This window comes from Lysobacter sp. P5_B12, from assembly GCF_056400425.1.
The window spans coordinates 1-57671 of sequence record NZ_JBFULG010000009.1 but is presented as its reverse complement, the minus strand read 5'-3'; the positions used below and the strand labels follow the sequence as shown (position 1 = coordinate 57671).

The window sequence follows — 57671 nt, the reverse complement described above, 5'->3', positions numbered from 1 at the left end:
GGCCGCACCCGCCACCGACGCAACCCTTGCCGATGACATCCCGTTCGCTTCGGCCAATCCCACCGCCGTCACGGTGCCCAGCGCGCCGAACGCGTGGGGCGGCGCGCGCACCGGGAGCGAAGAAACGCTGTCGGATCGCGTGGTGACCTACAAGATCGAAGCCACGCTCGATCCGAAGAAGCACACCATCGACGGCAAGCAGCAACTCACCTGGCGCAACCGCAGCGACCGCCCGGTGAAATCGGTCTACCTGCATCTGTACATGAACGCGTTCGAAGGCCCGGGCAGCACGTTCAACACCGAGCAGCGCAACTTCCACTTCGGCTTCCGCAGCGAAGTGAAAACCGACGAAGGCGGCTACGGCTACACGCGCCTGACCAAGGTCGCGCAGAACGGCGCCGCGGTGCCGTGGTCCTACGTGCATCCCGACAACGGCCCGTCGACCGACCGCACCGTCGTTCGCCTGGACCTGCCCGAAGCCGTCGCGGCCGGTGGTTCGACCACCATCGACATGGACTTCTTCGACCAACTCCCGCGCGTGGTCGCACGCACCGGTTACTTCGGCACGTTCCACCTGGTGGGCCAGTGGTTCCCGAAGATCGGCGTGCTCGAACTGCCGGGCGAACGCGGCGCCACCGCACCGCGCTGGAACGTGCACGAGTTCCACCTGCACAGCGAGTTCTACGCCGACTACGGCCTGTACGACGTCTCGATCACCGCGCCGAAGGACTACACCATCGGCGCGACGGGTGAGCTGCAGGGCACGCCGGTCGAACACAAGGGCCAGCTGACGCACCGCTACGTGCAGGGCGACGTGCACGACTTCGCATGGACCGCCGACAACCGTTACGCCAAGCCGCTAGACGGCGTGTACAACGGCGCCAACGGCCCGGTGAAGGTGCGCGTGCTCTACCACCCCGAATACGCGAGCAACGCAAAGCCCGTGCTGGATGCGACGATCGAGTCGCTCACGTATTTCTCGAAGACGCTCGGCGATTACCCGTACAAGACCGTCACCGCCGTGATTCCGCCCTATAACGCGGGCGAAGCCGGCGGCATGGAATATCCGACGTTCTTCACTTCGGAAAGCTACAAGGACGTCACCAAGGGCCGCCTGGAACAGTACGCGCTGGATTTCGTGACCATCCACGAATTCGGCCACGGTTACTTCTACGGCATCCTGGGTTCGAACGAATTCGAAGAGCCCATGCTCGACGAAGGCCTCAACGAATACTGGGATCACCGCCAGATCGTCGCCGCCAACCAGCACGCCACCGCGCAGACGTGGCTGACGAAGCTGGTCGGCGTGGACGTCGGCCTGGGCGAATGGGAACAGCAGCGCCTCGGCGCGATGACGGGCGAACCGGCGGATCCGATCGGCAACAGCTCGTGGGACCGCATGTCGAGCAACAGCTACGGCACGGTGTACGCGCGCACGGCCACGGTGATGCACGACCTGGAACAGCAGGTCGGCAAGCAGGCGCTGGAACACGCGTTCAAGCAGTACTACGCGCAGTGGAAGTTCCGCCATCCCTCGATCGCCGACTTCCGTGAAGCGATGGCCGAAGGCACGGGGCAGCGCGCGCTGGTGGAGAAGGTCTTCGCCGAGCAGGTCTACAACGTGCGCAAGGTCGACGACCGCATCACCGAGTTCGAAAGCGAGGAAATCCTGCCCGAGCCGGGCCTCGTCGAAGTCAACGGCAAGGTGGTCGAACGCAAGCCGTCGGAGGTCGACAAGTCGATCGAAGATGCACGCGCCGCGTTCAAGAAGGCGCATCCGAAGGCGAAGGACGGCGAAGGCCCGTTCGAGTACGCCACCTCCATCATCGTGCGACGCGCCGGTGCGGTGGTGCCGCAGACGGTGCTCGTGCGTTTCGAAGACGGCACTTCGCAGACGCTGCGCCTGCCCGGCACCGGCGACAAGCGCTGGGCGCGCTGGCGCCTGGTGACCAAGAGCCAGGCCAAGTCGGTCGAACTCGATCCGGAGCGCCGCGTGTTCCTCGACAAGGACAAGCTCGACGACAGCCGCACGCGCGAGCCCGACGGCACGGCCTCGCGCCGCTGGACGGCGGACATCGCCGCGTTCTTCCAGTCCTTCCTCGCCCTCCTGGTGACCGCATGAACACGAACGATCGCAAGCTGGGCGCATTCGGCGCTCTGATCGGCGGCCTGGGCCGCGCGTTGCAATGGCGCTTGCTGTTGCTGTGGGCCGTCGGCCTGTTGCTGCCGACGCTGGTGGCGGTGCTGCCGATCTCGATGGCGCTGTCCGATCGCCTGGATTACTCGGTGCACGCGAAGGAAATCGCGGAGCGGTTCGACCTGGCGTGGATGCTCGAGGTCTTCGCGCCGATCGTGAAGGACCAGAGTGCGGCCATCAACGCAGCAGGGATCACCGGTGTCGTGATCGCGCTGCTGTTGTCGCCGTGGTTGACGGGCATGGTGGTGGCTTCGATCCGCGCGGGGCAGTCGTTGCGCTTCGGTAACCTGTTGCAGTTCGGCTTGCGCGAGTACGGCCGCATGGCGCGCATGTTGGCGTGGGCCATCGTGCCGATGGGCATCGCGTTCGGGCTGAGCGCGCCCTTGAGCAAGTGGGCGCAGCACCAGGGCGAGACGGCGGTCCTGCAGTCCAATGCGGACAACGCGTCGTTGATCGCGACGATCGTGTTGGCGGTGCTGGTGTTGCTGGCGCACGCGACGGTGGAGTCGGGCCGCGCGATGTTGGCGATCGACCCGGCGCGCCGTTCGGCGGTCAAGGCGTGGTGGCGCGGCGTGAAGTTGTTCTTCCGTCGTCCGGTCGCGGTGCTGGTGGTTTATCTCGGCACGCTGTTGGTCGGCGAAGGTCTGGCGATCGTGCTCGGGCTGGCGCGGACGCGGGTGAGCGCGGTGTCGGTCGGCGGGATGGTGCTCGGGTTCCTGCTGGTGCAGTTGGTGGTGATGGCCGTTGCGTGGGGACGCGTGGCGCGTCTCTACGGGTTGTCTGCGCTGGCGCGCGATACGGTGGAGCGCACGGTGGCGAAGGTGCCGAAGGTTGCGCCGCCTCCGCCTCCTGCGGTGGCCGAGGCCGCGAACGAGTCAATGGCGGTTGCTTGACGACTCACGAAAAACCCCCGCGAAAGCGGGGGTTTTTTTGTGTCCGCGGAAAGCGGGCGACGCAGGGTTAGCGTCGTGTGTGGTCGTGCGGCGCCACCAGTTGGGCGCATCGGTGCGCCGCATTGAAGGCCACATTGCTCCGCAAGAGCTCACGCTCCGCAATGTGGCCTTCAACGCGACGACCGCTGCGCTGGCGGCTGGTGGTTTCGCGACAGCTCTTGATGAGTGGGTCCGTCACGGGTGATCGATGCGCGCCGACTGCCAGCACTCCAGACGGACGGAACGTCGCCCACCTCGGCGCTCGAGTCTTCGCACATGGTCGCCTCTGGCAGGCGACGTTCCTCGCGGCGATCTGATGGAAAAGCGGAGGGCGATGCCTCATCTCGCAGCGCGCCCGCTTCACCCATCAAATCGCCGCGAAGGCGCCGCAGCCCGAGAGAGGACATCGCGGTTGCGAGGACCAGCACCCACGCGACTCGCGATGTCCTCGACGGGCAAGGCGCCGGCCCGTCTGGTGTGCTGGCAGTAGGCGCGCAATGATCAATTCGCGACGACCGCACTCACCAGATTGCTGTCGCGCAAAACGACTGGCTACGCGCGGCGACACGCCGCGCAAATCTGGTGTCGCCGAACACAACCAACCAGACGACAACTCAGCGCCCCTCGCTCCACCTTCTCACCTCTTGAGACAACACCCGCCTACAACATCGACCGTCGCAAGGAGACGCATTCGATGTCGGCACTGACGCTGTTCGAACACCCCGCACCGCCCACACCGCGCATCCGCGACGGCGGCCTGCTCGCCACCAAACTCGCCGGCAAACACGCCGCACTGATCACCGGACACTTCCTGATCCCCGCCCGCGAAGGCCGCTACGCCGACCTTCCCGACACCCTCCCCGAACCCCTCGCCAACGCCCTGCGCAGCCGCGGCGTCACCAACCTCTACGCACACCAACGCGACGCCTGGGACGCCGCACAACGCGGCGAACACCTCGTCGTCGCAACGCCGACGGCATCGGGCAAATCCCTCTGCTACACCCTCCCCGTCGTCGCCGCCGCGATGACCAAACAGGCGAAGGCGCTGTACCTCTTTCCGACCAAAGCCCTCGCGCAAGACCAGGTCGCCGAACTCATCGAACTCAACCGCGCCGGCAACCTGGGGCTGCGCACCGCCACCTTCGACGGCGACACCCCCGGCGACCAACGCCAGGCCATCCGCCTCAACGGCGACATCGTCGTCAGCAATCCCGACATGCTCCACCAGGGCATCCTGCCCCACCACACCAAGTGGGCGCAGTTCTTCGAAGGCCTGCAGTACGTCGTCATCGACGAAATCCACAGCTACCGCGGCGTCTTCGGTTCCCACCTGGCCAACGTGCTGCGTCGCCTGCGCCGCGTTTGCGCGTTTTATGGCGCCAACCCGCAGTTCATCCTGTGCTCGGCGACGATCGGCAACCCGAAAGACCACGCCGAAACGCTCATCGAAAGCGACGTCACCGCGATCACCGACTCCGGCGCGCCCAGTGGCGACAAACACGTGCTGCTCTGGAACCCGCCCGTGGTCAATCCCGATCTGGGTCTGCGCGCTTCCGCCCGCTCGCAAAGCAACAAGATCGCGCGCACCGCGATCCGCGCCGGGCTCAAGACCCTGGTGTTCGCGCAATCGCGCACGATGGTCGAGGTGCTCACCAAGTATTTGAAAGACGTCTTCGACCACGATCCCCGCAAGCCCGCGCGCATCCGCGCGTACCGCGGCGGTTATCTGCCCACCGAACGCCGCGAAGCCGAATGCGCCATGCGCGAAGGCCGCATCGACGGCATCGTTTCGACGTCCGCGCTGGAACTGGGCGTCGACATCGGCAGCCTCGACGTCGTCGTCCTCAACGGTTACCCCGGGTCGGTCGCCGCGACCTGGCAGCGCTTCGGTCGCGCCGGGCGTCGGCAGCAAGCATCGGTTGGCGTGCTCGTTGCGAGTTCCGATCCGCTCGACCAATACGTCGTGCGCCATCCGGAATTCTTCTCCGCCTCCACGCCGGAACACGCGCGCATCGCGCCCGACCAGCCGGTGATCCTGCTCGACCACATCCGTTGCGCCGCGTTCGAACTGCCCTTCCTGGAAGGCGAGCGCTTCGGACCGATCGATCCGGCGGTCTATCTCGAACTGCTCGCGGCCGATGGCGTCGTGCACGCCGAAGGCGGCCGCTGGGAATGGATCGCCGACAGTTATCCGGCCAACGCGGTGAGCCTGCGTTCGGTGGCAGACGGCAACTTCGTCGTCGTCGATCGCACCGACGGGCGCCAGGTGATCATCGCGGAAGTCGACTATTCGTCCGCGCCGCTGATGTTGTACGAGGGCGCGATCCACATGGTGCAGTCCACGCCCTACCAGGTCGAACGCCTCGACTGGGAAGGCCGCAAGGCCTACGTCACGCGCACGCACGTGGATTACTACACCGACGCCATCGACTACACCAAGCTCAAGGTGCTCGAGCGCTTCGATGGCTGCATCGCAGGCGCGGGGACGAGCCATCACGGCGAAGTGCACGTCGTGCGTCGCGTCGCCGGCTACAAGAAGATCCGCTACTACACGCACGAGAACATCGGCTACGGGCCGGTCACCTTGCCCGACCAGGAGATGCACACCAGCGCGCTGTGGTGGCAGTTGCCGCAGGACACGCTCGATGCGCGGTTCGCCTCGCGTCAGGACGCGCTCGATGGGTTCCTCGGCGCGGCGTACGCATTGCACGTGGTTGCGAAGGTCGCGGTGATGGCCGATGCGGCCGACCTGCAGAAGGCGGTCGGCAGCGGCGACGGCGCATGGTTCGCCACCGCCGATGGCCGGGGACGCGGGCAGTTGCGCAGCACCGACGGCAGCGTCGCCGATCCGAATGTCCACGATCGGTTCGTACCGACGGTCTACCTCTACGACAACTATCCCGGCGGCGTGGGCCAGAGCGAACCCTTGTGGCGTCGCCAGCACGAACTCGTCGTGCTCGCGCGCGAACTCATCGATCGATGCGATTGCAAGGCCGGTTGTCCCGCGTGCGTCGGGCCCGTGCTCGAAATGCAGGAAGCCACCGTCGATTCGCCGCGCGCGCTCGCGCTGCGCGTGCTCGGCGCGCTGGAGGCGGCATGAGCCTCACGCTCGAAAAGCTGCAACGACTCAAGCGCCAAGCCGGTGGCGATATCGCAATCCGCGAGCCGGCACTAATGAACAGCGCCCCTCCCCCGGCCCCTCCCCGCGATGCGGGGCGGGGGGCGATGGCGTCGATCGAGCAACTACGGCAATTGCTGCGCGTGCGTGCGCCGACACCCATCGGCCCCGCACCTTCCGTCGACCGCACCCTGCCCGGCATCGAGATCGCCCCCGGCCTGCACCTGCGGGAAGAACACGTCCCCGACGATGCACTCCCCGACGTGTTCTGCGGCGCCTTCGACCGCAAGGACGCGCTCGACCCTTCACACATGCTCTTCTTCGACACCGAAACCACCGGCCTGGCCGGCGGTACGGGCACGCGCGCCTTCATGATCGGCGCGGCCGATTGGTTCGACGGCGCGCTGCGCATCCGCCAGCTCACGATGCGCACGATGGCGGCGGAAACCGCGATGCTCGATGCGTTCCGCGCGTGGGTCGCGCCCGACACGGTGCTCGTCAGTTACAACGGCAAGTGCTACGACGCGCCCCTGCTCGCCACGCGCTATCGCCTCGCGCGCCAAAGCAATCCCCTCGCCGGGTTGGCCCACGTCGATTTGCTCTATCCCACGCGCCGTCGCTATCGCGGTGTCTACGAGAACTGCCGCTTGGCCACGATCGAACGCCAGGTGCTCCGCATCGTGCGTGAAGACGACCTGCCCGGTTCCGAAGCACCGGCTGCGTGGTTGTCGTTCCTGCGCGGCGGAAGCGCGCAAACGCTGCGCCGCGTGCTCGCACACAACCACCAGGATGTCGTGTCGCTTTCACGATTGCTGCGTCACCTGAGCTTGGCCGGCGCAACAATCTGAGGGTTCTCCCCATTCACCGAAAACCGCGACGGACGGTCGTCCTTCGCCCGCCGATCGTGCCGTTCGACTGGCTGCGACTCCCGTCGCGATCACTCTGTAGGGGCACGACCATGGCACTCGATCCGCATCGCACGCGAAAGCGCGTCGCAGTTTTCCTGTTATCCGCCGTCCTCGCGCCGTCGGCCTTCGCCGCGGCCATCAAGGGCGCCATCTTCACGACGGACACCGACGGCAACGTCAACGTCAACCAGTACGAAGCCAAGGAAGACGTCTACCTCAACGGTGGCCCGACCAATGCCAATTGCGATGCCGCGGCGATTCCCGACGGCACGTATGTCTTCCAGGTCACCAACCCGTCGGGCAGCGTCGTACTGAGCAGTGACACGATCGACCATCGTGAGTTCACCGTGGTGGGCGGGGTGGCCCAGTCCGCGGTCGACCATGCCGTCGATACCGTCGACCCGCCTTGCTCGGGCGTACGGGTGCAACTGGCGCCTTTCGACAACACGCCGAACAACGGCGGCGTCTACAAGGTGTGGATCACGCGCAAGTCGGACTACGAGGCCAACGGGAACACGTTCAAGCCCAGCGACACCAAGACCGACAACTTCCACGTCAAGCTGCCCGCCGAACAACCCGAGACGGCCGACATCAGCATCTACAAGTTCTACGACGCCAACGGCAACGGCGACTGGGATTCGGATGAAGTGCCGCTGTTCGGGTGGCTGATGACCCTCGGCGACAGCAACGGCGGCTCCGGCGCAGCGCTGACGCAATCGCCCGACGGCATCGTGAGCATCACGGGGCTGGACCCGACGCTGACCTACTCGGTCACCGAAGGCCTGGGCGGTGGCACGTGGCATCAGTCCGCCTCCATCGTCAACGGCGCACCGACGGCCACGCCGACCAATCCGGTCACGGGCCTGACCCTCACCGTGGGCCAGACGACGACCGTCGAGTTCGGCAACTACTGCGACTGCAAGAGCGGCGGCAAACCGAAGTCCTGGTGGATCACCGCATCCGGGCAGACCAAGGTCAACGACGGCGGCACGATGAACCCCGAGTTCAACGCGCTCAACCAGTTGAACCTGCGTTCGTCCAGCGGCAGCAACTGGAACCTGACGACGACGCTGGCGATTCCGACGCAAGCGCAGAACTGGACGACGTTCGTCAATTGGGTCAACAACGCGAGCACGACCAACATGGCCTACGCGTTGTCCCGCCAGTTGGCGATCCTGCGGCTCAACCTGGATGCCGGCTACGTCGGCGGGGCGAACTTCTACAAACCCGCGAACGAGTCGATCAACGCCCTGTTGAGCGAGGCCAACGCCGCACTGCTCGCCGATGGCAACACGCCCGTGGGCGATCCCAACCGCGCAGCGCAGGAGCAGCTGCTCGCCTGGATCACGGAGATCAACAGCGGCACGGTCACGGTGATCAAGCCCACGCCCTGCCCGTTCAAGTTCTACCTGCCTCCGCCGACCTGAGTTCCAGGCAGGCACAAGGCGTCACCCCGCGGCCCCGGATCGAAACCGGGGCCGCGGCTTTATGCACGCAGCGTTTCCGGGCATCCTGCGTGCACTCCCGCAGGGGCTTGCCATGACCGGACACGACGCGCGCGACGACGGCGCCTCCACGCTGCCCCGCCACACCACGCCCACGTGGGAAGTCGAGCTGCTGATCTCCGGCGTCGCGGTGTTCGCGATGCTGCAACTGCCCGCATTGCTCGATGGCTACATCCTGGACTGGGCGCCGCGCCTGGTCGACCGCTGGGCGAAGCTGCTCTTCGTCATCTACGTTTACGCCAAGAGTGCGGCCATCATCCTGGCCGTCACCTTCGTCATCCACCTGTTGCTGCGCGCGCGCTGGATCGCGCTGGTGGGCATGTGGTCGATCTATCCCAAAGGCGTGGACTGGAACAACTTCCGCCTCGGCCCCAACGCGCGCGAGTTCGAAAGCAAGCGCCTCGGCCGCATGGAGGATGCGATCGATCGCGCGGACAACAAGGCGACGATGGTGTTCGCGATGGGCGTCGTGCTGGCCTCCATCCTGTGCGTGATCACCCTGATCGTCGGCACGGTGGTCTCGCTCTCCTGGCTGCTGGAATCGCGCATGGGCGTGAATGCGGACACGCGATGGATCATGTGGACGGCGGCGTTCGCGATGGTCCCGTACGGCCTTTCGATCGCCATCGACCGGCGCTTCGGCGATCGCATGCAACCCGGCCGTTTCGGCACGCGCGTCCTGCGCGGCGTGCTCGGCTTCTATTCCCGGATCGGCGTGGGCATGGCGAACAACCCGGCGCTCGCGTTGTTGGCGAGCCATCGTGGGCGGCGCAAGACGATCCTGTTGATCGCCACGATCTTCATGATCGCAACGATCGCGGCGTCGACGAGCTATTTCATCGCGCGCAATCCCGATGCCTACGGCAGTTACGACGCGTTCCCCGACGAAGACGAACTGCCGACGCGCTCGGTGGATCCCGCGCACTACGACGATCGGCGCGACGCACTGCGCAGCCCGATCACGCCCTTCATCCAGTCGATGGTGGTGATCGGCCCTTACGTGCAGCTGATCGTGCCCTGGGTGCCAGATCGCGATGGCCCGGCATTGGATGCGCGCTGCGGCACGCTGCCGGAGGATGCGCAATTGAAGTGCTACGCCGAACACGTGCGCCCGGTGACGCTGGACGGCAAGCTCATCGCGCCGGTGTTCGACATCGGCGAAGACGCGCGAACCAATCGCCCTGCGATGGTCGCCATGATCGATGTGCGCCATCTGCCGCAGGGCCGCCATGTCCTCGGCATCACGCTGCCGCAGCACGGCCGGCACGACCCCGCGCCGGACGCCGACTTCATCCCGTTCTGGCGGTGAGCGAAGACCCCGTCCCGCGCAAGATCCTGCACGTCGACATGGACGCGTTCTATGCGTCGGTCGAGCAGCGCGACGATCCGTCCCTGCGCGGCCGCCCCGTGGTCGTCGCGTGGCGCGGCGCGCGCTCGGTGGTGTGCGCGGCGAGTTACGAAGCGCGCAAGTACGGCGTGCGCTCGGCGATGCCGGCGATGCGCGCCGAACGCCTGTGCCCGCAGGCGGTATTCGTGCCGCCGGATTTCGTGCGCTACAAGGCCGTGTCGAAGCAGGTGCGCGAGATCTTCGGCCGCCACACCGACTTGATCGAGCCCTTGTCGCTCGACGAGGCCTATCTCGACGTCACCCACACCTTCACCGGCCTGCCGAGCGCAACGGCGACCGCGCAGGCGATCCGCGCGCAGATTCGCGAGGAGATCGAACTCACGGCCTCGGCCGGCGTCGCACCGAACAAGTTCCTCGCGAAGATCGCCTCGGACTGGAACAAACCCGATGGGCTGTTCGTGATCCGGCCGCACCAGGTCGAAGCCTTCCTCGCACCCCTGCCCGTCGGGCGTCTTCCGGGCGTGGGCAAGGTGATGGAAGGCAAGCTCGCCGAACTCGGTGTGTCGACAGTGATGGACCTGCGCACGCTCGGCCCCGCGGCGCTCGAGCAACGCTTCGGCCGATGGGGACGGCGCCTGCACGAACTCGCGCACGGCATCGACGACCATCCGGTGCAATCCGAACGCCCGACGATGCAGATCAGCGCGGAAGACACGTTCGAGCGCGACCTGCGCCTGCCGGAGATGGAAGACCACATCCGCCGACTCGCCGAAAAAGCCTGGCGCGGTTACGAGCGCGAGCGCGCGGAGCCGCATGGCCGCATCGCACGCACCGTCGTGCTCAAGTTGAAGACCGACGATTTCCGCACGCTCACGCGCAGCCTGACGCCACCCGAGCCGCCGGCGTCGCTGGAGGCCGTCGCCGACATCGCCTGCGCACTGCGCGAGCGCGTCGATCTGCCTTCACGCACGCGTTATCGCCTCGTGGGCGTGGGATTGTCGGGCTTCATCGATGCCGACCGGCTGGCCACCGTGCAGACCGATCTGTTCGGCTGACCCGCCCGTCACGGGCGCGGCCCTCACGCCGCCCCCCTCACAATCCGGGACCTTCCCCCAACCCGTTCCCTCGTGCCGGCCGTCACCGTCCTCACCCTCAATTGCCACATGGGCTTCGACTTGTTCGGGCGCCGCTTCGTGCTGCCCGAATTGCGCGAAGCGGTGCGCGCGGTGGGCGCCGACCTGGTGTTCCTGCAGGAAGTGCTCGGCGAGCACGAATTGCACAAGCGCCGGCAGGCGAAGTGGCCGGACACGCCGCAGTACGAATTCCTCGCCGATTCGATCTGGTCGCATTCGGCGTACGGGCGCAACGCGGTCTATCCGCATGGCCACCACGGCAATGCCTTGTTGTCGAAATACGCGATCCGCGCGTTTCGCAATTGCGACGTGACGATCAGCGGGCACGAGGAACGCGGGCTGCTGCATTGCCAGTTGCACGTCGACGACGGGCCGTACTCGCTGCATGCGATCTGCGTGCACCTGGGGCTGCGCGAATCCCACCGACAGAAGCAACTGCAGCTGCTGTGCGAGATCGTGCACGATGCGATCCCGCGCGCCGCGCCGCTGATCGTCGCCGGCGATTTCAACGATTGGCGGGGCCACGGCCATCCGGTCCTCGACAGTTGCGGGCTCACCGAAGTCTTCCTCGCCTCGCAGGGCAAGCACGCGCGCACCTTTCCCGCGCGCTGGCCCCTGCTGCCGGTCGATCGCCTCTACGTGCGCCACGCCCGCGCGACCGAGGTCAAAGTGCTCGGCGGCAAGCCGTGGACGCACTTGTCCGACCACGTGCCGCTGATGGCACGGGTGGCCTGGTGAGCCTGGGCTGGCGAAGGCCGCGCGCGCCGGGGCCCTGGCGTCCCGGCAATCGCGTGCAACTGCTGGAGAACGGCGAGGCGTTCTTCCCGCGCGCTTTCGCGGCGATCGCCGACGCGCAGCGCGAGGTGATCGTCGAGACCTTCATCCTGTTCGAGGACCCTGTCGGCCACGACCTACAACGTGCGTTGATCGAGGCGGCCAAGCGTGGCGTGCGCGTGGAGATCACCGTCGATGGTTATGGCTCGCCCGACTTCTCGCCTACGTTCGTTTCCGAATTGGCCGAAGCCGGCGTGCACGTGCATGTGTTCGATCCGCATCCGGGCTGGCTCGGCGTGCGCGTCAACGTGTTCCGCCGCTTGCATCGCAAGTTGTTGATCGTCGATGGCACGCGGGCGTTCATCGGCGGCATCAATTACTCGGTCGACCATCTGGCGGAAACCGATCCGAAGGGGAAGCAGGATTACGCGGTGGAGATCGAAGGGCCGGTCGTCGGCGACATCCTGAGTTTCGCGAAGGCTGCGCTTGCGGGAGATGGCACGGGCGAGCGCTGGGTGCATCCGGCGATCGACCCTGCGCAAGCACACGCAGGCGACGCCGAAGTGCGGTTCGAACTGCGCGACAACCGTCGACGTCGCACCTCGATCGAACGCGAATACCGTCGCGCGATCCGCGAAGCCAAGCGCGAGATCCTGATCGCCAATGCGTATTTCTTCCCGGGCTGGGCATTCTTGCGCGAATTGCGTCGCGCCGCGCGCCGCGGGGTGCACGTCACCCTGCTGGTCGCCGCCGAATCCGACACGCCCATCGCCCACCCCGCCACGCGCACGCTCTATCGCCACCTGCTGCGCGCGCACGTGGACATCGTCGAGTATTGCGAGCGGCCCTTCCACGGCAAGGTCGCGTTGATCGACGGGACGTGGGCGACCATCGGTTCGAGCAACCTCGATCCGCTGAGCCTGGCCTTGAATCTGGAGGCGAACGTGTTCGTGCGCGACGCGGGTTTCGCCGCGCAACTCCGGGAAAGCCTCGATGCATTGCGCCAGCGCCAATGCCACACCGTCGACGCCGCGTCGCTGGGCAAGCGCAACTGGTGGACCGGGCTAACGCGGCCGCTGTTGTTCCATGTGCTGCGGCGCTTTCCGCGTTGGGCGGGCCTGCTGCCCGCGCACACGCCGCAACTGGTGCGCGTCACCGCGCCGGTGGACGCACCGTGACACGACGCAAGCGCTGGTTCGCGCGAGCCAAGCGCGTGCTGTTCGTCGCCTTCCTGTGCGGCGTGGCCTGGCTGCTGTGGCACGCGGCGCAATCGATCGACTGGCGCGCGGTCGGCGTGGTGTTGCGCAATCTCGATGCGCGCGCACTCGCCTCCGCGCTCGCGCTCACCGCCACCAGCTTCCTGCTCTACACCGGCTACGACCTGGCCGCGCGCCACTACGCGGGGCACGAGGTGCCCACCCGGCGCGTCATGCTCATCTCCTTCATCGCGTACACGTTTGCGCTGAACATCGGCGCGGCGGTCGGCGGCGCGGGGTTCCGGTTGCGCATGTATGCGCGCGAAGGCGTGCCGCTCGGACGGATCACGCGCGTGATCGCGTTCTGCATCGCCACCAACTGGATCGGCTACTTCGTGCTCGCAGGCGCGTTGTTCGCCAGCGGTGCGATCGTTCCGCCGGCCCACTTCCCCGTCCACGCATTCGGGTTGGGCGAAGGGAGCGGGATGCGTGCGCTGGGCGTGGCGATGCTGGGCATCGCCGTCGCGTACCTCGTGGCGTGCATCACCACGCACGGGCGCATCTTCCACGTACGCGGCCATCATTTCCGGTTTCCAACGCTGAGCCTGGCGCTGTTGCAGGTCGCGATGGCGACGACCAACTGGGCGCTGATGGGGCTCACCGTCGCCCGCTTCCTCCCCCATGTGGGGGATGCGCAGGTCATCGCCGTGTTGCTGCTTGCGTCGGTCGCCACCGCGATCGCGCACATTCCCGCGGGGATCGGCGTCGCCGAAGCGGTCTTCGTCGCCGTGCTCGGGGATCGCGTGCCCCCGGCGCAGTTGATCGGCGCGCTGATCGCGTATCGCGCGTGCTATTTCCTCGCGCCGCTGGTGGTCGCCACCCTCGCCTACGCCGGCCTGGAACTGATCAGGCGGCCGTCATCCACATCTCCCTCCGTTGCGAAGCAGTAGGGTCTTCGTAACGAAGGAAGCTGCGATTCACTGTCGAACCCGATGGACGCGCATGGACCAGATGCCGAGCGACCCGCCGGGGAAGGCAACTGGCTGCGGCGCGTGCACGCGTTCGATTGGGCGGCGACCCCACTCGGCCCGCTGACCAACTGGCCGCACGCGCTGCGTACCGCGCTGCAGTTGCACGAAACCGAGATCGACCACCTGCGCCGCCTGCAGAAGCTGAGCACGCGCCTGGTGCGCGACGACGAAGACGAAGACCAACTGCTGGAAGATGTCCTCGGCGCGGCGGTGATCGTCGCCGGCGCGCAGAGTGGCGAGCTGCGGATGGTGCGCGAAGACGGCGGGCTGGATCTGATCGCCAGCCACGGCTTCGAGGACAGCTTCCCCGACTTCCATCACGCGAGCGAAGCCAGCGCACTCGCCGAAGAATGCGCGCACACCGCGCGCCGGCTGATGGTCGACGACGTCGTACTGTCGTCTTACTTCGACCCGGACACACGCAGCGCATTGGCCGGGAGCGGCATCCGCGCGATCCAGGCCGCGCCCTTGCTGGCGCGCGACGGGCGCGTGCTCGGCGTGCTGACCACGCACCACCGCGATGGCGTGCCGGGCGAACGCGACCTGCTGCTGCTCGACCTGCTCTCGCGCCAGGCCGCCGACTGGATCGAACGCGCGCACGCCGCCGACAGGCTCGAAGACAGCGAGCGCCGCCTGCGCACGATCCTGCACCAGACCGTCGCCGGCATCCTGGTCGCCGACGGCGATGGGCGCATGACCTACGTCAATCGTTGTTGGTGCCGGATGCTCGGCTATCGCGAAGAGGAGTTGATCGGCAAGCACCTGGTGGACATCACCGATCCCGAATCGCTCGACCGCACCCACGAGGCGCTGCGGCGCCTGGAAGGCGGCATGCCCAGCCTCACGCTCGAGAAATGCTATCGCCGCAAGGATGGCACGCCCTTGTGGGGCAGCTCGAGCGTGAGTGCGATGCGCGGGCCGGATGGTCGATACGAAGGCCTGGTCGCCGTCGTCATCGACATCGGCGAACACAAGCACCTCGAACAATCCCTGCGCGACCAGGCCGATCGCCTGGAACTGGCGCTGCAGACCGGTCGCCTGGGCACCTGGCACCTGGACCTGCTCACGCTGGAAACGCAGGCATCGGACCAGTGCAAGGCCAACTTCGGCCTGCAGCCGCACGAAACCCTCAACTTCCACCGCGCCTTCGAAGAGCTGATCCACCCCGAGGACCGCGATGCGATGCGCGCGGCGCTCACGCAGACCATCACCGCGCACTCCGACTACGACGCCGACTTCCGCGTGGTGTGGCCCGACGGCAGCGTGCACTGGATCGTGTCGCGCGGACGCGCGGTGTACAACGCCGAAGGACGCGCAGTGGCGATGACGGGCGTGAACTTCGACGACACCGAGCGACGCGGGGCGATGGATCGCCTGCGCGAGAACGAAGCGCAATTGCGGCGCACCGTCGAAGACGCACCGCTCGCGCTGTGCCTGCACGCGGAGGATGGCGAGATCCTCAACCTCAGCCGCCACTGGACCGAGCTCACCGGCTACACGAAAAACGATCCGGCGGTCCTGCAGGAATGGTTGCGACGCGCCTACGGCATCCGCGACGGCGAATTCCGCGAAGCGATCGAACGCATCTTCGGCGTCGACCATGCGATGGTGCAGACCGACATCGAAATCCTCACGCGCAACGGCCAACCGCGCACGTGGAGCCTCAATGCCTCCTCACCCGGCTTGTTGAAGGACGGACGCCGCTACGTGGTCGCGATGGCGCTGGACATCACCGAGCGCAAGCGCGCCGAAGCATTGATGCGCCGATCCGCGGCGCGCGCGGCGTTCCGCGTGTCGCTGAGTGATCTGTTGCGGCCGCTGGCGGATCCGGCGCAGATCCAGTGCACGGCGGCGACCGCGCTGTGCGAGCACCTCGGCGCCGATCGCGCGCTGTTCGCCGAATTGTCGGACGACGGACAGATCGCGCAGGTCCACACGGATCATTTCCACGAAGGCGTGCCGACGAATGGAACCAGCCATGAACTCGCCGCCTTCGGCGAGGAAATGGGCCAACGCCTGCGCGCCGGGCGCACGGTGGTGCTCGACGACGCGCATGCGTCCAGTACGCTCGGACAGCCGCAGCGCGATGCCTACGAACACATGCAGGTGCGCGCGCACGTCAGCGTTCCCCTGGTGAAGCGGTCCCGTCTGTCCGCCCTGTTGAGCGTGCACCAGGCCACGCCGCGTTTGTGGGCCGGCGACGAGATCGCCCTCATCGAAGAAACCGCCGAGCGCACGTGGGCCGCGATCGCGCGCGCCCGCGCCGAGGCCGCGGTGCGCGAGAGCGAGGCGCGGCTGAATGCCGAACTCGCCGATGCCACGCTGCTGCAAAGCATCAGCGCCGAACTCGTACACGAGGAAAGCGAAGACGCGCTGTACGAAAGCATTGTCTCCGCGGCGATGGCGATCATGCGTTCGCAATTCGCCGTGCTGCAGCGGCTCCATCCGGAACGCGGCAACGGAGGCGCACTGGAATTGCTGGCCTCGCGCGGTTTCACCCCGCAGTCGACCACCGAGTGGACGTGGATCGATGCCGGCCCCGCTTCGCAGAGTTGCAGCGCCCAGGCGATGCGCGCCGGACATCGCATGATCCTGGAGGACATCGGTCACCAGCCCGCGATGGAGGGCTCGGCCGACATGGATCGCTACCGCCGCACCGGCATCGCCGCGGTGCAGAGCACGCCCCTGTTCGCGCGCGACGGGCAGATCGTCGGCATGATTTCCACGCACTGGACGCGCCCGCACATGCCGGCCGAACGCGACCTGCGCTTGCTCGACATCCTCGCCCGCCAGGCCGCCGACCTGATCGAACGCCGCCAGGCCCTGGAAGACCTGCGCGCGAACGACCGCCGCAAGGACGAATTCCTCGCCACGCTCGCGCACGAGCTGCGCAACCCGCTCGCACCCCTGCGCAACTGCCTGCACATCCTGCGCGCGACCGAGGGCGAAGACGCGCAGCTGCACAAACTGCACGGAATGATGGAGCGGCAGGTCTCGCACATGATCCGTTTGGTCGACGACTTGATGGAGGTCTCGCGCATCACGCGTGGCGAGATCGAATTGCGCAAGCAACGCGTCACCATGCGCGATGTCTTGGAAGGCGCCATTGAAACGAGCCGCCCGCTGCTCGAACAGGCGAACCATCATTTCCATGTCGAAGCGACCGCCGAAGCGTTGCCGCTCGAAGCCGATCCGATGCGGCTGGCGCAGGTGTTCACCAACCTGTTGAACAACGCGGCGAAGTACACGCCGGCCGGCGGCAACATCACCTTGCACGCGGCGCGCGACGGCGAAATGGTGGAGGTGCGCGTGCGCGACGATGGCATCGGCCTGGCGGCGGAGATGCTGACGCAGGTGTTCGACATGTTCACGCAGAGCGAGCATGGGCGCGCGCATTCGCAGGGCGGGCTCGGGATCGGGCTGACCTTGGTGAAGAGCCTGGTCGAGCAACATGGCGGCACGGTGGAAGCGCGCAGCGCGGGACTCGGGCAAGGCAGCGAGTTTGTCGTTCGTCTGCCACTGGCGCCGGGTGCGCGCATCGAGGAAAGCGGTGAATGGCCGGTGGTGCGGCAGCGGCATGCGATGTCGATTCTCGTGGCCGACGACAATCACGAGAGTGCCGATTCGATGGCCTTGTTCCTGCAGATGCGGGGGCACGATGTGCGCACGGTCTACGATGGTCGCGCGGCGTTGGATGCGATCGCGGAGCGGCGGCCGGATGTGGTGTTGCTGGATCTGGGGATGCCGACGTTGGATGGGTACGAGACGTGCCAGCAGATTCGGGCGATGCCGGATGGGGACAAGATCGCGGTGATGGCGACGACTGGGTGGGGGTCGGATGCGGATCGGGTGCGGTCGGCTGCTTGTGGGTTCGATGCGCATTTGGTGAAGCCGGTGGATCCTGGGTTGTTGTTGGCTCGGCTCGACGCTCTGCATTGAGAAACCGATTGGCGCGCCGCCCGAACGTCGTTAGTTCCAAATTTTTTTGGGAAAAAAATTTGAAACTAACAACGCTGGGGCATCACCTTTCGAGCGCTGGCTCTCGATCGGGGGATCCGCCCGGGCATTCGTTTGCCGGTGCGAAGCGAGCTTCGCACTGCCCCGATTGTTGTCGCGTAAGCAGCTAGCTTTCATGGGCTTCGATAAACTCCGAAGCCATGGCCACTCGCCCGCCCCAAGACCCCGACCTGCTGCGCCGCTTGCTGCGCGCGAAAGACCGCATGGACGCGTCCTCGCACGAGGAATGGCCGGTGCAGCGGTTGTCGCAGGTGAGCGCGGTCTCGGAGGCGCACTTCGCGCGGTCGTTCAAGGAGGCCTTTGGCGTCCCGCCGCATCGGTATTTGCTGACGCGACGGATCGAGCGCGCGACGGCGTTGCTGCGCGAGACCGATTTGTCGATCACCGACATCGCCTTCCAGACGGGGTGGAGCAGCCTGGGGACCTTCGGGCGGACGTTCCGCGACATTACCGGCGAAAGCCCGGGCGAACTGCGTGCGCGGGAGCGCGCCGCGTCGCATGCGCCGGAGGCTGTGCCGGTGTGTCATCTCAAGGCGGCGCAGCGGCCCAAGCTCACCATCGCAGTTTCGGAGAAGCGCCGTCGCGAGGCGGGCCGTAGGATCGCCGCACCTACCAAGGAGGTCACATGAACCAGGGTGTCGGAGTCGTTGGTCTTTACGTGCGCGATCAGGAAGAAGCGCTGCAGTTCTATGTCGACAAGCTCGGATTCCGCGTGCACACCGATGCGCGCAACGGCGACTACCGTTGGCTGACGGTGCAGCATCCGGAGCAACCGTCGTTCCAGTTGGGCCTGTTCGCGCCGCAGGCGCCCGTGCTCGATGAAGCCACGGCACAAAGCGTTCGCGAGATCGTCGCCAAAGGCGCGATGCCGCCGCTGGTGCTGATCGTCGACGACTGCCGCAAGGCCTATGCGCGCATGCGCGACAAGGGCGTCGAGTTCACGCAGGAACCGACGGAGCGCTACGGCGCCGTCGACGCAGGCTTTCGCGATCCCTCGGGCAACGGCTGGAAAATGATCGAAGCCCGCGCGTAAAGCCTCGCCACCAACGAAAACGGGCCCCGCAGGGCCCGTTCTCTTTTCCAGCAAAGCGCGCGGCGATTACTCGGCCGTGACGCCTTCACCTTCTTCGACGGCCTTCATCGACAGGCGGATGCGGCCCTGCTTGTCGACTTCGAGGACCTTGACCTTCACCACGTCGCCTTCCTTGAGCTTGTCGCTGACTTTCTCGACGCGCTCGTTGGAAATCTGCGACACGTGGACCAGGCCATCCTTGCCCGGCAGGATCGTCACGAACGCACCGAAGTCCATCAGCTTGACGACCTTGCCTTCGTAGATCCGGCCCGGCTCGACGTCGGAGGTGATCTGCTCGATGCGCGCCTTCGCGGCCTGCGCCGCGGCGGCGTTGACCGACGCGATGACGATCGTGCCGTCGTCCTGGATGTCGATCTGCGTGCCGGTTTCCTTCGTGATCGCCTGGATCGTCGAACCGCCCTTGCCGATGACTTCGCGGATCTTGTCCGGATGGATCTTCATCGTGAGCAGGCGCGGTGCGAACTCGGACAGCTCGCCACGCGGCGTGGTGATGGCGTTGGCCATCTCGCCGAGGATGTGCAGGCGGCCGGCCTTCGCCTGCGCCAGCGCGACCTTCATGATCTCTTCGGTGATGCCCTGGATCTTGATGTCCATCTGCAGCGCCGAGATGCCGTTCTGCGTACCGGCGACCTTGAAATCCATGTCGCCGAGATGGTCTTCGTCACCGAGGATGTCGGACAGGACGACGTACTGCTCGCCTTCCTTCACCAGGCCCATCGCGATACCCGCGACCGGCGCCTTCACCGGCACGCCGGCGTCCATCAGCGCGAGCGAGGAACCGCACACCGAGGCCATCGACGAGGAACCGTTGGATTCAGTGATCTCCGACACGATGCGGATGGTGTACGGGAACTCTTCCATCGACGGCATCACCGCGAGCACGCCGCGCTTGGCGAGGCGGCCGTGGCCGATTTCGCGACGCTTCGGGCCCATCATGCGGCCGGCTTCACCGACCGAGTAAGGCGGGAAGTTGTAATGGAACAGGAAGTGTTCCTTGTACTCGCCGGCGACGGCATCGATGATCTGGCCGTCGCGCGCGGTGCCGAGCGTGGCGACCACGATCGCCTGCGTCTCGCCGCGGGTGAACAGCGAGGAGCCGTGCGTGCGCGGCAGGATGCCGACCTGCGAGTTGATCGGGCGGACGGTGTCGAGCGCGCGGCCGTCGATGCGGACCTTCGAGGACAGCACCGAGTTGCGCATGGTGTTGTATTCGAGTTCGCCGAATTCCTTCGCGAAATCGCCCTGCTGCCAGCCTTCGGCTTCGGCGCGGCCCGTCAGCGCGGTCCAGGTGTCCTTCTTGATCGCGGAGATCGCATCCTTGCGCTCGCCCTTGTGGCGGATCTGGTAGGCCTGCGAGAGCTGCGTGCCGCACGCTTCCTGGATCGCGGAGATCAGCGCGGCGTTCTTGGCCGGCGCGGTCCACGTCGAGGGCTTGGTGCCGGCTTCGACGGTGAGCTCGTTGATCGCGTTGATGACCTTCTGCATTTCGCGATGGCCGAACATCACCGCGCCGAGCATCACGTCTTCGGAGAGTTCCTTCGCTTCGGACTCCACCATCAGCACTGCGTTGGACGTGCCGGCGACGACGAGTTCGAGTTCGGAATCGACGAGCTCGCTCGTCGAGGGATTGAGGATGTACTGGCCGTTCTTGTAACCGACCTTGGCGGCGCCGATCGGGCCCTGGAACGGCGTGCCGCCCAGCGACAGCGCGGCCGAAGCGCCGATGAGCGCGGCGATGTCGCCGTCGACTTCCGGATTCAGCGACATCACCGTCGCGATGATCTGGACTTCGTTCTTGTATTCCTCGGGGAACAGCGGGCGGATCGGGCGGTCGATCAAACGCGAGATCAGCGTTTCCTTCTCCGTCTGGCGGCCTTCGCGCTTGAAGAAGCCACCGGGGATGCGGCCGCCGGCGTAGAACTTTTCCTGATAGTCGACGGTGAGCGGGAAGAAGTCCTGCCCCTCGCGCGCCGACTTGGCGGCGACGGCGGTGACCAGCAGTACGGTGCCATCGATCTTGACGACGACGGCGCCGGAGGCCTGGCGCGCGATCTCGCCGGTTTCGAGGGTGACCTCGTGCTTGCCGTACTGGAAGGTCTTGGTGATTTTCGCCACGGGTGTATTCCTTGGATGTTGCTAGCGGATGGACCTCAACCGACCCTTGCCGGTTGCGGCTGGCGCCATGGCGGCGCCAAAAACAAAACCGCGGCGCATCGCTGCGCCGCGGTTCGGGTATCGCTTATCGGCGCAGGCCGAGCTTCTCGATCAGGGCCTTGTAGCGCTCGTTGTCCTTGCGCTTGAGGTAGTCGAGGAGGCTGCGACGACGATTGACCATCATCAGCAGGCCACGACGGCTGTGGTGATCCTGCTTGTGGGTCTTGAAGTGGCCCGTGAGCTGCTCGATGCGGGCCGTGAGCAGGGCGACCTGGACTTCCGGCGAACCGGTGTCGTTGTCGCCGCGCTTGTGTTCGCTGATGACTTTCGCGGAATCGATGGACATTGCTTGCTAACTCCTGGATGCGAGGCTTGCAGGAACGCCCGGAATGTCGCGACCGGAGCGCACCGCGTGCCCGCCTGTTGTGGGGACGATGGTGGTGTTGCGGGTGGATCGAATAGCCGCGGGATTGTAAGCCTCGCGGGCCTTTCAGGACAAGGGTTTAGGCGCGCTCGCCGCGGGTTGCCCGAGGGCCGCGGCCCACGTGAACAGGCGCTGCGGACGCAGCCGCCCGTCCCCATCGAGTTCGCCCAGGCCCAGCGCCCGGCCGGACTCGTCGTACACCGCGACGCTGCCCGGCATCGCACGGAAGCCCTCGACGGCCTGGCCGCGCGCGAGCCGATGGGCCTGTGCGTCGGTGACGCGCAGTCCCGGCCATGCGGCCATGCCGGTTTCGATGGGCAGCAGGCAGGCATCGAGCATGCGCTGCCCGCGTTCGGCGAGTTCCTGCAGGGCTTCGAGCGTCCACATGCGCGGGTCGCGGAAGGGATCGACCCACAGGCGCCGCAGCTCCGCGACGTGGGCGCCGCAACCGAGCGCTTCGCCCAGGTCGCGCACGAGGCTGCGCACGTAGGTGCCCGAGCCGCATTCCACGTGCAGGCGCAGCAGCGGCAGTTGGCCGTGCAGCAAGTCGGCGGAGGAAATCAGGTCGAAGGCGTGGACGTCGACCGGGCGCGGCTCGACTTCCACCACTTCGCCGCGGCGCGCCCGCGCATACAGCGGCTCGCCGCCGCGCTTGAGCGCCGAATAGATCGGCGGACGCTGCATCTGCGCGCCGGTGAGCGTGCGCAGCGCCGCATCGAGCTGCGCGATCGTGAGGTGCGGGACCGGCCGTTCGCGAAGGGGCTGGCCTTCGGCGTCGTCGGTATCGGTGGTGATGCCCAGGTGCGCGACGGTCTCGTAGGCCTTGCGCGCGCCGAGCAGGCCGCCGGCGATCTTCGTCGCTTCGCCGAAACACACCGGCAGCAAACCGGTGGCGAGCGGATCCAGGCTGCCGGTGTGGCCGGCCTTGTCGGCGTTGAACAGGTGCCGCACGCGCTGCAGGGCCTGGTTGGAACTCAGGCCCCGGGGCTTGTCGAGCAACAGGATTCCGTCGAGCTTCCGAAAGGATTTCTTCGGACCCGGCGCCTTCAAGCGGCTCAGGCCTCGTCGCCCGCGGCCGGGGCGTCGCGCAGGAGCTGGTCGATGCGCTCGCCCTTGTCGACCGAATCGTCGTAATGGAAATGCAGCTCGGGCACGTGGCGCAACTTCATCGCGCGGCCCAGCTGGTAACGGATTTCCGGAGCGATCGCCTTCAGCGCCTTCACCGTTTCCTTCGCCTTTTCAGGCTGCAGGACGGTGACGAACACTTTCGCGTGCGCCATGTCGCGCGTGACCTCCACGTCGGAGACGCTGGTCGAGCCCAAGCCGTGCTCGCGCACGGCATGGTGGACCAGCGTGCCCAGCTCGCGGCGGAGCTGGGCAGCGACGCGGTCGGTGCGATGGAAGCTTTTCTGCGCCATGGCGACTGCAGGCACGCCTTACAGCGTGCGCTGCACCTCGATGCGTTCGAAGCATTCGATCTGGTCGCCGGCCTTGACGTCGTTGTAAGCCTTGACGCCGATGCCGCACTCGGTGCCGTTGCGCACTTCGTCGACGTTTTCCTTGAAGCGGCGCAGCGATTCGAGTTCGCCTTCGAAGACCACGGTGTTGTCGCGCAACACGCGGATCGGCTTGGAGCGCTTGACCACGCCCTCGATGACCATGCAGCCGGCCACCGCGCCGAACTTGGAGCTGCGGAACACATCCCGCACCTGCGCGATGCCGATGATCTCTTCGCGAATCTCCTTGCCGAGCACGCCCGAGGCGATCTGCTTCACCTGGTCGATGACGTCGTAGATGATCGAGAAGTAACGCAGGTCGACGCCGTTGGATTCGATCACCTTGCGCGCCGAGGCATCGGCACGGACGTTGAAGCCGATGACCGTGGCCTTCGAGGTCGCCGCCAGCGTGGCGTCGGACTCGGTGATGCCGCCCACGCCGCCGCCGATCACGTTGATGCGGATCTGCGCGTTGGACAGGCCGGTGAGCGCTTCGCGCAGGGCCTGCACCGAACCCTGGACGTCGGCCTTGACCAGCAGGTTGAGCGTCTGCTGCGCAGCGCCCTCGCCCATCTGCGCCATGATGTCTTCCATGCGGTTGCCCGCCTGGCTGACGAGGCGCGTTTCGCGGCGCTTGGCGTCGCGCTGTTGCGCGACGTCCTTGGCCAGGCGTTCGTCTTCGACCACGGTGAAGTCGTCGCCGGCATCGGGCACGCCCGACAGGCCGAGCACCTGTACCGGGATCGACGGCGCCGCTTCCGGCACCTGCTTGCCCGTTTCGTCGAACAGCGCGCGCACGCGGCCGTACTGGATGCCGCAGACCAGGTAGTCGCCCTTGCGGAGCGTGCCCTGCTGCACGAGCACCGTCGCGACCGGGCCGCGGCCCTTGTCGAGCGAGGATTCGATCACGGTGCCGCTGGCGCGGCCTTCGCGAACGGCCGTGAGCTGGAGCACTTCGGCCTGCAGCGAAATCGCATCGAGCAGATCGTCGACGCCCTGGCCGGTCTTGGCGGAAAGCTCGACCATCTGCGTGTCGCCACCGAACTCTTCGGCCACGATGCCCTGCGCGAGCAGGTCGTTCTTGATGCGCAGCGGATCGGCGCCGGGCTTGTCGACCTTGTTGACCGCGACGATCAACGGGACGTTCGCAGCCTTGGCGTGCTGCACCGCTTCGATCGTCTGCGGCATGACGCCGTCGTCGGCCGCCACCACGAGGACCACGATGTCGGTGATCTTCGCGCCGCGCGCACGCATCTGCGTAAAGGCCGCGTGGCCCGGGGTGTCGAGGAAGCTGATCGTGCCGCGCGCGGTCTGCACGTGGTACGCACCGATGTGCTGGGTGATGCCACCGGCTTCGCCCGCAGCCACTTTCGTGCGGCGGATATAGTCGAGCAGCGAGGTCTTGCCGTGGTCGACGTGGCCCATGATGGTGACCACCGGGGGACGCGATTCACGCAGGCCCTGCTGGTCTTCGGTGTGCGCGAGCAACACGTCTTCGACGTCGCCGGCGTCCACGTGCACGGCCTTGTGGCCGAGCTCTTCGGTCACCAGCACCGCGGTGTCGTGGTCGATGGTCTGGGTGATCGTCGCCATGACGCCCATCTTGAACAACTGCTTCACCACCTCGCCGCCCTTGAGCGCGAGTTTCTGGGCGAGGTCGCCCACGGTGATGGCGTCGCCGATAGCGATTTCGCGCACGATCGGCGCGGTCGGACGGGTGAAGCCGGTGCCGGTGCGCGACTGGTCGAGCGAGCGGCGCTGCTTCGGACGGCCACGCGAGGCACCGCGGCGCGCACGTTCCTGCGCGCTCAGGTGCAACTGGCCAGCGAAGCGCGCGGCGTTGTCGTCGTCTTCGATCGACGTGACCATCGCATGCGAACCGCGATTCGGAGCGGCATTGCCCTTGCCCTTGTGCGCGGCGGCCTTGTCGTCGACGCGCGGGGCCGCGGGCTTGGGATGGTGGCTGCCATGGTGGCCGGCCTTCGGCTTTGCCGATTCCTCGGCGACGACGGCTTCCGCGGCGGCGGCAGCCGCGGCTGCGGCGGCCTGGCGTTCGCGCTCGGCGGCTTCCTCTTCGAGGCGGCGGCGTTCATCGAGGTCGGCCTTCCGCTTGGCGTCGGTCTCGGCGAGGCGCTGCTGTTCGCTGAGGTTGCGCTGGCGCGATTCCTCGAGCTTGCGCAGGATCTCGGCGCGCTCGGGATCGGCCTGGGCGATCGCGGCCTGGGCGGCGGGCGAGCTGTCGACCGCAGGGGCGCCGTCGGCGGGCCGCGCGTAGGTGCGCTTCTGCCGGACTTCGACGGCCACGGTGCTCTTGGTGCGGCCGGAGGCGACCGTCACTTCCTGCACCTTGCGGCGGTTGAGCGTGATCTTCTTCGACGCGTCGCCTTCCTCGGCAGGGGCCTCGCCCTTGCCGTGCGTGCGCCGGAGGAAACCGAGGAGCTTCATCTTCTCGGTGCTGGTCACGACCTGGTCGGGACCGTTGAAGCTCATGCCCGCCTCGGACAGCTGCTCCAGCAGTTTCTCGACCGGTGTGTTCACCAGTTCGGCCAGCTTGCGGATGGTGGTTTGCTGCGACATTCGGTGTCCGTTGGTGGCCCGGGAATTCAGCCCCGGGCTGGAAAGGGGGCGATTCTAGCGCGTGGGCCCGCAAGGGCCCGGCGCCGTCATTCGAACCAGTGCTTGCGCGCTTCCATGATCAGGGCGGCCGCGCGCTCGGCGTCCATGTCCTCGATGTCGGTGATCTCGTCGACCGCCATGTCGGCCAGGTCGTCGCGCGTGCGGATGCCGCGCGCGGCCAGCACGTAGGCCGTGGCTTCGTCCATGCCCGCCAGCGTGAGCAGATCCTCTGCCGGCTGGTGTTCGTCGAGTTCCTCTTCGACCGCGAGCGCTTCGTTGAGCAGCGCATCGCGTGCGCGGGCACGCAGTTCCTCGACGATGTCCTCGTCGAAGCCTTCGACCGCCAGCAGTTCGCCGACCGGCACGTACGCGATTTCCTCGACCGTGGTGAAGCCTTCGGACACGAGGATGCCGGCGATCTCTTCGTCGACTTCCAGCTTGTCCATGAACAGCTGGCGCGCGTTGGTCTGCTCGGCTTCGCTCTTGGCCTGCACCTGGTCGGCGGTCATGACGTTGAGCTGCCAGCCGGTCAGGCGGCTGGCCAGGCGCACGTTCTGGCCGCCCTTGCCGATCGCCTGCGCGAGGCGGTCTTCGGCCACCGCCAGGTCCATCGAATGCTTTTCTTCATCGACGATGATCGACTGCACTTCGGCCGGCGCCATCGCGTTGATGACGAACTGCGCGCTGTTGTCGCTCCACAGGATGATGTCAACGCGCTCGCCGTTGAGCTCGTTGGACACGGCCTGCACGCGCGAACCACGCATGCCGATGCACGCGCCGATCGGATCGGTGCGGTGGTCGTGCGCGAGCACGGCGATCTTGGCGCGGTCGCCCGGGTCGCGGGCGCAGGCCTTGATCTCGACCAGGCCCTGGCCGACTTCCGGCACTTCGAGCTTGAACAGCTCGATCATGAATTCCGGCGCGGCGCGGCTGATGAACAGCTGCGGGCCGCGGGGTTCGCTGCGCACGTCGTAGAGGTAGCCGCGGACGCGGTCGCCGGCGCGCAGCACGTCGCGCGGGATGCCCTTGTCCTTCGGGATGAAGGCTTCGGCGTTGCCGCCCAGGTCGACGAAGATGTTGCCGCGCTCGGCGCGCTTGACGATGCCGGTGACCAGCTCGCCGACGCGATCCTTCCACGCATCGACGACCTGCGCGCGCTCGGCTTCGCGCACGCGCTGCACGATCACCTGCTTGGCGGCCTGTGCGGCGATGCGGCCGAAGTCCGGGTTTTCGATCTGCTCTTCGATGTAGTCGCCGACTTCGGCGCCTTCGCTTTCATCCACCGCGTCCATCAGGCGGACCTGGCGATCGGGCGATTCCATGACCACGTCGTCGGCCACCACTTCCCAGCGGCGGTAGGTTTCGTAGTTGCCGTCCTTCGGGTCGATCTGCACGCGCACGAGCACGTCCTGGTCGTGGTAGCGCTTCTTCGCGGCGGACGCGAGCGCGGCCTCGATGGCCTCGAAGATCACCGATTCCGGTACGCCCTTTTCGTTGGCGACGGCGTCGACGACAAGCAGGAGTTCTTTCGACATGTTGGTGTGTCTCTATGCGTCAATGTTGAAATTGTGGATCGCGCGATGCGCGCGTTACTTCTTGTTCGCTTTGTTCGCTTGTTTCTTGCCGGGTTTCTTCGGCGCCATGCCCAGCGCTTCCCAGTCGGGCACGAGCTTGGCCTTGTCGATGTTGTCGAAGGCCACTTCGAAAGGCTGGCCGTCGACGTCGAAGACGATCGACTCGCCCTCGACCTTGTCGATGCGGCCCTGCAGGCGACGGCGGCCCTCCTGCGGAAGCTTCAACCCGACCTTCGCCGACTGCCCGGCGAAGCGCGCGAAATGCGAGAGCGCGAACAGCGGGCGGTCGATGCCGGGCGACGACACCTCCAGCGTGTAGTTCCCGCTGATCGGGTCCTCGACATCCAGCTGCGCCGACACCTCGCGGCTCACCGCTTCGCATTCCTCGATGCCCACGTTGCGTTCGGCCGACTCGGCCTGCGGCACGTCGATGTACAGGCGCAGCACCGCCCCGCCCGGCGAAGGCAGGTATTCGGCGCCCAGCAGCTCCAGGCCCAACGACGCTACGGTCGGGGCGAGCAGCGCCGAGATTTCGTTCGCCTTGTCGGTCATAAAGTGCGGCCATCCTCGCGGCAATCCAATTGCCCTGGGTCCGGCCGGGGCCGGAAAACAACAAGGGGCCCGTCGGGCCCCTTGTCAGCAGCGGGAGCGTGCAAAGATGCAGGCCCCACTGGGATGTCGGCGCGGCGCGCCCGCGATGCGGGGCAGCCAGCGAGTAGCCCGGCGGTCTCCCTGAAAGAAAAAAGGCTCCGAGGAGCCCTTGATCGCCAGCGGAGACGCTGGTTGCGGAAGACGAGGTCTGCCGCCTGGAACGCCGCACAGTGTAGGCCCGAACGCCGGGGGTGGCAAGCGCAAGCGGCCGTGCCGCGCAGGCCCCGCGCCGCACCGGTTCAGCCGGCGCCCGGGAACGTCAGAAGAAGGTCGATTCGACGGCGATCAGCGCCATCACCAGCAGTGAGAGCACGGCGATCGCCCAGAGCGTTCCCGACGTGGCGCTGTGGAAATCCGCATCACGCTCCTCCTCCAGCTCGGCGCGCAGCGAACGCCAGAGCCCGCCATGGCGGCGCAGGATCACCTCCTGCCAGTTCGGCATCTCCTGCCGGCAGGAGCCCAGCAAGGCGTAACGGCCGGTGATCGGACCGCTGGTCCAGGAACGCGTGTGGGGGTCGGCCACGGGGCAGTGCTGGAAGGCCCACACCATGCCGTCGAAATCGCATCCGACGTACTCCGCCCAGGGCGGCGCATGGAAGCCGAAGGGACGGGCGCCGGCATGCCGGGCGTTGTTGGAGAGAGCGGAAGTGGCGGCATCGATTTGCATGCCGCAGATGTATCGAGTGCGATGCGCCAAGTGCATCGTCCCGAAGGGCAACAGGATGCAGGCGTGGACGCGGGCGCTTCCGGCGCTGGCCGCGCCGCGCGCAGTCAGCGCTTTTTCGCAGTGGGTTTGCGCACCTTCTTCGCCTTGGCCGCCGATGCTTTTGCGGTCGCGCGCGTGTCATACGCCACGGACGCTTCCATGACGCGCGCCCGGCCTGCCTCCGATCGCTTGTCCCGCGCAGCCGGCGACGCGGGCGCGTTGGCGACGATTTGCAGGCGGAAGCCGAGCGTGTCGAGCACGCGCGCGAGCGTGTCGAACGCCGGGTTCCCATCTTCGGCCAGCGCCTTGTAGAGGCTCGCGCGGGTGAGGCCCGTGCGCGTGGCGAGTTCGCTCATGCCACGCGCGCGGGCGACTTCGCCGATCGCCTTGAGGAAGAGCGCGGTGCCGCCTTCTTCGAAGCAATCGGTGAGGTAGTTGGCCATGACATCGTCGCCGGCGAGATGGCGGCCGACGTCGAAACGCGCGGTGCGAAGCAGTTGGCTGTTGCTGGTCATTGCATCCTCCTTGTTCCGTTGATCACGGCGGCCATCGCCTGCGCACGCAGGATGTCGCGCGACTGCGACGACTTGTCTCCGCCGAGCAACAACACGGTGACCGTGCTGCCCTGTTGCGTGTAGTACAGCCGGTATCCCGGCCCGCTGTGGATCCTCGATTCGAAGACGCCACCACCCACCGGTTTGCAATCGTCGAAGTTGCCTTCCGACATGTTCGCGATGCGTGCGAGCACCCTGGTCAATGCGCGGTCGCCGTGCAGGCCATCGAGCCAATCGTCGAACGCCGCCGTGGTCCGGATCTCGTTCATGCACTGTATCCCATGGAGTACATGGCGTCAACCCTCGGATACACCTTCCATGGCGACGCGTCATGCACGCATCGTGCAAGACACGCGATTCGCACACCGCGAACTGGTTCGGAAACTGCTTGAAAGACGCTTCTCGCGCGAATGCTGTCGTTTCTTCACGCTCCCCATTCCGCATGCGCGCTTGAATTCGCGCATGGGCCGCATGGAAGCCAAATACGCACACGCCGTCGAAACCGGCAGGCGCGCCGCGCGTGCCCTGCCCGACTACGCGTGGCGCGACGCATGGCCGCTGATCGCCGAAGCCTGGGTGCTCGACGAAACCGCGTCGCTGGACGAATCGATGCCCGGGATCCGCAAAGGCTGGTGGGACGAACGCAGCCAGCGTGCGTGCAAGCAGGCGCGCATGTTGCTCGATGCAACGCGGATCGCCTGAGGCGTGCGCTGATGCGAAAACAAAAACGGCGACCCGTTTCCGGATCGCCGTTGTTGTTTGGTAGCGGGGGCCCGCTTTGTCGCCAATCTGATCCTCGCCCGCGAGGCATGGCGCATGGGCGGTACCTTCCCGGGCGCGTTTGCCGTCTTCGGCAAAACGCAAATTCTCATTCGCCGCATCGATTTTGGTAGCGGGTTCCCGTCACGCGTCCCGGCGGCACGAACTCGGCGTGGCCCTTACCGGCGGCGCTAAAACTGCCAAGCCTCGGCCCGCGAACGCGGGCCGTTAAGTCTCCACAACCTGATTGCCGCTGTACCTCGGGTTCAACTTCGCGAACACGAATGAATTAGTTTCCACTTTCCGACCCTCGACAATTGCCGGTACCGCACATACACACACAACTGCGGAAAATTTCGACGAAATCTTGGCCCGTCTAGCCAAGGAATCCAGTGCGATGTGCGCAGACTTCGGTGTCACTAATCGGCTTGAAGCCCCGATTACCACCACCCCTTCGGTTTCGATCTGCTTCTTAGCGCGTTTAAGCTGAGTTTCGACCGCGCTTTCAATAGTCGCGCCAGTTGGTTCTGCCGGCCATTGCAGAACGCGTGGCGCCTTGACTTCGATCGGCATGACGTCGTCAGTGTCGAAACGAATGAACAAATCGGGGACCTTGACGCCCTGCTTGGCCGTGTTCTCAGTGAACCCAATACGATTGCCATGATCGTGCAAGTAGCTGGCGGCGATCAGCATCGCAGACATGTGATGGAACTCGTGTACAAGGCCTTTCGCTATGGAGGGGAACACGGGGTGTTCCCCCCACCGATCAACGAGATCCATTGCGGCCTGCAGAAACCTAATCGCCGCCCCGTCATCGGTGCGCGCATCAATGCGGTTTCGCTGTAGGCAAGCTTCCATGTGCAAGATTGCCCACGCCAAAGGATAGTCGAGAAAACGCGACTGTCCCAAATCAAAGTGCCGCCTCGTCACGCTTAGCGCCTTTTCCAACTCGCCTCCCGAAAGCACGTTTAGACGAGTGGAGATTTCCGCCAACCCCTCCGTGCTGAATGAATATTCAGCCGCTACTTTTCGTGCCCCATAAAGTCCGTCAACGCGGGCAATTTCTTGGCTCGACCCAAACGGAATTAGCGGCGCAAGGTCAACTGTACCTTCAAAGAAAAAGCGCCCTGCGTGACCGATCGCGCCAACCTGTTGCGGAAGCGGCCCCGGAATTTCCCAACCTGGAGTTCGCGTTCTGGATCGACACTTGAAGCATTCCAAATCGACCGAGAGAACACGATTAGGCTCAAAGGCTTCTATTAGTGTGTTGGCGCACTCGCCGCAGAGTAGCGGGTCCTTACCGCGCCCTCTAAACACAGGCGCGGAAGATCCTTGGACCATGATCGGTCGCTCGTCCGGTACGGCATCCTCGACGCTGTTGATTGAGTCAGACACGGTCATCGCTCCTTAAGATGGCTCGTTTCACAAAGCCTTCTAGACAACGCAGGCGCCCGTTCGGTAGGGACGGCGCAGCGGTTAAGGGTATGAGGACCGATGGTGAACGCACTTCCGATAATGAGCGACGCTCATGGAAGATTCACCGCAATTCGCAGGTTCGAAGCAGGCTGCTACGTAAAAGGCCCGATTTATCTGACAATTGCCCTTCGTAAACCACTGAAAAAAAAGGCCGGCGTGAGCCGGCCCTTCTTAGTTGGTAGCGGGGGCAGGATTTGAACCTGCGACCTTCGGGTTATGAGCCCGACGAGCTGCCAGACTGCTCCACCCCGCATCAGGCCGCGCATTATGGTGAAGCCATGCGGGGAATGCAACCCGCGTTTGATCATTGATTCTTTCGGTTCAGCGGAACGCCGCCAGGCACCACGCCATCAGCGGATTCCAGAACAGGCCCAGCACCAGCAGCAGCAGCGCATTGGCGCCGAAGACCACGCGGAGCGGGCGGTCTTCGCGCTCGCGCACGCCCTCGCCCACCGGTGCGTCGAAGTACATCACCTTGATCACGCGGATGTAGTAGAACGCGCCGATCACGGCGAACACGATGCCCACGATCGCCAGCCACAGCATGTCGCCCTGCAGCGCGGCGCGCAGCACGGCGAGCTTCGACCAGAAGCCCAGGAACGGCGGGATGCCCGCGAGCGACGCCATCACGCAGAGCACCAGGCCGGCCATCCACGGGTTGCGTGCATTGAGGCCCTTGAAGTCGTCGATCTCGTCGGCTTCGAATCCCTTGCGCGAGAGCACGACGATCGCGCCGAACGCCGCGGCCGACATGATCGCGTAGGTGATGGCATAGAACATCGCCGAGGCGAAGCCCTGCGGGCCGCCACCGGCCAGGCCGAGGAACAGGAAGCCCACGTGCGAGATCGTCGAATACGCGAGCATGCGCTTGAGGTTGCTCTGCGCCAGCGCGATGAGGTTGCCGATCGCCAGCGAGGCGACGGCGAGCCCCGCGATCAGCAGGCGCCACTGCGCATCGAGCGGGCCGGCCCCGAGTTCGAGCAGGCGGTAGGCCATGCCGAACGCGGCGATCTTCGGCGCCGAACCGATGAACAGCGTGATGGGCGTCGGCGCACCGTGGTAGACGTCCGGCAGCCACATGTGGAACGGCGCGGCACCGAATTTGAAGGCGATGCCCGCAACGATGAACACCATGCCCGTCAGCAGCAGGCCGGGCGATGCCGAACCCATCGCGTCGCGGATGCCGATCAGGTCGAGCGTGCCGGTCGCGCCGTACATCAGCGACATGCCGTACAGCAGCATGCCCGAGGCCAGCGAACCCAGGACGAAATACTTCATCGCCGCTTCGGAGGCGAGCGGGCTGTCGCGATCGATCGCGACCAGCGCGTACTGGCACAGCGCCAGCATTTCCAGGCCCAGGTACACCATCACCAGGCTGCCCGCGGACACCATCAGCATCATGCCGGCGGTGGCGAACAGCACCAGGATCGGCACCTCGCCCTTGTACAGGCCGCGCTCGCGCAGGAACGGCCAGATGTACACCAGCGACAGCGCCGCGACGATGCAGGTGAAGAATTTCATGACGTCCGCCGCGATGTCGCGGATGAACATCCCGTTGAGCACCGTGCCCTGCCCGCCCGTGCCGAAGCCGATCATGCCGGCGACGATGGCCAGCACGGCGATGCTCGCCACGTGCGTGATCCAGCGCTGGCGCTCGTTGAGGAACAGGTCGAGCATCAGCAGCGCGAAGGCAGCGCCGACCAGCACCAGTTCGGGCAGCAGCGGCAGCAGTTCGGCGGCGGTGGGCATATTCGGGGTCATGCTGGCTCTCTGATCAAAGCTTGCTGGCCGCGAGCTGGCTCGCGAGCTGGGCGATGGAGGGCTCCATCAGGTCGGTCAGCGGCTTCGGATAGACGCCGAGCAGCAGCACGCCGATCGCGAAGGTGCCCAGCACGATCCACTCGCGCATGTTGATGTCCTCCAGCTCGGCGACGTGCGCGTTGGCCACTTCGCCGAAGATCACGCGCTTGACCAGCCACAACGTGTACGCCGCGCCCGTGATCAGCGTGGTCGCCGCGCCGAAGGCGAGCAGCGGATGCTGCTGGAAGCTGGCGAGGATCACCATGAACTCGCCGATGAAACCCGAGGTGCCAGGCAGGCCCGAGTTGGCCATGCCGAACAGCACCATGAACATCGCGAACCACGGCATCGTGTTCGCCACGCCGCCGTAATCGCGGATCATGCGCGTGTGCATGCGGTCGTAGAGCACGCCGACGCAGGAGAACATCGCGCCGGAAATGAAACCGTGCGAAATCATCTGCACCATGCCGCCCTGCAGGCCCAGGCGCGCGGCGTCGAGGTTGCCGGTGTCGCGCACCAGCGAAAACGCGATGAACGTGCCCAGCGTGACGAAGCCCATGTGCGAGATCGACGAATACGCGATCAGCTTCTTCATGTCGTCCTGCACCAGCGCGACCAGGCCGATGTAGATGATCGCGATCAGCGACAGCGCGATCACCACCCACGCGAACTCGTGGCCCGCATCGGGCACGATCGGCAGCGTGAAACGCAGGAAGCCGTATCCGCCGATCTTCAGCATGATCGCGGCCAGGATCACCGAGCCGCCGGTCGGCGCTTCCACGTGCGCATCGGGCAACCACGTATGCACCGGGAACATCGGCACCTTCACCGAGAACGCGGCCAGGAAGGCGAAGAACAACCAGGTCTGCTCGCGCATCGTCAGCGGCAGCGCGGCCATGTCCGCCAGCTGCCAGCTGCCGCCCTTGAGGTACAGGTAGATGATGCCGACCAGCATGAACACCGACCCGAGGAAGGTGTACAGGAAGAACTTGATCGACGCGTACACGCGCCGCGGGCCGCCCCACACGCCGATGATGATGAACATCGGGATGAGCATCGCCTCGAAGAAGACGTAGAACAGCATGCCGTCGAGCGCGGCGAACACGCCGATCATCAGGCCTTCGAGGATCAGGAATGCCGAGACGTACTGGTTCACGCGTTCGTCGACCGAACCCCACGCACCGATGAGCACCAGCACGGTGGTCAGCGTCGTCAGCCCGATCAGCGCGACCGAGATGCCATCGGCGCCGAGCGCGTAACGGATGTCGTAGGCCGGGATCCACGCATGCTGTTCGACGAACTGCATGCTCGCGTTGGACATGTCGAACCCGCTGAACAGCGGGATCGACAAGCCCAGGCACAGCAAGGCCGTGCCCAGCGCAAGCCAACGCGCGGCTTGCGCGCGTTGCTGCCCGAGCATCAGCGCGAGCGCGCCGCCGAGGATCGGCAGCCAGATCAACAGACTCAGCAGGGGCGCGTTCGCCACGTGTTCGATTCCATGAAAATTGGTGGGCCCGGGGTCGTCAGACCCAGAGCTTCTGGATCACGGCCAGCAGCACGATCAGACCGACGATCATCGCGAAGGCGTAGTGGTACAGGTAACCGGACTGGACCTGCCGCACGATGCCCGACACCAGCCCGACCACGCGGGCGCTGCCGTTCACCGCGACGCCGTCGATCAGGTTCGCGTCGACCGCGCGCGAAGCCTGGCCGAGTGCGAGACCGCCGCCGGCGAAACCGTCGATCCACAGGTCGTCCATGAAGTACTTGCGCTCCAGCACGCGGACCGGCCAGCGCAGCGTATGCGCGATCTTGGCCGGCAGCTCGGGGCGGAACAGGTACAGGAACGTCGCCAGCGCAAAGCCCGCGAAGGCGAGCCAGAAGGCCGGCGCCATGAACCCGTGCAGCGCGAACGCCAGCGGGCCGTGCCATTCCTCGGACAGCTTGCCCAGCACGTCGTGCTCCTGCAGCACTTCGATGGCGCCGGTGAAATACGGCGCGACCTTTTCGTGCCCGAGCCAGTCGGTGCCGAACAACATCGGACCGGCGGTGAAGTAACCGATCACGACCGAAGGGATCGCCAGCAGGATCAGCGGCAGCGTCACCACCCACGGCGATTCGTGCGGCGTGTGCGCATGGTCGTCGTGCCCATGGGCGTCGTCGTGCGCGTCGTGCGAATGCGAAATCGCATCCTCGTGCTCGGTCGAATCCGCTTCCGGCGCGATGTAGTGGTCCGGCACCGGATCGTTGAAGCGTTCCTTGCCGTGGAAGGTCAGGTACAGCAGGCGGAAGCTGTAGAACGAAGTGACGAAGGCGCCGAGCAGGACGGCCCAATAGGCATACGTCGCGACCCAGTTGTGCGCTTCGTGCGCATGCTCGGCCGCCGCTTCGATGATCGTGTCCTTCGAGTAGAAGCCGCTGAAGAACGGCGTGCCGACCAAGGCCAGCGTGCCGATCACCATCGTCCAGTACGTGATGGGCATGTACTTCTTCAGGCCGCCCATCCGGCGCATGTCCTGCTCGTGGTGCATGCCGATGATCACCGAGCCGGCACCGAGGAACAGCAGCGCCTTGAAGAACGCGTGCGTCATCAGGTGGTACACGCCCGCCGAGTACGCCGACACGCCGAGCGCGACGGTCATGTAGCCCAACTGCGACAGCGTGGAATACGCCACCACGCGCTTGATGTCGTTCTGCACCATGCCGATCAGGCCGGTCCAGAACGCGGTCGTCGCGCCGATGAACAATACGAAGCCCAACGCCGCAGGCGAGAGTTCGAACAGCGGCGACATGCGCGCCACCATGAAGATGCCCGCGGTCACCATGGTCGCGGCGTGGATCAGCGCGGAGATCGGCGTCGGGCCTTCCATCGAATCGGGCAGCCACACATGCAGCGGGACCTGTGCCGACTTGCCCATCGCGCCGATGAACAGGCACACGCAGATGACGGTCGCGACCGACCAGGCATGGCCCGGCAGGAATTCGAAGACTTCGCCGGCGCCGATGGTGGAGGCCGCATTCGCGAACACCGTGGCGTAGTCCAGCGTGCCGAACCAGTACAGCACGCCCGCGATGCCCAGCAGGAAGCCGAAGTCGCCGACGCGGTTGACCAGGAAGGCCTTGAGGTTGGCGAAGATCGCCGACGGGCGCTTGAACCAGAAGCCGATCAGCAGGTACGAGACCAGGCCCACCGCTTCCCAGCCGAAGAACAGCTGCAGGAAGTTGTTGCTCATCACCAGCATGAGCATCGAGAAGGTGAACAGCGAGATGTAGCTGAAGAACCGCTGGTAACCCGGGTCTTCGGACATGTAGCCGATCGTGTAGACGTGCACGAGCAGCGAGACGAAGGTGACCACGACCATCATCATCGCGGTGAGCTTGTCGACCATGAAACCGACGTGCGCGTTGTAGCCGCCGATCTCGAACCAGGTGTAGAGGTTCTGGTTGAACGGCGCGGCGCCCTGCGACACCAGTTGCCACAGCACGTACATCGACAGCGCGCAGCTGATCGCCACGCCCGCGATGGTCACGGTGTGCGAACCGGCGCGGCCGATGCGGCGGCCGAACAGGCCGGCGAGGATCGCGCCGATCAGCGGCGCGAGCACGACCGCGACGAGCATCGACTTGGAGAGGGAGAATTCAACGGGCGGCATCGGTCAGCCCTTCAAGGAGTCGATTTCGGCGACGTTGATCGAACGCCGGTTGCGGAACAGCGTGACGAGGATGGCCAGGCCGATCGCGGCTTCGGCCGCGGCCACCGTCAGGATGAAGAACACGAACACCTGCCCCGCGGCGTCGCCCAGCTCGCGCGAGAACGCGACGAAGTTGATGTTGACCGCGAGCAGCATCAGCTCGATCGACATCAGCAGGATGATGATGTTCTTGCGGTTGAGGAAGATGCCCGCCACCGCGATGCAGAACAGCGCGGCACCGAGGAAGAGGAAATGCCCGAGCGAAAGCGTTCCGATCATGGCGTGCCCTCCTCCTGCGTCGCGGCCGGCCGCGTCGCGTCCATTTTCACCATGCGCAGTCGGTCCGACGCGCGCACGCGCGCCTGGTCGGCCGGGTTCTGGTGCTTGACGCCGCCACGGCGCCGCAGCGTGAGCATCACCGCCGCCACGACCGCGATGGTCAGGATGACCGCGGCCACTTCGAAGGGCAGCAGGAACTGCGTGAACAGCGCACGCGCCAGCCACGTGGTGTTGGAGATGTCGGCGGCGGCCGCGGCATCGGGTGCCAGCGGCGTCTGCGTGAGCACCTTCACGCCGATCAGCAGGCAGATCTCCACCAGCATCACGATGGCCACGATCAGCCCGATCGGCAGGTACCGCACGAAGCCTTCGCGCAAGGGCGCCACGTCGATGTCGAGCATCATCACGACGAACAGGAACAGCACCATCACCGCGCCGACGTAGACGAGGATCAGCGCGATGCCCAGGAACTCGGCACCGGCCAGGATCCACGTGCAGGCGACGGAGAAGAAGGTCAGCACCAGCAGCAACGCTGCCTGCACCGGGTTGCGCACGCTGATCACGCCGATCGCCGAAGCGATGGCCAGCGTGGCGAATGCGTAGAACGTGAGGGTCGGGAAATCCATGCGTTCCTCAGCGATACGGTGCGTCGGCCGCGCGGCGCGCGGCGATCTCGGCTTCGAGGCGGTCGCCGATCGCCAGCAACTGCGGCTTGGTCACGATGTTCTGGCCGCGCTTGTCGAAGTGGTATTCGTGGATGTGCGTCTCGACGATCGAATCGACCGGGCAGGATTCCTCGCAGAAGCCGCAGTAGATGCACTTGAACAAATCGATGTCGTAGCGCGTGGTGCGGCGCGTGCCGTCCTCGCGCTGCTCGGAATCGATCGTGATCGCCAGCGCCGGGCACACCGCCTCGCACAGCTTGCAGGCGATGCAGCGCTCTTCCCCGTTGGGATAGCGGCGCAGCGCGTGCAGGCCACGGAAGCGCGGCGACTGCGGCGTCTTTTCCATCGGGTACATCAGCGTGTACTTCGGACGGAACAGATACTTGCCGGTGAGCAGCAGGCCCTGGGCCAGCTCGATCAGCAGCAAACTCTTGAAGTAGGAAACGAAGCGAGTCATGAACGTCACTGCCCCGGCGTGAACACGTTGAAGTACGCCAGCAGCGCGGTGACGAAGATCCAGGCGATCGTGATCGGAATGAAGACCTTCCAACCCAGTCGCATGATCTGGTCGTAGCGGTAGCGCGGGAACGAGGCGCGGAACCAGATGAAGCAGCTCGCGAAGAAGACCACCTTCACCAGCAGCCACCACCAGCCGTCCACGGAGAGCAACGGGATCCCCAACCCGTGCAGCGGGCTGAGCCAGCCGCCGAGGAAGAAGATCGACGTCGTGAAGCTGACGAGGATCATGTTCGCGTATTCGGCCAGGAAGAACAGCGCGAACTGCGAACCGGAGTATTCGACCATGTGGCCGGCGACGATTTCCGATTCGCCTTCCACCACGTCGAACGGCGCGCGGTTGGTTTCGGCCACGCCCGAGACGAAATAGATGACGAACAACGGCAACAGCGGCCACATGAACCACTCGAACAGGCCCGCATTGCCCGCCTGCGCCATGACGATGTCCGTCAGGTTCAGGCTGCCGGCGGCGATCAGCACGCCGACCAGCGCGAAGCCCATCGCGATTTCATACGACACCACCTGCGCCGCGGCGCGCATCGCACCGAGGAAGGCGTACTTCGAATTCGACGCCCAGCCCGCGAGGATGATCCCGTACACGCCGAGCGAGGTCATCGCCAGCAGGTACAGCAGGCCCGCGTTCGCATTGGACAGCACGAGCTTCGCATCGAAGGGCACCACCGCCCACGCCGCGAAGGCAGGCACCAGGGTGATCAGCGGCGCGATGCGATACAGGAAGGGCTGCGCCACGGTGGGCTGCACCACTTCCTTGAACAGCAGCTTGAAGACGTCGGCGAAGGCCTGGAGGATGCCCTTGCCCACGTACATCGGCCCGTGGCGCACGTGCATCCAGCCGATCAGCTTGCGCTCCCACACCACGTAGAAGGCGACGCTGATGATCACCGGCACGGCGATCAGCAGGATCTTCAGCACGATCCACGCGAGCAGGCCCAGCGGCCCGAAGGCCACCAGCCAATCGCGGAAGGCGTCGACGTACATCATGCGCGGCTGACCTCCACGTTGCCCGAGAGCAGCGCTGCGGTCGCGCCATACCCCGATTCCACCCAGGCGCAACCGCGCGCGACCTTGTCGCTGATCGCGACCGGCAGCGTCGCCGTGCCCAGGGCGTTCTTCACTTTCGCCACGCCGTCGGCGTGCACGCCCGCGTCGCCGGCATCGGCCGGATGCAACACGATGCGCGCGCCGAGCGTGAGCGGATGCGCCTGCAACGCGGCCGCGCGGCGCACGGTCGCATCGCTGCGGTAGATCGCCTGCGAAGCGACGATGACCAGGCCGGCGCCATGCACGGCGGCGTGCGCCGGCGCAGTGCCCTTGGCCACGTCCACGTTGCGCGGCGACAAGCCCTTGCGCATGCCCGCGTAGTCGGTGAAGGCGAAACCGCCGACACCGAGGTCGGCGCCGATCGCGCGCAACACGCGCCAACCGGCACGCGCTTCGCCCGGCGCCTTGCCGCCCGCGGCGAAGTGCTGCACGCGGCCTTCGAGGTTGGTCAGCGAGCCTTCGTTTTCCGGCAGCGCCGCGATCGGCAGGATCACGTCGGCCACCGCGCGCGTGGATTCGCACGCGTAGTGGCTGAAGGCGACGACCTGCGCACCCGACAGCGCCTTGAGCGCGAGCGCCTGGTCGGCGAAGTCCAGGCCCGGTTCGATGCCATAGATCACGTATGCACTGCGCGCATCGGCGAGCATCGCCTGCGTGCCGCGCGACGCCGGCAGCACGCCGTGTTGCGACAGGCCGAGCGCGTTCGCGCCCTGCGGGATGCGGCACAGCGGCGCGTTGTTCGCCGAAGCGAAGCCGCGCGCGGCGGCGCGGATCGCGCTGGCGTGTTCGGACAGTTCGGCGACGCCACCGAGGATCACCACGGCGCGCTGCGCGCCCGCGATGTCCACGCCGGCCAGCGCCGTGGGCAGTTCGGCCATCGGCACGATGGTCTTCGAGGCGACTTCGAACGCCACGTCGAAATCCACCGGGTTGACCATGTGCACGCGCGCACCCTTGCGCTGCGCCTTGCGCACGCGCTGGTGCAGCAGCGGCAACTCGTGGCGCAGGTGCGAACCGACGATCACGATGGTGTCGGCGTTGTCGATGTCGGCGACGGGCATCGCGAAGGCTTCGGACACCGCGCCGTCGGAGACGTCGCGCTGCGCGAGGCGATGGTCGAGGTTGCCCGTGCCCAGGCCATCGGCGAGGCGCGCGAGCAAGGCACCCTCCTCGTTCGACGTGGCCGGATGCACGAGGACGCCGAGCTGGTCGCCGCCGTTGTCGCGCAGGATCTTCGCGGCCTTGGCCAGCGCTTCTTCCCAGCTGGTTTCGCGCCAGGCGTTGCCGTCGCGCACCATCGGCTTCGCCGCGCGATCCTGGGCATACAGGCCCTGGTGCGCGTAGCGATCGCGATCCGACAGCCAGCATTCGTTGACCGCTTCGTTGTCGCGCGGCACCGAGCGCAGCACTTCGCCACGACGCACGTGGTGGAACAGGTTGCTGCCCAGCGCATCGGAGAAGCCGAGCGATTCGCGCGCGACCAGTTCCCACGGACGCGCGCGGAAGCGGAACACCTTGTTGGTCAGCGCGCCGACCGGGCACACGTCGATGACGTTGCCCGAAAGCTCCGTCGTCAACGGCTTGCCGTCGTAGGTGCCGATCTGCAGGTTTTCGCCGCGCATCATGCCGCCCAGCTCGTAGGTGCCGGCGACTTCCGCGGTGAAGCGCACGCAGCGCGTGCACTGGATGCAGCGCGTCATGTCGCTGGCGACGAGTGGACCGAAGTCCTCGTCGGCGACCACGCGCTTGCGCTCGGAGAAACGCGAGACCGAACGGCCGTAACCGAGCGAGAGATCCTGCAGTTCGCACTCGCCGCCCTGGTCGCAGATCGGGCAATCGAGCGGATGGTTGATCAGCAGGAATTCCATCACGTTGCGCTGGGACTTCAACGCCTTCTCGCTGCGCGTGACGATCTTCATGCCGTCCATCACCGGCGTGGCGCACGCCGGCGCCGGCTTCGGCATCTTTTCGACTTCGACCAGGCACATGCGGCAGTTGGCCGCGATGCTCAGCTTGTCGTGGTAGCAGAAGCGCGGGATCGGAATGCCGGCCTTGTCGGCGGCGGCGATGATCATCGAGCCCTTCGGCGCGGTCATCGCGACGCCGTCGATCTCGATGGCGACGTGGCCTTCCGGCACGGCGGGCTTGGTGACGTCGGTTTCGACGGCGCTCATGCGGCGACACCCTGCTTGGCGACCACCGTCCCGGCGCGCTGGTCGTCGACCAGGAAGCGCCCGTTGACGATCGCGTATTCGAATTCGTCCCAGAAATGGTGCAGGAAGCCCTGCACCGGCCACGCGGCGGCTTCGCCGAACGCGCAGATGGTGTGGCCTTCAATCTGCCCCGCGGCGGCGCGCAACATCTGGAGGTCGTCCAGCGTCGCCTGCTTTTCCACGATGCGCGTCAGCATGCGGTACATCCAGCCGGTGCCTTCGCGGCACGGCGTGCACTGGCCGCAGCTTTCCTTGAAGTAAAAGCGCGCGATGCGCTGGCACGCACGCACCATGCAGGTGGTTTCGTCCATCACGATGACCGCGCCCGAGCCCAGGCCCGAACCGGCCTTCTGGATCGAGTCGTAGTCCATCGTGCAGGCCATCATCGCGTCGGCCGGCAGCACCTTCATCGACGAACCGCCGGGAATCACGGCCTTGAGCTTGTGGCCCTGGCGCATGCCGCCGGCGAGCTGCAGCAGGTCGGCGAACGACGTACCCAGGCGGATTTCGTAGTTGCCCGGCTTTGCGACGTGTCCCGACACCGAGAACACCTTCGGCCCGCCGTTGTTCGGCTTGCCGAGGTTGAGGAACCACTCCGCGCCGTTGCGCACGATCGCCGGCACCGAGGCGTAGGTTTCGGTGTTGTTGATCGTGGTCGGCTTGCCGTACAGACCGAAGTTGGCCGGGAACGGCGGCTTGTAGCGCGGCTGTCCCTTCTTGCCTTCGAGCGATTCCATCAGCGCGGTTTCTTCGCCGCAGATGTACGCGCCGGCGCCGAGCACGTTGTACAGATCGATGTCGACGCCGCTGCCGAGGACGTTCTTGCCGAGCCAGCCGTTGGCGTAAGCCTCGCGCGTGGCCTCTTCCAGATGCTCGAAGGGCTCGTGGTGGAATTCACCGCGCAGGTAGTTGTACGCGGCCGGCGAACCGGTGGCGTAGCACGCGATCGCCATGCCCTCGATCACCGCGTGCGGGTTGTAGCGCAGGATGTCGCGGTCCTTCGCCGTGCCCGGTTCGGATTCGTCGGAGTTGCACAGGATGTACTTGATGCCGGGGCCCTTGGGCATGAAGGACCATTTCAGGCCGGTCGGGAAGCCCGCGCCGCCACGGCCGCGCAGGCCCGAGGCCTTGACCATCTCGATCACGGCAGCGGGCTCGATCTTCTCTTCGAGGATCTTGCGCAGCGCGGCGTAACCGCCGGTCTTCAGATAATTTTCGTAACTCCACGGCTTGTCGAAGTGCAGCGTCGTGTAGACGACGTTGTGCTCCTGCGGCGCGGGGCCGACGGGACCGGTGGGTTCTGCGTAGTGACCGTGACCTGCCATGCGTTACTCCAGGCCGTCCAGGAGCTCGTCGACTTTCTGCGTCGAGAGGTTCTCGTGGTAGTGGCCGTTGATCACCATCATCGGCGCGCCGCAGCACGCAGCCAGGCATTCTTCTTCGCGCTTGAGGAAGATGCGGCCGTCGCTCGTGCTTTCGCCGAGCTTGCAGCCGAGCTTTTTCTCCGCGTGCGCGACGAGGTCTTCGGCGCCGTTGAGCCAGCAGCTGATGTTCGTGCAGAAGGCGACGTTGTTGCGGCCGACCTTCTCGGTCTCGAACATCGAATAGAACGTGGCGACTTCGTACGCCCACACCGGCGGGATCGACAGGTACTTGGCCACCGCGGCGATGAGCTCGTCGGTCAGCCAGCCGCCGTTCTGTTCCTGCGCGGCGTGCAGCCCCTGCAGCACCGCCGACCGCTTGCGGTCCGCCGGGAACTTGGTGAGCCAGTGGTCGATGTGCGCACGCGTGGCGTCCGACAGCACTTGCTGCGGATCGACGTTGCGCGCGTTCTCGAAATTGCCGGTCGCTCTCATCGGTTCTGCCTTGCTCGCATCTGTGTTGCCGATCGCGGTGCGATCAGCGGTCGATCTCGCCGAACACCACGTCGTAGGTACCGATCATCGCGACGACGTCGGCCAGCATGTGGCCACGCACCACCGCGTCCATCGACGAGAGGTGCGCGAAACCCGGCGCGCGCAACTTGCAGCGGAACGGCTTGTTGGCGCCGTCGCTGACCAGGTACACGCCGAATTCGCCCTTCGGGGCTTCCACCGCCGAGTACGTCTCCCCTGCCGGGACGCAATACCCTTCGGTGAACAGCTTGAAGTGGTGGATCAGGGCTTCCATGTCGTCCTTCATCTCCTCGCGGGAGGGCGGCGCGACCTTGTAGTTGTCCAGCATCACCGGGCCGGGGTTGGCCTGCAGCCACTTCACGCACTGGGCGATGATGCGGTTGGACTGGCGCATTTCGGCCACGCGCACGAGGTAACGGTCGTAGCAGTCGCCGTTGGTGCCGAGCGGAATGTCGAAGTCGACTTCGGCGTACTTGGCGTAGGGCTGCTTCTTGCGCAGGTCCCACGCCAGGCCCGAACCGCGGACCATCGGGCCGCTCATGCCCCACGCGAGCGCGTCTTCCGGCGACACCACGCCGATGCCGACGGTGCGCTGCTTCCAGATGCGGTTCTCGGTGAGCAGCGTCTCGTATTCGTCGACGCGCTTCGGGAAATCCTGGGTGAAGCGATCCAGGTAATCGAGCAGCGAGCCTTCGCGCCATTCGTTGAAGCGCTTGAGCTTCTGGCCCTTGCGCCACGGCGACTCGCGGTACTTCGGCATGTGGTCCGGCAGGTCGCGATACACGCCGCCGGGGCGGTAGTACGTGGCGTGCATGCGCGCGCCCGACACCGCTTCGTAGACGTCCATCAGCTCTTCGCGTTCGCGGAAGGCGTAAAGGAACACCGCCATCGCGCCGAGGTCGAGCGCGCTGGACCCGACCCACATCAGGTGGTTCAGGATGCGCGTGATCTCGTCGAACATCGTCCGGATCCACTGCGCGCGTTCCGGTGCCTCGATGCCGAGCAGCGTCTCGATGCCGCGCACGTAGGCGTGCTCGTTGCACATCATCGAAACGTAATCCAGGCGATCCATGTAGCCGATCGACTGGTTGTAGGGCTTGGATTCGGCGAGCTTCTCGGTGCCGCGATGCAGCAGGCCGATGTGCGGATCGGCGCGCTGCACGATTTCGCCGTCCATTTCCAGGATGAGGCGAAGCACGCCGTGCGCGGCCGGATGCTGCGGGCCGAAGTTGAGCGTGTAGTTGCGGATCTCGGCGTTGTTCAGGCCCGAGGTGTTGGTGACGGACGGCAGGATCTGGGCGCTCACTTGCGCGCCTCCTTCTCTTCGCCGGCGGCGGTGGCGTAGCGCGCGTCGTCGCGGATCACGCGCGGCACGCCCACGCGCGGTTCGACGGAAGTCACGGGCTCGTACACCACGCGCTGGCGTTCGTTGTCGTAGCGGACTTCGACGTTGCCGATCAGCGGGAAATCCTTGCGGAACGGATGACCGACGAAGCCGTAGTCGGTGAGGATGCGGCGCAGGTCCGGATGCCCTTCGAACAGGATGCCGAACATGTCGAAGGCTTCGCGTTCGAACCAGTTCACGCCCGGCCACAGGTCGACGATCGAAGGCACGACCGGCAAGGCGTCGTCGGCGGCGAAGGTGCGCACGCGCAGGCGCTGGTTGTGCTGCATCGACATCAGGTGCGCGACCGCGGCGAAACGGCGGTTCGGCGCGGGTTCTTCCTGCAGGCCGCTGGGTAGTTCGCCCCACTTGAAACGCCCCGGGCCGCGGCCTTCGACGCCACGGCTGAAGCCTTCGGACGAAACGTCGGTGGTGTCCCACTCGTCGTTGCCGTAACCGAGATAGTCGACGCCGCACACGTCCATGCACAGTTCGAAACCGAAGGTGTCGCGCAGGTCGCTGCACGCGGCGTGCCACGCCGTCGGCGGCACTTCGAGCGTGATTTCGTTGCGCGGCGCGGCGACGGTCACCACCGCACCATCGAAGCGCGCGTCGGAAAAGTGCGCGCGCAGGCGCTCGACGAAAGGGGTGCTCATGCCGTGGCGCCCTGCTTGCCGGCGATATCCGTCCGCGGACCGGTGAACGGCGAGGATTCGTTGCGGCGGATCTTCTTCTGCAACTGCAGGATGCCGTAGACGAGCGCTTCGGCCGTCGGCGGGCAACCCGGCACGTAGATGTCGACCGGCACGATGCGGTCGCAACCGCGCACGACCGCGTAGGAATAGTGGTAGTAACCGCCGCCGTTGGCGCAGCTGCCCATCGAGATGACCCACTTCGGATCGGGCATCTGGTCGTAGACCTTGCGCAGTGCGGGCGCCATCTTGTTGACCAGCGTGCCGGCCACGATCATCACGTCGGACTGGCGCGGCGAAGGACGGAACACGACGCCGTAGCGATCCAGGTCCAGGCGCGCGGCGCCGGCATGCATCATCTCGACCGCGCAGCACGCCAGGCCGAAGGTCATCGGCCACATCGAACCGGTACGCGCCCAATTCCACAGCGCGTCGAAGCTCGTGGTGACGAAGCCCTGCTCGAGCAGCGGGTTCTCGCCTTCCGGGCGCAGGATGTCGCCGACGCGATCGTCCGGCAGCGGGTTGTGCATCAACCCCGAAACAGTTTGGATCACTCCCATTCGAGTGCGCCCTTCTTCCAGACGTAGACGAAACCGATCACCAGCAGCGCGAGGAACACGCCCATCTCCACCAGGCCGAACACGCCGAGCTCGCGGAACACGAGCGCCCAGGGGAAGACGAACGCGATTTCCAGGTCGAAGACGATGAACAGGATCGCGATGAGGTAATAACGCACGTCGAACTGCATGCGCGCGTCTTCGAATGCGTTGAAGCCGCACTCGTAAGGAGAAAGCTTTTCGGCGCTGGGGCGCTTGGGCCCGAGCACGTTGCCCACGACGATCAGGGCGACACCGATGCCAAGGGCGACGATCAGGAACAGCAGGGTCGGCAGATATTCAGCCAGCACGCTCGCACCTCTGGATTCGCTCGTGGGCAGGGGGCTCGCACGAGCCGGCTATTGTAACGGGGCACGCACGAGGACAACCAGCCTTGTGGACTTTCGAGTACAAAAAAACCCGCGCGAGGCGGGTTGTTTTGTTTGGTGCCCAAGGGGGGACTCGAACCCCCACGACCGAAGCCGCTACCACCTCAAGGTAGTGCGTCTACCAATTCCGCCACCTGGGCAATCAGGTCCCGCATCGCGCATCGCGCGCTGCGGAGTTCGACATTGTAAGTCGTAACAATCGTGGTGCGAAGACTCGCGCCGTTATTTCGTCGTCGCCGGCGCCGGTGCCGCGGGCACTGCGCCGTTCGCCGTCGGCGCTGCCGTGTTCGCGGCGGGCGCGGCCGGCACGGCCGTGTTGGCCGGCGGCTGCGCGGCCGGGGCCGACGGCACGCCCGACATCAGGCCCAGGTCCGTTTGCGCCTTCTGCGCTTCGGCGGGCGCCTTCACGCTGTGCGTGAAGTGCCAGCCCATGAACAGGGCGATGCAGAAGAAGGAGATCGCGAGCCACTTGGTGCTCTTGGACAGGAAGTTGCCCGCGCCGCGCGAACCGAACACCGTCGCCGACGCACCCGCGCCGAAACCGGAACCGGCCTGCGCACCCGCGCCGCGCTGCATCAGGATGAGCACGATCATCGCGACCGCGATGAGCACGTACAGCACGTTGAGGATCGTCATCAACATCGGGAGGGAACTCTGCCTTTGGCTCAGGCCGCCGCGTCTGCGATGGCCAGGAAATCACGGGCGACGAGGGAGGCGCCACCCACCAGCCCGCCGTCGACGTCGGGCTGCGAGAACAGCGCCTTCGCGTTGTCGGGCTTCACGCTGCCCCCGTAGAGGATGGGCAGCAAGCCGGCAATGTTAGCAGAGCGCGAAGCGACCTCGCCACGAATGAAGGCGTGGACCGCCTGGGCCTGCTCCGGGCTGGCCGTACGGCCGGTTCCGATCGCCCAGACCGGCTCGTAGGCGATGACCGCGCCGTCCAGGGCCTCTTTCCCGCCGAGGGCGAACACGGCCTCCAGCTGCTCTTCGATGCGCCATTCGGTCTGGCCCGCCTCCCGCTCGCGCAGGGTTTCGCCCACGCAGAGGATCGGGATGAGGCCCGCCCGCTTGGCCGCGAAGAACTTCTGCGCGACCAGGGCGCTGGATTCCCCGTGGTATTGCCGGCGCTCGGAATGCCCGACCAGGCCGTATTTGGCGCCGACATCCAGCAGCATCGCGGCCGAGACCTCGCCGGTATAGGCGCCCTTCTCGTTCACGCTCACGTCCTGCGCCCCGAAGGACACCCCGCGCTCGCCGAAATGTTCGACCAACTCACCCAGGTAGGGCAGCGGCGGCAGCACCACGCGCTCCACGCCCGCCACCGGCGCGACGCTCGCGATCTCTTCCACGAGCCCGCAGGCGAAGTTGCGATCGCCATGCAGTTTCCAGTTGCCCGCCACGATCTTGCGCCGCATGTGCTGCCTTCCGGGAATGAACCGTCAAGCGCGCAAGTCTATCGCAGCGCAAACCGGCGCAAGGCTATGATCGGTCGATGCCGATGCTCCGCCCGCCCGCGCGCCCGACGCTCCCCGTCCTGCCCTATCGCAAGCCCACCCAGGGACGCGACTACTGGGTGTTCGACGACGTCCTGCCCGATCCCGACGCCGTGCGAACGCGCACCCTCGCGCGCACCGACTGGATCGAGGGCTATCCGCACAAACCCGAGTCGTGGCCCGGCATGCGCGTGATGCCGGGCCTGTCGCCCGACGAACTGGCGATCGTCGAAACCCTGGTGCGCAAGGCCACGGGCGTCGACAAACTCTGGGTCGAATCCGCACCCGACGGCGCGCACCTCAACCACAACTGCATCCAGGTCGTCGGCGCCGAAGAATGCGAGACGCGGCCGCACACCGACTCGCGCGCCCTGTGCCGTTTCGCCGCCGTGCTCTATCTCAACCCGAACGTCCCCGACGATTGCGGCACGACCTTCTACCGCCAGCGCCTGGCCGGCGGGCAACGCGGCGGGAACATCGTGATGCCGCCGCATCAGACCCTGGTGCAGGCGCTGGGCACGCGCTTCGTGCCGCCGGAGTCATTCGTCGAAGACGTCGCCGTGGCGCATCGATTCAATCGATTGCTGCTCTATCGCGCCAACCTGATGCACAGCGCCAGCGCGTATCACGGCCGCACGCTCGCGGAAAAGCGCATGGCGGCGGTGTTTTTCTGGATGGCGAAGGGGGTTTGATCCCCCTCGAGCGCGCTGTGCGCGCTCGATCCCCCTTGGAAGGGGGGATGAAAGTCGCTTACTTCAGTTTGATTTCGCGCAGGCGTTCTTCGAGATAGCCCTGCGCCGTGATCGCTTCGGGATACCGCGAAGGATTGTCGGCGCCCACGCACGAATCGAGCACGTCGATCAGGAAATCCGGATTCGGGTGCAGGAAGAAGGGCGTGGAGTAGCGCGGCTGGCGCGCCAGTTCGCCCGGCGGATTGACCACGCGGTGCGTCGTCGAGGGATACACGTGGTTGGTCAGGCGCTGCAGCATGTCGCCGATGTTGACGACGATGGTGTCGGCATCCGAGGTGAACGGCACCCACTCGCCCGTGCGCGATTTCACTTCCAGCCCGGCCGCACTCGCGCCGACCAACAGCGTGATCAAGTTGATGTCTTCATGCGCACCGGCGCGCACGTTCGGGATGTCGGGCGTGGTGATCGGCGGATAGTGGATCGGCCGCAGGATCGAATTGCCGTAGTGCGTCTTGTCGACGAAATAATCTTCCGGCAAGCCGATGTGCAGCGCGAGCGCCGCGAGCACCTGCGCGCCGAGCTTGTCCAGCGCTTGGTACAGGCCGTAGCCGACGTCGCGGAACTCCGGGATTTCCTCCGGCCACAGGTTGGCCTGCATCACGTCGGCGCAATGGTGGTCGCGCGGGATCTCGCGGCCGATGTGCCAGAACTCCTTGAGATCGTGGTGCTGCGCGCCCTTCGCGGTTTCCACGCCGAAGGGCGTGTACCCGCGCGCGCCCCCGCCACCGGCGACGTGGTACTGGCGCTTGGTGTCGTCTGGCAAGGCGAAGAAACGCTGGAACACGTCGTACGCGCGGTCGATCAGCGCCTGCGGAATGCCGTGGTTGCGGATGCCGGCGAAGCCCCACTCGCGGTAGGCGTTGCCCAGTTCGGCGACGAATGCATCGCGGTCTTCGGGGCTTTCCGGATGCGTGAAGCGCGCGATGTCGAGCGTGGGAATACGGATTTCGGAAGTCATCTGTCGTTCGTTGGTTACTGCGCGGCCGCGCGAACCGCGTCGGCCAGTTTGTCCAGGGTGTTGCGCATCAGTGCGTCGTCGTCGGCTTCGACCGTCACGCGCACGACCGGCTCGGTGCCCGAGGGCCGCAGGAACGCGCGACCGTGCCCGGCGACGGCCGATTGCGCATCGGCCAGCGCCGCCTGCACCGAGGGATGCTCGACCGGCTTGGCGCCCGGTGCGAGCTGCACGTTGACCGTCTTCTGCGGCACCTTGCGCATGCCGGCGATCGCTTCGCGCAGCGTGAGGCCGCGACGGCGCAGGACTTCGAGCACCTGCAGCGCGCTGACGATGCCATCGCCGGTGCTGGCGCGATCCAGGCACAGCAAGTGCCCCGACGCTTCGCCACCGAGCACGCCTTCGTGTTCGACCAGCATCTGGTGCACGTAGCGGTCGCCCACCTTCGAGCGCAGGAACGCGATGCCGCGTTCGCCCAGCGCGCGTTCCAGGCCGTAGTTGGTCATCAGCGTGCCGACCATCGGGCCGCGCAGGCGGCCGCTGTCCTGCCAGTCGGTGGCGAGGATGTACAGCAGGTCGTCGCCGTCGCACACCGTGCCGTCGTCGGCGACGAACAGCACGCGATCGCCGTCGCCGTCGAACGCGATGCCCAGATCGGCATTCGTTGCGTGCAGGTGCGCGACCAGCGATTCGGGATGCGTCGAACCGACGCCATCGTTGATGTTCAGGCCGTTCGGATCGATGCCGATCGCATCCACGCGCGCGCCGAGTTCGCGCAACACCAGCGGCGCGATCTGGTAGGTCGCGCCGTTGGCGCAGTCCATCGCGATGCGCACGCCGGTGAGGTCGAAGCCCTTGGGCACGGAGTTCTTGCAGGCCTCGACGTAACGCTCGACCGCGCCGCGCGTGCGCAGCGCCTTGCCGAGGCGTTCGGACGGGACCGTGGTGAAGGGTTGGTCGAGCGCGGCTTCGATCGCGAGCTCCGTCGCGTCGTCGAGCTTTTCGCCCTCGGCCGAGAAGAACTTGATGCCGTTGTCGTGATGCGGATTGTGCGAAGCGGAGATCACGATGCCGCCATCGGCGCGCAGCGAGCGCGTCAGGTGCGCGACGGCCGGCGTGGGCATCGGGCCCATCAGCTGCACGTCGACGCCCGCGGCCACCAGGCCGGCTTCCAGCGCGGCTTCGAACATGTAGTTCGAAATGCGCGTGTCCTTGCCGATGATCACCACCGGCTTGCGCCATTCGCGGTGCGAAAGGCGCTGCGATTCACGCAGGGCCAGGCCGTAGGCATTGCCCAGGCGCATCACGAAGTCCGCCGAGATCACGCCCTCGCCCACCCGGCCACGGATGCCATCGGTGCCGAAATACCGGCGGCTCAAGCGATGGTCTCCGGATCGTTCGCCGGCTCGGGTTGTTTCTGCATCATCGCGACCAGGTGCGCGATGCGGTCGCGCATTTCGCGGCGGTCGCAGATCTGGTCGATCGCGCCGTGGTCGAGCAGGAATTCCGGACGCTGGAAGCCTTCGGGCAATTTCTCGCGCACCGTCTGTTCGATCACGCGCGGGCCGGCGAAGCCGATGAGCGCGCCCGGTTCGGCGATGTTGATGTCGCCCAGCATCGCGAAGGACGCCGACACGCCACCGGTGGTCGGATGCGTGAGCACCGAGATGTACGGCACGCCGGCATCGCGCAGGCGCGCGAGCGCGGCCGAGGTCTTGGCCATCTGCATCAGCGAGAACAGGCTTTCCTGCATGCGCGCGCCGCCGCTGGCGGAGAAGCACACGAAGGGTGCGCGCAGGGCCAGCGCGCGTTCGGCCGCGCGGGTAAATCGTTCACCGACCACCGAGCCCATCGAACCGCCCATGTAGGCGAAGTCGAACGAGGCGGCGACCAGGTCGCGTCCCTTGAGCTTTCCTTCCATCGCCACGAGCGCGTCGCGCTCGCCGGTCGCCTTCTGCGCGGCCTTGATGCGGTCGGAATACTTCTTCTGGTCCTTGAACTTGAGTACGTCGGTCGGGCCCAACTCGGCACCGATCTCGGTCGTCGCCGCGCCCGGATCGAACAGCGAGGCCAGGCGCGCACGCGCGCGGATCGCCATGTGGTGGCCGCACTTGGGGCACACCTCGAGGTTTTCCTCCAGCTCCGGGCGATACAGCACCGAGCCGCACTTGTCGCACTTCTCCCACAGGCCTTCCGGCACGGAGCGCTTGTTGCCGCCTTCGGTGCGGATGCGCGAGGGCATCAATTTCTTCAGCCAGGACACGTGGCGATCTTCCCGTTTGTATGGTGCTGGGGATGGATGGGGGACTTGCGGTCCCGCAGGCGCGGCAGTCTAGCGCAGCGCCCCGCGAGGGCAATGCGAGGGACTATGCGGCCCGCGCACCCGGCGATGCGTCCAGCGCCGCACGGAGCGGTGCCAGGAAACGCGCGGCTTCGGCCGCGGGGTCGGTGGCGCCGGACAGCGCCGCGACCAGCGCGCTGCCCACCACCACGCCGTCGGCGTGTTCGGCCATCGCGGCCGCCGATGCGGCGTCCTTGATCCCGAAACCGGCGAGCACCGGCACCTTCGCCTGCTTGCGCAGCGCGTGCAGGCGTTCGGCCGCAGCGCCCGCATCGAGCCGGTCGGCGCCGGTCACGCCGGCGAAACTCACGAAATACAGATACCCCTGCGCGTCGTCGCACAAGCGCCGCAGGCGCGCTTCGGGCGTGGTCGGCGAGGCCAGGAGGATGAGCGCGACGCCGTGCGCATCCAGGGCCGCGCGCAGATCGCCCGCTTCCTCGGGCGGGAGGTCGACGAGCAACACGCCGTCGACGCCCGCGTTCGATGCCTGACTTGCGAAGCGTTCCGCGCCGCGGATCTCGACGGGATTCAGATATCCCATCAGGACCACGGGCGTGGTCGCATCGGTTTGTCGGAATGCACGCACCGTTTCGAACACGTACGACAGCCCGGCGCCGCGCGCGAGCGCGCGTTCCGAGCTGCGCTGGATCACGGGGCCGTCCGCCATCGGATCGGAGAACGGCACGCCGAGTTCGAGCACGTCCGCGCCCGCGGCGACGAGCGCATGCAGCACCGGCACCGTCGCGTCGAGCGCGGGATCGCCCGCGGTGACGAACGGCACCAGTGCCTTGCGCCCACGCGCGCGCAGGGCGTCGAAAGTGTCGAGCAGCCGGCTCACGCGTTCGGTTGTTCCTGCGCGGCGGCCTTGGCGGCGGCCTGGCGCGCGAGTTCGGCCTGCAGTTCCGAGGGACCGACGTCGATGCCGCGCTCATGGCCCAGGCCGTCCAGGTGCTCGTTGAGCATCGTGCGGTACAGCTTGGTCATGTAGTTCAGGAAGTCCTGGCGCTCGTCGGCGACATTGGCGCCCGAGGCGCCCATGAAGGTGTGCACGTTGAAGCGCGCGGCGGCGTACAGCGCGGCCATGCTGATGCGCTTGAGGCCGTGTTCCTTCGACTGCCTGTTGGTCAGCTCGAGGTATTCGTTGACCACCTTGAAGAAACCCGGGTCGAGCTGGTTCTGCTGCTCGTCGGCCTGGGCCTGGGCGTCGGTGTTGGTTTCGTCGGTCATGGGGTGTTTGCTCCTGGCAAGGTTCAGAAAGAAAGACCGTCGCGCGCGGCGATGGTGTGCACGTCCTTGTCGCCGCGGCCGGACAGGTTGCACAGCACGATCGCATCGCGTGGCATTTCCCGCGCGAGCTTCAAGGCTTGCGCGACGGCGTGGCTGGATTCGAGCGCCGCGAGGATGCCCTCGGTGCGCGCGAGTTGGTGGAAGGCCGCCAGCGCTTCGTCGTCGGTGATGCCGACGTATTCCGCGCGACCGGTGTCCTTCAGGTATGCGTGTTCGGGGCCGACGCCCGGATAATCAAGGCCCGCCGACACCGAATGCGTCTCGATGATCTGGCCGTCGTCGTCGCACAGCACGTAGGTGCGGTTGCCGTGCAGCACGCCCGGGCGACCCGCGGCGAGCGACGCGGCGTGGTGGCCGGTTTCGATGCCCTCGCCCGCCGCTTCGGCGCCGACGATGCGCACGTCGCGGTCGTTGAGGAAGGCGTGGAAGATGCCGATCGCATTGCTGCCGCCGCCGACGCATGCGGTGACCACATCGGGCAAACGTCCGTAATCGGCCAGCATCTGCACGCGCGCTTCGCGGCCGACCACGGCGTTGAAATCGCGCACCATGCGCGGATAAGGATCGGGACCGGCGACGGTGCCGATGATGTAGAAGGTGTCGGCGACATTCGTCACCCAGTCGCGCATCGCTTCGTTGAGCGCGTCCTTGAGCGTTTGCGAACCGCTCGTCACCGGCACGACCTTCGCGCCGAGCAACTGCATGCGATACACGTTGATCTTCTGGCGCTCGATGTCGGTCGCGCCCATGTACACGACGCATTCCAGCCCAAGGCGCGCGGCCACCGTCGCCGAGGCGACGCCGTGCTGCCCCGCGCCGGTCTCGGCGATGATCCGCGGCTTGCCCATGCGGCGCGCCAGCAAGGCCTGGCCGATGGTGTTGTTGATCTTGTGCGCGCCGGTGTGGTTCAGGTCTTCGCGCTTGAGCAGGATGCGCGCGCCGCCGTTTTCCTCCGACAGGCGCCGGGCTTCGTAGATCGGGCTCGGGCGGCCGACGTAATGCTTGAGGTCGTGTTCGAATTCGGCGATGAAGGCCGGATCCACGCGCGCCGCGTCGTAGGCGGCGGCCAGTTCTTCCAGCGGCCCGATCAGCGTTTCGGCCACGAACCGACCGCCGAAGCGGCCGAAATGGCCGGTCGGATCGGGGGTGTTGCTGAAATCGATCAGCGCGGAGCCGGGGGATGCAGGCTCAGTCTGGGTGGCAGTCGGCACGACGGACTTCTTCGACGAAACGACGCATCTTATCGCCGTCCTTGATCCCGGGGGCGCTTTCGATCCCGGAAGCCACGTCCACGCCCCACGGCAGCGTCGAAATCACCGCGTCGAACACGTTGTCCGGCCGCAATCCGCCGGCCAGGACGAAGGGCTTGCCGAGCCCGGTGGGCACGGTCGACCAGTCGAAGACCTCGCCGGTACCGCCCTGCTGGCCCTCGGCATGGCCGTCGAACAGGAACGCCGAGGCCCCGGGGAACCGCGTCAGCAGCTGGATGGCGTGCTGGGCGCGTTGGGCCGGATCCAGGCCCCGCATCGGGATGCCCTTGATGTAAGGCACGCCGAAGCCCTTGCAGAAGGCATCGTCTTCCGACCCATGGAACTGCAGCAGGCTCGGGCGCACCTGTTTGATGACCGCGCGGACCTCGTCGGCGGTGTTGTCCTTGAACAGCGCGACCGCATCGACCAGCGGTTCCATCGCGTTGCGCATCGCGCGGGCTTCCTCGGGCTGCAGGCGTCGCGGGCTGCCCTCGGCGAAAACGAAGCCGACGGCGTCCACGCCCAGTTCGCTGGCCAGGCGCACGTCGCCGGCGCGGGTCATGCCGCAGAACTTGATGCGCGTGCGGAACAGCGTCTTGCTCAAGCGCTCACCTCGTCGGGCAGGCCGAACAGGCCGGGATACACGGGACCGAGGAAGCACAGCCCGGTGGGCGGTGCGGTGGGGCCTGCGACAGTCCGGTCGCGTCCGGCCAGCAGCTCGGCGATCCAGGCCGGCGGCTGTTCGCCACGTCCGACCAGGGTCAGGGAGCCGACGATATTGCGGACCATGTGATGCAGGAATGCATTCGCCCTCACATCGATCCAAACCTCATCGCCGGCTTGCTCGACAGTGATCGATTGCAGGTCGCGCCGCGCATGGGGCGCCTGGCAGTGGACGGTGCGGAAGGCGCTGAAGTCGTGCTCGCCGATCAGCGCCTGCGCGGCGGCCTGCATCGCGCCCACGTCGAGGGGCAAGCGCTCCCAGGTCACGTATTGCCGGCCCATCGCCGGGCGCACCGCACGGTTGAGGATGCGATAGCGGTAGCGTCGCGCGACGGCGGAGAAGCGTGCATGGAAATCGTCGGGCACAGGCACGCACCAGCGCACGCTCACGCTGGCCGGCAAACGCGATGTCGCGCCGAGCATCCATCCGCGCGGATCCCGCTGCACGTGCGTTTCGAAATGCACCACCTGGCAGGCCGCGTGCACGCCGGCGTCCGTGCGTCCGGCGCAGACCGTGTCGACCTGGGTGTTCGCGACGAAGGACAGCGCGGTTTCCAGCGCCTGCTGCACGGTTTCATCGCCGGCAACGCCCGGTTTGCTGAGGCGTTGCCAGCCGAGGAATTGACCGCCGTCGTATTCGACGCCGAGCGCGAAACGCGCCACTACACGACCGACATCAGGACGGGCGCGCGCGCATCACAGCTCGCGCAGCATGCGCGCGGCGGTGTCGCGCGCGGCCGGATCGCGGCCGTCGAGCACGTCGCGCAGGATCACGCGCGCCGCGTCGTCGTCGCCCATGTCGAGGTAGGCGCGCGCGAGTTCGAGCTGCTGCTTGGCGGTCTGCGGTTCGGCGACGGCGGTGTCGTCGGCCTGCGCACCGCCGTGCCACGTCGGCGCGGTGCCGAGCGTCGCGGGCGCGGAGGTCCAGTGCGGCGCGGGCGCCTTCGTTCGCGGCGCAGGCTCGGAGAAGGTCGGCGCCGGCTCGGGTTCGGCACGCGTCTCGGCAACCGGCGCGCGCGGCGCGACGTCGTCGGACGTGGGAATGCCGGCCGCGAGCGCTTCGGTGTCGTACACCCGGCGCGGTTGCGCACTGGGCGTGCGACGGCGAGTGAACAACCAGGCGAGCACGCCGAGGATGATCAGGCCGGCGCCGCCCCACAGCCACGCAGGCGTGGACGGTTGCGCGGGTTGTTGTTGCGCCGGCGTGGTCGTCGACGCGGTCGTGGCGACCTTCGTCGCGGCGGCGTTGGATTGCGCGAGGCGTTGTTCGGCGGCCGCGAGCTTGCTGTCCTTCATCGCGATCAGCGCCGACTGGTCGTTCTGCAGTTTCTCCAGTTCCGCGACGCGGGACTTGAGCTCCTGCACTTCGGCATCGCGCGCTGCGAGGTCTTCCTTCGCCTGGTTCAGTTCCTGCTGTCGCAGCATGTCGCCCTCGCCTCCGGCGCTTGCGCCGGATCGTGATCCCGGGGTTTTCGCGCCGGCCTGGACGGGCGGCACGATTTCGAGGCGTGCACCGGCCACGCGCGTGTTCGCGCCCTTGGCCGGGGTGCCCGCGGTTTTCGCGGTGTTCGCAGGCGCGGCTTCGGCCGCGACGTTCGCCGGTTGCGGCGCGGGCGCGTTCAGCGCGCGCCATTGTTCGAGATGGTCGCGCACCACGGCCGCGGCTTCGGCCGGGGCCAGTTGCGCGGCATCCTGCGCGGGCGGCACGCGCAGCACCGCGCCGGCCTTCAGCAGGTTCACGTTGCCGCGGATGAAGGCGTCGGGGTTGGCGCGCAGCAAGGCGAGCATGGTTTGGTCGAGCGTGTAACCGCGTTGCACGACCTGCCCGGCGATGCCCGAGAGCGTCTGCCCATCGCGCACGGCGATGCGATCGGCCGGCGTGGGCGCCGGTGCCTCCGACGGTGCGGCGACCGGCGCGGGTTCGGGTTTCGGTTCCGGCTTGGTCGCCACGGCATTCGCGTCGGCGGGCGCCGGCTCGGCTGGCGCCTGCTCGGCCGGCGGCGGCGGTTCGGGCGCGGCCTGCGG

50 protein-coding genes, 2 tRNA genes and 1 pseudogene (1 of these 53 running past the window's edge) are annotated in these 57671 nt (G+C 66.5%); 15 read left to right on the top strand and 38 right to left on the bottom strand.

Annotation, left to right across the window (positions count from 1 at the left end; all coding sequences use genetic code 11):
• From AC1DOM_RS13935 to AC1DOM_RS13875, 13 genes and pseudogenes are all read left to right on the top strand, one after another.
• Positions 1–2122 carry the 3' portion of a M1 family metallopeptidase gene (locus AC1DOM_RS13935; protein ID WP_498964296.1) on the top strand. The gene continues 95 nt to the left of window position 1, outside the view, so only the last 2122 of its 2217 coding nucleotides appear in the window; its start codon lies beyond the left edge, outside the window; it ends in the stop codon at positions 2120–2122.
• Complete coding sequence (locus AC1DOM_RS13930; protein WP_498964294.1) at positions 2119–3090, top strand: hypothetical protein; 972 nt, start codon at positions 2119–2121, stop codon at positions 3088–3090. The genes AC1DOM_RS13935 and AC1DOM_RS13930 overlap by 4 nt, the downstream gene beginning before the upstream one ends.
• 733 nt (positions 3091–3823) lie before the next feature.
• The gene (locus AC1DOM_RS13925) at positions 3824–6229 is read left to right on the top strand and encodes a DEAD/DEAH box helicase (RefSeq protein WP_498964292.1); all 2406 of its coding nucleotides are present in this window, start codon (positions 3824–3826) and stop codon (positions 6227–6229) included.
• 161 nt (positions 6230–6390) lie between these two features.
• Positions 6391–7095 (top strand): annotated as a pseudogene (locus tag AC1DOM_RS13920) (ribonuclease H-like domain-containing protein); the annotation flags it as partial.
• Between the two features lie 110 nt (positions 7096–7205).
• Entirely contained in the window at positions 7206–8582 is a 1377-nt protein-coding gene (locus AC1DOM_RS13915; RefSeq protein WP_498964290.1) for a hypothetical protein, read from the top strand.
• A 112-nt stretch (positions 8583–8694) separates the two neighbouring features.
• Positions 8695–9969: a hypothetical protein gene (locus tag AC1DOM_RS13910; RefSeq protein WP_498964288.1), complete on the top strand. Its 1275-nt coding sequence runs from the start codon at positions 8695–8697 to the stop codon at positions 9967–9969.
• Positions 9966–11063 carry a DNA polymerase IV gene (dinB, locus tag AC1DOM_RS13905; protein WP_498964287.1) on the top strand — a complete coding sequence of 366 codons (1098 nt, stop codon included), beginning with the start codon at positions 9966–9968 and terminating at the stop codon, positions 11061–11063. Before AC1DOM_RS13910 ends, dinB begins: the two co-directional genes overlap by 4 nt.
• Positions 11064–11135: 72 nt before the next feature.
• The gene (locus AC1DOM_RS13900) at positions 11136–11879 is read left to right on the top strand and encodes an endonuclease/exonuclease/phosphatase family protein (RefSeq protein ID WP_498964285.1); all 744 of its coding nucleotides are present in this window, start codon (positions 11136–11138) and stop codon (positions 11877–11879) included.
• The gene (gene clsB, locus AC1DOM_RS13895; RefSeq protein WP_498964283.1) at positions 11876–13093 is read left to right on the top strand and encodes a cardiolipin synthase ClsB; all 1218 of its coding nucleotides are present in this window, start codon (positions 11876–11878) and stop codon (positions 13091–13093) included. The genes AC1DOM_RS13900 and clsB overlap by 4 nt, the downstream gene beginning before the upstream one ends.
• A complete protein-coding gene (locus AC1DOM_RS13890) occupies positions 13090–14061 on the top strand; it encodes a lysylphosphatidylglycerol synthase transmembrane domain-containing protein (RefSeq protein ID WP_498964281.1) in 972 nt (323 codons plus the stop codon). The genes clsB and AC1DOM_RS13890 overlap by 4 nt, the downstream gene beginning before the upstream one ends.
• 102 nt (positions 14062–14163) lie before the next feature.
• Positions 14164–18081, top strand: coding sequence for a PAS domain S-box protein (locus tag AC1DOM_RS13885; protein WP_498964279.1), 3918 nt, complete (start codon positions 14164–14166; stop codon positions 18079–18081).
• Between the two features lie 218 nt (positions 18082–18299).
• The gene (locus AC1DOM_RS13880) at positions 18300–18788 is read left to right on the top strand and encodes a helix-turn-helix domain-containing protein (RefSeq protein ID WP_498964277.1); all 489 of its coding nucleotides are present in this window, start codon (positions 18300–18302) and stop codon (positions 18786–18788) included.
• Entirely contained in the window at positions 18785–19192 is a 408-nt protein-coding gene (locus AC1DOM_RS13875; RefSeq protein WP_498964275.1) for a VOC family protein, read from the top strand. Before AC1DOM_RS13880 ends, AC1DOM_RS13875 begins: the two co-directional genes overlap by 4 nt.
• 66 nt (positions 19193–19258) lie before the next feature.
• Here the strand turns inward: AC1DOM_RS13875 and pnp are convergent, their stop codons facing one another.
• The 10 genes from pnp to AC1DOM_RS13825 all read right to left on the bottom strand — a co-directional run bounded on the left by pnp (position 19259) and on the right by AC1DOM_RS13825 (position 29696).
• Positions 19259–21367 (bottom strand): polyribonucleotide nucleotidyltransferase, encoded by a 2109-nt coding sequence (pnp, locus tag AC1DOM_RS13870; protein ID WP_498964273.1) that lies wholly within the window; start codon positions 21365–21367, stop codon positions 19259–19261.
• Positions 21368–21491: 124 nt separating this feature from the next.
• Positions 21492–21752 (bottom strand): 30S ribosomal protein S15, encoded by a 261-nt coding sequence (gene rpsO, locus AC1DOM_RS13865; protein WP_232897984.1) that lies wholly within the window; start codon positions 21750–21752, stop codon positions 21492–21494.
• A 144-nt stretch (positions 21753–21896) separates the two neighbouring features.
• Positions 21897–22880 carry a tRNA pseudouridine(55) synthase TruB gene (gene truB, locus AC1DOM_RS13860; RefSeq protein ID WP_498964270.1) on the bottom strand — a complete coding sequence of 328 codons (984 nt, stop codon included), beginning with the start codon at positions 22878–22880 and terminating at the stop codon, positions 21897–21899.
• Positions 22881–22885: 5 nt separating this feature from the next.
• Complete coding sequence (gene rbfA / locus AC1DOM_RS13855) at positions 22886–23248, bottom strand: 30S ribosome-binding factor RbfA (protein WP_498964509.1); 363 nt, start codon at positions 23246–23248, stop codon at positions 22886–22888.
• An 18-nt stretch (positions 23249–23266) separates the two neighbouring features.
• Entirely contained in the window at positions 23267–25903 is a 2637-nt protein-coding gene (infB, locus tag AC1DOM_RS13850; protein ID WP_498964268.1) for a translation initiation factor IF-2, read from the bottom strand.
• 86 nt (positions 25904–25989) lie between these two features.
• Positions 25990–27477, bottom strand: a complete 1488-nt coding sequence (nusA, locus tag AC1DOM_RS13845) for a transcription termination factor NusA (protein ID WP_498964266.1) — start codon at positions 27475–27477, stop codon at positions 25990–25992.
• 54 nt (positions 27478–27531) lie between these two features.
• The gene (rimP, locus tag AC1DOM_RS13840; protein WP_498964264.1) at positions 27532–28068 is read right to left on the bottom strand and encodes a ribosome maturation factor RimP; all 537 of its coding nucleotides are present in this window, start codon (positions 28066–28068) and stop codon (positions 27532–27534) included.
• 358 nt (positions 28069–28426) lie between these two features.
• A complete protein-coding gene (locus tag AC1DOM_RS13835; protein WP_498964262.1) occupies positions 28427–28834 on the bottom strand; it encodes a hypothetical protein in 408 nt (135 codons plus the stop codon).
• Between the two features lie 104 nt (positions 28835–28938).
• Positions 28939–29388, bottom strand: a complete 450-nt coding sequence (locus AC1DOM_RS13830; protein WP_498964260.1) for an addiction module antidote protein — start codon at positions 29386–29388, stop codon at positions 28939–28941.
• Entirely contained in the window at positions 29385–29696 is a 312-nt protein-coding gene (locus AC1DOM_RS13825; RefSeq protein WP_498964258.1) for a type II toxin-antitoxin system RelE/ParE family toxin, read from the bottom strand. The genes AC1DOM_RS13830 and AC1DOM_RS13825 overlap by 4 nt, the downstream gene beginning before the upstream one ends.
• 181 nt (positions 29697–29877) lie before the next feature.
• Between AC1DOM_RS13825 and AC1DOM_RS13820 the strand changes: the two genes are divergently transcribed.
• A complete protein-coding gene (locus AC1DOM_RS13820) occupies positions 29878–30129 on the top strand; it encodes a hypothetical protein (RefSeq protein ID WP_498964256.1) in 252 nt (83 codons plus the stop codon).
• Positions 30130–30414: 285 nt separating this feature from the next.
• Here the strand turns inward: AC1DOM_RS13820 and AC1DOM_RS13815 are convergent, their stop codons facing one another.
• The 19 genes from AC1DOM_RS13815 to tpiA all read right to left on the bottom strand — a co-directional run bounded on the left by AC1DOM_RS13815 (position 30415) and on the right by tpiA (position 48260).
• Positions 30415–31581, bottom strand: coding sequence for a hypothetical protein (locus tag AC1DOM_RS13815; protein WP_498964254.1), 1167 nt, complete (start codon positions 31579–31581; stop codon positions 30415–30417).
• A gap of 257 nt (positions 31582–31838) precedes the next feature.
• Positions 31839–31915: transfer RNA gene (locus AC1DOM_RS13810), tRNA-Met, on the bottom strand.
• A 68-nt stretch (positions 31916–31983) separates the two neighbouring features.
• Positions 31984–33423 carry an NADH-quinone oxidoreductase subunit NuoN gene (gene nuoN, locus AC1DOM_RS13805; protein WP_498964252.1) on the bottom strand — a complete coding sequence of 480 codons (1440 nt, stop codon included), beginning with the start codon at positions 33421–33423 and terminating at the stop codon, positions 31984–31986.
• Between the two features lie 13 nt (positions 33424–33436).
• Positions 33437–34948, bottom strand: coding sequence for an NADH-quinone oxidoreductase subunit M (locus AC1DOM_RS13800; RefSeq protein ID WP_498964250.1), 1512 nt, complete (start codon positions 34946–34948; stop codon positions 33437–33439).
• A 37-nt stretch (positions 34949–34985) separates the two neighbouring features.
• Positions 34986–37115 carry an NADH-quinone oxidoreductase subunit L gene (nuoL, locus tag AC1DOM_RS13795; protein WP_498964248.1) on the bottom strand — a complete coding sequence of 710 codons (2130 nt, stop codon included), beginning with the start codon at positions 37113–37115 and terminating at the stop codon, positions 34986–34988.
• Positions 37116–37118: 3 nt separating this feature from the next.
• Positions 37119–37433 (bottom strand): NADH-quinone oxidoreductase subunit NuoK, encoded by a 315-nt coding sequence (gene nuoK / locus AC1DOM_RS13790; RefSeq protein ID WP_498964246.1) that lies wholly within the window; start codon positions 37431–37433, stop codon positions 37119–37121.
• On the bottom strand, positions 37430–38059 hold the full coding sequence (locus AC1DOM_RS13785; RefSeq protein WP_498964244.1) for an NADH-quinone oxidoreductase subunit J: 630 nt from the start codon (positions 38057–38059) through the stop codon (positions 37430–37432). Before AC1DOM_RS13785 ends, nuoK begins: the two co-directional genes overlap by 4 nt.
• A 7-nt stretch (positions 38060–38066) precedes the next feature.
• Complete coding sequence (gene nuoI / locus AC1DOM_RS13780) at positions 38067–38555, bottom strand: NADH-quinone oxidoreductase subunit NuoI (RefSeq protein ID WP_498964242.1); 489 nt, start codon at positions 38553–38555, stop codon at positions 38067–38069.
• Between the two features lie 5 nt (positions 38556–38560).
• A complete protein-coding gene (nuoH, locus tag AC1DOM_RS13775; protein ID WP_498964240.1) occupies positions 38561–39616 on the bottom strand; it encodes an NADH-quinone oxidoreductase subunit NuoH in 1056 nt (351 codons plus the stop codon).
• The gene (nuoG, locus tag AC1DOM_RS13770) at positions 39613–41850 is read right to left on the bottom strand and encodes an NADH-quinone oxidoreductase subunit NuoG (RefSeq protein ID WP_498964238.1); all 2238 of its coding nucleotides are present in this window, start codon (positions 41848–41850) and stop codon (positions 39613–39615) included. Before nuoG ends, nuoH begins: the two co-directional genes overlap by 4 nt.
• A complete protein-coding gene (gene nuoF / locus AC1DOM_RS13765) occupies positions 41847–43214 on the bottom strand; it encodes an NADH-quinone oxidoreductase subunit NuoF (protein ID WP_498964236.1) in 1368 nt (455 codons plus the stop codon). Before nuoF ends, nuoG begins: the two co-directional genes overlap by 4 nt.
• 3 nt (positions 43215–43217) lie before the next feature.
• Positions 43218–43745: an NADH-quinone oxidoreductase subunit NuoE gene (gene nuoE, locus AC1DOM_RS13760; RefSeq protein ID WP_498964235.1), complete on the bottom strand. Its 528-nt coding sequence runs from the start codon at positions 43743–43745 to the stop codon at positions 43218–43220.
• 43 nt (positions 43746–43788) lie between these two features.
• Positions 43789–45090 carry an NADH-quinone oxidoreductase subunit D gene (locus AC1DOM_RS13755; protein WP_498964233.1) on the bottom strand — a complete coding sequence of 434 codons (1302 nt, stop codon included), beginning with the start codon at positions 45088–45090 and terminating at the stop codon, positions 43789–43791.
• Entirely contained in the window at positions 45087–45824 is a 738-nt protein-coding gene (locus tag AC1DOM_RS13750) for an NADH-quinone oxidoreductase subunit C (RefSeq protein ID WP_498964231.1), read from the bottom strand. The genes AC1DOM_RS13755 and AC1DOM_RS13750 overlap by 4 nt, the downstream gene beginning before the upstream one ends.
• Positions 45821–46420, bottom strand: coding sequence for a NuoB/complex I 20 kDa subunit family protein (locus tag AC1DOM_RS13745; RefSeq protein ID WP_498964229.1), 600 nt, complete (start codon positions 46418–46420; stop codon positions 45821–45823). The genes AC1DOM_RS13750 and AC1DOM_RS13745 overlap by 4 nt, the downstream gene beginning before the upstream one ends.
• The gene (locus AC1DOM_RS13740; RefSeq protein ID WP_498964227.1) at positions 46411–46767 is read right to left on the bottom strand and encodes an NADH-quinone oxidoreductase subunit A; all 357 of its coding nucleotides are present in this window, start codon (positions 46765–46767) and stop codon (positions 46411–46413) included. The genes AC1DOM_RS13745 and AC1DOM_RS13740 overlap by 10 nt, the downstream gene beginning before the upstream one ends.
• A 133-nt stretch (positions 46768–46900) precedes the next feature.
• Positions 46901–46985 (bottom strand) — tRNA-Leu (locus AC1DOM_RS13735).
• A gap of 82 nt (positions 46986–47067) precedes the next feature.
• Positions 47068–47487: a preprotein translocase subunit SecG gene (gene secG / locus AC1DOM_RS13730; RefSeq protein WP_498964226.1), complete on the bottom strand. Its 420-nt coding sequence runs from the start codon at positions 47485–47487 to the stop codon at positions 47068–47070.
• 23 nt (positions 47488–47510) lie between these two features.
• A complete protein-coding gene (gene tpiA, locus AC1DOM_RS13725) occupies positions 47511–48260 on the bottom strand; it encodes a triose-phosphate isomerase (RefSeq protein WP_498964224.1) in 750 nt (249 codons plus the stop codon).
• A 77-nt stretch (positions 48261–48337) separates the two neighbouring features.
• On the opposite strand from tpiA, the gene AC1DOM_RS13720 reads away from it, so the two are divergent.
• Positions 48338–49030 (top strand): DUF6445 family protein, encoded by a 693-nt coding sequence (locus AC1DOM_RS13720; protein WP_498964222.1) that lies wholly within the window; start codon positions 48338–48340, stop codon positions 49028–49030.
• A gap of 58 nt (positions 49031–49088) precedes the next feature.
• Here AC1DOM_RS13720 and AC1DOM_RS13715 read toward each other — a convergent pair whose 3' ends face one another.
• The 9 genes from AC1DOM_RS13715 to AC1DOM_RS13675 all read right to left on the bottom strand — a co-directional run.
• Entirely contained in the window at positions 49089–50048 is a 960-nt protein-coding gene (locus tag AC1DOM_RS13715; protein WP_498964220.1) for an isopenicillin N synthase family dioxygenase, read from the bottom strand.
• 14 nt (positions 50049–50062) lie between these two features.
• Positions 50063–51424: a phosphoglucosamine mutase gene (glmM, locus tag AC1DOM_RS13710; protein ID WP_498964218.1), complete on the bottom strand. Its 1362-nt coding sequence runs from the start codon at positions 51422–51424 to the stop codon at positions 50063–50065.
• The gene (accD, locus tag AC1DOM_RS13705) at positions 51421–52308 is read right to left on the bottom strand and encodes an acetyl-CoA carboxylase, carboxyltransferase subunit beta (protein WP_498964216.1); all 888 of its coding nucleotides are present in this window, start codon (positions 52306–52308) and stop codon (positions 51421–51423) included. The genes glmM and accD overlap by 4 nt, the downstream gene beginning before the upstream one ends.
• A 103-nt stretch (positions 52309–52411) precedes the next feature.
• The gene (gene trpA, locus AC1DOM_RS13700; protein ID WP_498964214.1) at positions 52412–53224 is read right to left on the bottom strand and encodes a tryptophan synthase subunit alpha; all 813 of its coding nucleotides are present in this window, start codon (positions 53222–53224) and stop codon (positions 52412–52414) included.
• Complete coding sequence (locus AC1DOM_RS13695; RefSeq protein ID WP_498964212.1) at positions 53221–53613, bottom strand: DUF3144 domain-containing protein; 393 nt, start codon at positions 53611–53613, stop codon at positions 53221–53223. Before AC1DOM_RS13695 ends, trpA begins: the two co-directional genes overlap by 4 nt.
• A 23-nt stretch (positions 53614–53636) precedes the next feature.
• Complete coding sequence (trpB, locus tag AC1DOM_RS13690; RefSeq protein ID WP_498964507.1) at positions 53637–54839, bottom strand: tryptophan synthase subunit beta; 1203 nt, start codon at positions 54837–54839, stop codon at positions 53637–53639.
• 22 nt (positions 54840–54861) lie between these two features.
• Positions 54862–55527, bottom strand: coding sequence for a phosphoribosylanthranilate isomerase (locus AC1DOM_RS13685; protein ID WP_498964210.1), 666 nt, complete (start codon positions 55525–55527; stop codon positions 54862–54864).
• On the bottom strand, positions 55524–56309 hold the full coding sequence (gene truA / locus AC1DOM_RS13680; RefSeq protein ID WP_498964208.1) for a tRNA pseudouridine(38-40) synthase TruA: 786 nt from the start codon (positions 56307–56309) through the stop codon (positions 55524–55526). Before truA ends, AC1DOM_RS13685 begins: the two co-directional genes overlap by 4 nt.
• Before the next feature lie 33 nt (positions 56310–56342).
• Positions 56343–57671, bottom strand: a 1329-nt coding sequence (locus AC1DOM_RS13675; RefSeq protein ID WP_498964206.1) for a FimV/HubP family polar landmark protein, incomplete at its 5' end; no start/stop codon positions are given.

Bases quoted from the DNA above. Each gene is read 5' to 3' on its own strand.
- AC1DOM_RS13695 (WP_498964212.1), bottom strand. From the start codon at position 53,613: ATGACCGACGAAACCAACACCGACGCCCAGGCCCAGGCCGACGAGCAG.
- tpiA (WP_498964224.1), bottom strand. From the start codon at position 48,260: ATGCGGCGCAAGATCGTGGCGGGCAACTGGAAACTGCATGGCGATCGC.
- nuoN (WP_498964252.1), bottom strand. From the start codon at position 33,423: ATGACCCCGAATATGCCCACCGCCGCCGAACTGCTGCCGCTGCTGCCC.
- AC1DOM_RS13835 (WP_498964262.1), bottom strand. From the start codon at position 28,834: ATGCAAATCGATGCCGCCACTTCCGCTCTCTCCAACAACGCCCGGCAT.
- nuoL (WP_498964248.1), bottom strand. From the start codon at position 37,115: ATGCCGCCCGTTGAATTCTCCCTCTCCAAGTCGATGCTCGTCGCGGTC.
- AC1DOM_RS13745 (WP_498964229.1), bottom strand. From the start codon at position 46,420: ATGGGAGTGATCCAAACTGTTTCGGGGTTGATGCACAACCCGCTGCCG.
- AC1DOM_RS13715 (WP_498964220.1), bottom strand. From the start codon at position 50,048: ATGACTTCCGAAATCCGTATTCCCACGCTCGACATCGCGCGCTTCACG.
- rimP (WP_498964264.1), bottom strand. From the start codon at position 28,068: ATGACCGACAAGGCGAACGAAATCTCGGCGCTGCTCGCCCCGACCGTA.
- AC1DOM_RS13930 (WP_498964294.1), top strand. From the start codon at position 2,119: ATGAACACGAACGATCGCAAGCTGGGCGCATTCGGCGCTCTGATCGGC.
- infB (WP_498964268.1), bottom strand. From the start codon at position 25,903: ATGTCGCAGCAAACCACCATCCGCAAGCTGGCCGAACTGGTGAACACA.
- AC1DOM_RS13915 (WP_498964290.1), top strand. From the start codon at position 7,206: ATGGCACTCGATCCGCATCGCACGCGAAAGCGCGTCGCAGTTTTCCTG.
- nuoE (WP_498964235.1), bottom strand. From the start codon at position 43,745: ATGAGAGCGACCGGCAATTTCGAGAACGCGCGCAACGTCGATCCGCAG.
- AC1DOM_RS13910 (WP_498964288.1), top strand. From the start codon at position 8,695: ATGACCGGACACGACGCGCGCGACGACGGCGCCTCCACGCTGCCCCGC.
- AC1DOM_RS13925 (WP_498964292.1), top strand. From the start codon at position 3,824: ATGTCGGCACTGACGCTGTTCGAACACCCCGCACCGCCCACACCGCGC.
- nuoI (WP_498964242.1), bottom strand. From the start codon at position 38,555: ATGACTCGCTTCGTTTCCTACTTCAAGAGTTTGCTGCTGATCGAGCTG.
- secG (WP_498964226.1), bottom strand. From the start codon at position 47,487: ATGTTGATGACGATCCTCAACGTGCTGTACGTGCTCATCGCGGTCGCG.
- rpsO (WP_232897984.1), bottom strand. From the start codon at position 21,752: ATGTCCATCGATTCCGCGAAAGTCATCAGCGAACACAAGCGCGGCGAC.
- nuoH (WP_498964240.1), bottom strand. From the start codon at position 39,616: ATGATGTACGTCGACGCCTTCCGCGATTGGCTGGTGGCCTTCGGGCCG.
- nuoK (WP_498964246.1), bottom strand. From the start codon at position 37,433: ATGATCGGAACGCTTTCGCTCGGGCATTTCCTCTTCCTCGGTGCCGCG.
- nuoG (WP_498964238.1), bottom strand. From the start codon at position 41,850: ATGAGCGCCGTCGAAACCGACGTCACCAAGCCCGCCGTGCCGGAAGGC.
- nusA (WP_498964266.1), bottom strand. From the start codon at position 27,477: ATGTCGAAAGAACTCCTGCTTGTCGTCGACGCCGTCGCCAACGAAAAG.
- AC1DOM_RS13880 (WP_498964277.1), top strand. From the start codon at position 18,300: ATGGCCACTCGCCCGCCCCAAGACCCCGACCTGCTGCGCCGCTTGCTG.
- AC1DOM_RS13825 (WP_498964258.1), bottom strand. From the start codon at position 29,696: ATGAACGAGATCCGGACCACGGCGGCGTTCGACGATTGGCTCGATGGC.
- AC1DOM_RS13750 (WP_498964231.1), bottom strand. From the start codon at position 45,824: ATGAGCACCCCTTTCGTCGAGCGCCTGCGCGCGCACTTTTCCGACGCG.
- AC1DOM_RS13875 (WP_498964275.1), top strand. From the start codon at position 18,785: ATGAACCAGGGTGTCGGAGTCGTTGGTCTTTACGTGCGCGATCAGGAA.
- nuoF (WP_498964236.1), bottom strand. From the start codon at position 43,214: ATGGCAGGTCACGGTCACTACGCAGAACCCACCGGTCCCGTCGGCCCC.
- rbfA (WP_498964509.1), bottom strand. From the start codon at position 23,248: ATGGCGCAGAAAAGCTTCCATCGCACCGACCGCGTCGCTGCCCAGCTC.
- AC1DOM_RS13720 (WP_498964222.1), top strand. From the start codon at position 48,338: ATGCCGATGCTCCGCCCGCCCGCGCGCCCGACGCTCCCCGTCCTGCCC.
- AC1DOM_RS13785 (WP_498964244.1), bottom strand. From the start codon at position 38,059: ATGGATTTCCCGACCCTCACGTTCTACGCATTCGCCACGCTGGCCATC.
- AC1DOM_RS13830 (WP_498964260.1), bottom strand. From the start codon at position 29,388: ATGACCAGCAACAGCCAACTGCTTCGCACCGCGCGTTTCGACGTCGGC.